Source organism: uncultured Phascolarctobacterium sp. (genome assembly GCF_902463975.1).
In the GTDB taxonomy this organism is placed as follows: Bacteria; Bacillota; Negativicutes; order Acidaminococcales; family Acidaminococcaceae; genus Phascolarctobacterium_A.
Map to the genome: position 1 here is coordinate 1 of NZ_CABQHJ010000010.1, position 57,671 is coordinate 57,671.

The window sequence follows — 57,671 nt, forward strand, 5'->3', positions numbered from 1 at the left end:
CGCTGTACAAATCTTTCACAGCAGTCAGGTTCACATCGCCTTTAGCATTCAACTCTACGTCATTTTTTGCACTCAAAATACCACCAGCAATGCTGATGTCCTTTTTAGCATTCAGGCGGATGTTCTCGCCGCTCAGCGCACTTTGCTGGTGCTGCACGTCATGGATTTCTGCTGAAGAACTGCCATAAGCTACGGCAACGTGCTTTTCATTTGCTACCGTTACGATATCAATATTTATGCTTGTCAAACTCGCGCACTGCACCTATATCTGAATCCTGCCTAGCATTATGTATACTCATATTTCATTGTCAGCTCCCAAATATTTTCTTTTGTCTTTTCCAACTGTAAAATAACCTTAACAGGCTTACTTTGAAAAATTTCTTCTCTATGCATTATAAGACGATTTTGCTTTATACTTTGCACTTTCCATCCTTTTTCCAATCCTTTGGATGCATAATAATTTATGGCATCATCTGCATCCGTATAAGCAAGTTCCATTCTTATATCTGGGTTACGTTTAGAAAACCGTAAGTATTGATTAAATTCATATGCCTGCATTGCACCAGGTTTTAAGAAATCTAGCCGTTTTAAATTCACCAACATAATACATTTCGCCTTATTCTCTTCGTTCTGATCATACATGATCTTTTTACCGAGAAATCCAATTCCAAAAAACAAAAATAAGACTATTATTAAAATATAGCATACTAGATTAGAAAGGTTTGTTTTACTTTTCATAAAAACTCTCCTCCCAAACGGATGCATTATCATGATCAATTAAAACATACTCATAATTACCCTTTGAAAAAAAATAATATTTTTCATTATTTTTTATGATTTTCCTGTCTTCTACCCAACCCATTTTCAATAATGCTTCTTGAATTTGTCCAAGTTCTTTCTTTGTACACGTAAATTCAGCTGAAATGGCACTTTTAGATCGCCTGGATCCACTCTTAAAAAATGTACATTTTGCTTCAGTTGGCAAAGGCACACTTAAAAATGTCTTCGCCATATTCAACTCTGTTTTTTCATTAACCGTAAACATAGGAATCCATAAACATAAGATTATTAAAGCGATACATCCATAAATAAACATTTTTTTATACTTATTCAATCTAAAGTCACACCCCTTCAATAGGCTCATAGTAAGCAAATCCTATTTCATTTGAATCACACTATTCCCTAACCCAGTTCCCATTGCAGGTATTCCTCCAGAATAAGACAAATTATCCTGTATTCCGAGTGCAGTTCTATTAAAATTAAAACTCACCCCAGAATATTCACTTCTTAAATCACTTTTATTTAATGTTCTTCCTGTAATAAGATGAAAGCAATCCACTGCCCTTATTATGCTCTTCAAGCAGGCGCTCATGGTATTCTGTTGCATTAGCGATATTTATATTATTTTCGGCAGCCATGTCTGCTTTTCCTGCTTCACTGGCTACGTTGCAGCCTTTTATATTTATATCGTTGCCACTTGCAGGGAAACGTTTACCAATATCTTACCCTAGCAAAAATATAGAGAGCTGTTAATAATATTAAGTATATTGTAGATATATATCTAAAGATAATCTTGTTTTTATACTTTTCGTGTTTTGAAGCAGCAACAAGAAACATAAATGCTCCTAAAACTAGAAATAAATTACAAAAATCTAATCCTATAAAAGGACTTAAATAAGTTGTTAGCTGTATATTATTTTGTTTTATCACTTCATTTAAAGACAGTAAAATACATCCTACAAACACAAATATGTTACCACGAGCTCCTATCGCAGGTACACTTTTATCTTTTTTATATTTAAAATAAAAGTATAAAAAGAACAAAGCACAAATTAAAGGAACTATAATCTTACCATCATCATTCAAATATCTATACATTATTCGCCTCAATACCCAATAATTTTTTCTTTTATAACTGCTGATGCAATATCAACTGACTAGTGAAAAAGCATGTATACAATAAGCTGCAAGCTTAAAAAACCGGCATCGAGCTGATGCCGGTTCAAAAGCAATTCTTTTAAATTTGTCCCAAAGCCTTCAAAATGCACTGAGCAATAATCGCACTGGCAATATAGGTGCCTACAAAAACAACGATTGCCAGAATAACAATGCGCCAGCCGGTCTTGGCAAAGTCGTCAAGATCCTTGCCTATGGATACACCGGCATAAGCCAGTATAGGCGTACACAGAGCCACAAAGCCAACATTTTTCACATAACCATTGACAATATCACTGCCCGGAACGCCGGGGATAGTCAAAATACAGCCCAAGGTTACAACCCATGCTGCCGCAGGAATACCGCCGGGGATATATTTGGACATCAGCATACCGACAAAAGCAATAACCGCCAAAATCAGCAGACCGGGAATAGACTCTATAATATTTGCCTTAGTTCCCAATACGTTGGAGAACAAGCTCATGAAGGTTACAATAGCCAAAATGATAATTGTATCTTTAATTTTCATTATGCTTCCTCTCCTTTCTTATCAGCTTCTGGCAGTACGCCATATTTTATCTTATAGAATCTCTTATAGAGCCATTCGGTCATCGGCAGGCCCAGCCATACGGACATATACAAACCGTCAAGACCAGAAAGCATATTACTTGCTGCGCCAAAGGCTGCCAGCTGATCAGCCATATCAGGATACATAGCAACCAAAGAGCCCACTGCAGCCGTCATCATGCTGGCAGAGCCTACACCGGAGGCCATAGCCAATGCATACGGATGAATCGGCAATACGGAAGCAGCAACGCTGGCCATCAGGCCGAAGAAAATAGTACCGAAAACAGTACCGGCAATATAAACGCCCATAACGCCGCGGCCTTCACTGCTGTCCAGGCCAAACTTTTCGCCGATAAGCGCTACGTTCGGCTCACGTGCGATAGAATGCGCAGCACCGATGGTTTCGCGTTTCAGGCCCAGGTAAACAGCAACAGGTACGCCCAAAAGCACCGTACCGAGGTTACCGAACTCCTGCAGAATCAGCGCCGGAGAAGCAGCCAGAATCTTCGGCAGGGTAGGACCTACCAGCGTACCATAGCGTGCCATCAAAAGCATCAGCGTTACGCCAACCAGACTGCTGGCATCCAGCATTTCCTTTTTGCCGGACAGGTTCAAAAACTTAGGTGTTGTCAAAATACCCAGAAGCAGAGCGTACAGCATCGGCAGCAATACGATACGACCGATACCGAACTTCAGGGTATGAGTGCCGATCAGCTCGGAAACTATAATCAGCGCCAGAATTATGGCATGTAATTTAATGTTCTTCATTACATTCCCTCCCACAAATTATTTCTATTTTACTTATTAAAATAGCTCTCCAATTTTGCAATGTACTCTTCCTTGGTAAGAATAGGCTTGAAGTCCGCTAGGATAGCCTTAGCCTCTTTCGCATCATCATACAGTAAATCTATAAGCATCATGGCAAAGGCTTTAGCCGGAAGCAGTACAGCAGCATTAAAATCTACCATATGGAAGTCAGGTGTATGCAGCAGTCCGTCCGTACCGCCGATAAACGGATGGATAACGGGCATCAGGTGTGATACATCACCCATATCGGTAGATGCGCTGAAATGACCGGCATCCTTTATCTCTATATCCGGATAAGCAATTTTCGCATTTGCTGCAAACAGTTCATTCATGCGCTTGTTGCAGCTCAGCGGGAACATGCCCGGCAGTGTTTCGATAACAGTTTGGGCACCGACAGCATCACCGCCGGCCTTAAGCGCTGCGTCAACGCGCGTATGGGTAGAATCAATAGCATCCATGGTTTTCGCACGCACATACAGCTCCAGGCGTACATCATCAGGCACGGAATTTACAAAGTCGCCGCCCTTAGTAATAATCGGGTGCACACGCACTACATCTTGCTCGCGGAAGGTTTCACGCAAAGCGTTGATGCCCATCAGTCCCAGGCAGGCAGCATTCAAAGCATTGACGCCTTCATGCGGAGCGTCAGCTGCATGGGCGGTTTTGCCGATATAGCGCACGGTTTTGCCAACAAAGCCATTGCTGCTTTCGCCAATGGAAACCGTAGGCTTCGGCATATTTTTATCAGCATGCATCTGCATGGCCATATCAATATCATCAAAAGCGCCTTCATAAATCAGCTCGCCCTTGCCGCTCATAAAATGCAGCTTGCCGGACTCCACTAATTTCTTGCGGTACGCAATTTCAATATATTCCTCAGCAGGAACACCGAAGAACACAACATCACCGGCCAGCTCCGGCAGTACACCGGATTTTACGATACCGCAGGCAGCAGCCAGCATGGTGGAAATCTGCAGATTATGGCCACAGGCATGCGCTGCGCCTGTGGCAGGATCAGCCTTCGGACTTGTAGGGCAGCCAACCGCGTCCAGCTCGCCTAAAACGGCAGCTGTCGGTCCGGGCTTGCCGCCCTTGGCACGTCCCTTAACGCCATTGATTGCCAGGCCGGTTTCCGGCTGCAGGCCCAGGTCGCGCATAAATTCTGCAACCTTGGCAGCGGTTTTGACTTCCTTGAAGCCTAATTCCGGTTCATCGTTGATGCTGGCACAAATAGCCTTTATCTTATCTGCATATGCGTCAATTGCAGCACACGCTTTTTCTTTTAAAATTTCTTTTGTCATTTTAGTGCGCCTCCAGCGTACCTGTCTTTTCAACAAGTACATAAATAAAAATTTTTAAGTATTTACCTAAATTATAGCATAATTATAGGTAAAGTCAAATCAGGACACTTGCAAAAGAAATCATTGCCTCATAGTGTGTAATTTGATGCATTATCAGCCGTTTTCAGAATTTTGTCCACTAAATAAGCGCAGAAAAATGTTCACCAATCATATTTTTGTTAAGTTTTACAGTTTTTCTGTTTACTATTCACTAATTTCTGTGCTAAAATATAAAAATGGTATTTGTCGGCAGAAAGAGCTTGTCTTAGCACAGCTAAATGCTGACAACTACAGCACATGTTGATATAATATAAAGAAAGGAGTCTTGACATGTTTGCTCAGATGAAAAAAGATATTGATGCCATTATGCTGCGCGACCCGGCCGCAAAAACAAGACTGGAGGCCGCAATGTGTTATCCAGGGCTACATGCCATCTGGCTCCATCGTATAGCGCATCACTTTTATCTGAAGGGCTGGGTAGTATTCCCACGCCTGCTTAATACATTTTCCCGCTTTCTTACCGGTATTGACATTCATCCCGGTGCTAAACTTGGCCCCGGTCTTTTCATTGACCACGGTATGGGACTTGTTATCGGTGAAACTGCCGAGCTTGGCAGCAACGTCACGCTCTATCAGGGAGTTACTCTCGGCGGTACCGGCAAAGAAAAGGGTAAGCGCCATCCCACCATCGGCAACAATGTTGTTGTTTCCAGCGGTGCGAAGGTGCTCGGTTCCTTCAAGGTAGGCGACAATTCCAAAATTGGCAGCGGCAGCGTAGTTCTTAAAGAGGTTCCGCCCAATTCCGTCGTTGTTGGTGTACCCGGACGTGTTGTAACACGTAACGGTGTACGTATTGCCTCCAACAATGATGCTGAAAGCATGATTGACCTGAATCACGATAAGCTGCCGGATCCGGTAGCAGATTATGAAGAGCTGCTCGCCAAGCATATGGAAGAAATCAACGACCGCCTCAAGGAGTTGGAAAATCTTATTTATGATACTCAAAGTAAGCATTATGACTAAAAAGAGGTAGAAAAATGAGCAGAACAATGACCACAGCAGAAGCCATTCAGGAAGCACGCCGCTGCCTGAACTGTGCGCGCCCTACGTGCCGCACCGGCTGCCCGATTGAAAACAATATTCCCGGATTTATCCGTGCCTTAAGCGAAGGTAATATCGGCATGGCCTACGAGATCATTTCCGAACGCAGTAACCTGCCCGCTATCTGCGGACGCGTCTGCCCACATGAGCGTCAGTGTGAAGCGCATTGCGTGCTGACCAAAAAGAAATGCGGTATTGAAATCGGCAGCTTGGAAATGTTCGTTGCTGATTTTGCCCACGACAATGATTTGAAGCCTACACAGCCATCAAGCAAGCTGCGCGGCAAGGTTGCCGTAATCGGTTCCGGTCCGGCAGGCCTTACAGTAGCAGGCGATTTGGCCAAGATGGATTTTGACGTTACTATTTTCGAAGCACAAAGCGAACCCGGCGGCGTATTGCTCTTCGGCATTCCGGAATTCCGTCTGCAAAAGGACGTTGTTCGCCGTGAAATCAGCGAGCTGCAGCACATAGGTGTAGAAATCCGCACAAAGCAGCTTGCCGGTGTAGATTTTACTGTTGATGACCTTTTTGCCCAAGGCTATGATGCAATTTTTATGGGTACAGGCACCTCCCTGCCGCGCACGTTGGATATCCCCGGCAAGGAGCTGTCCGGTATTTTGACTGCCACCTACTTCCTGCGTATGGTTGTATTGGCTGACGGAGGCAAGTTGGATGCCAGCGAAACACTGCTGCACACCGGCGACAACGTTATCGTTGTCGGCGCAGGCAACGTTGCTATGGATGCTGCCCGCACCTCCATCCGCCGCGGTGCCAAAAATGTCACCATCGTCTACCACAAAACCGAAGCAGAGCTTTCTGCCTTTCCTTCGGAATACGAAGCAGCTGTTGCTGAAGGTGTACAGTTCCGCTTCTTAAAGCAGCCTATCGCTTACTTCAACAAGAAGCAGATGCGCGCCTTAAAGAACATCCGCCGTCAGGCTACGGCAGCAGACGAAACTGAATTAGCCGGCTTATTGCTGCAAAACATCACTAAAACTGAAAATGGTGAGTTCATCGCAGAAGGCGGTCAGGAGCTTATCCCCTGCGACTGCGTTATCCTCGCAGTAGGCCAGAAACCCGCAGCACGTATTGTTTCCAGTACCAAAGGCATTCAGGTTGATAAACAAGGCTTCGTCATCACCCGTGACCGTCCCTACGGCATGACCACCCGCGCCGGCGTTTTCAGCAGCGGCGATGTAGTACACGGTCCTGCTACCGTCGTATTGGCGATGAAGGAATCGAAGAAGGTAGCTGCAGGCATCGCGCAATATGTTGATGCCAAAAAGCTGCTGGAAGACTGCACTATGGATTCCACTACTCTGTAATAAGCACTTTTGCATACAAAAACCGTCATTTCCCCAATAATCTGAGGAAATGACGGTTTTATTTCTTTTATTCGCTATATTTTCTATACGCGGTATGATTGGTGCAGCCGACAATGTTATTGATAGCAAAGCCATGCTTAAGCGCAGCAGTGACAAACTTCTTTGCCTGCAGAACCGCTTCCTTCATGCTCAGGCCGTCTGCCAGGCCTGCGGTAATTGCTGCTGAGAAGGTGCAGCCTGCGCCATGGTTGTAGGAAGGATAAATCTTCGGCACAGCCATTTCTGTGAATTCCTTGCCATCGTAGAAAATATCAATAGCGGAATTATCGCTCAGGCGCTCGCCGCCCTTGATAACAACGCTCTTCGCGCCGGCAGCAACAATCTTCTCTGCTGCTTCCTTAATCTGCTCTACGGTAGTAACCTCCGGCATATCAGCAAGATAAGCAGCTTCCACGGTATTCGGGGTAATAATATTGCAACGCGGCATCAGCAGCTTTTTGATAGATTCTGCTGCATCCGGCACAAGAATCAAATCACAGCCCTTGCAAACCATAACCGGATCGATAACCACGTTCTGCAAATCGTACTTATCAATCGTCGCCGCAACCAGCTCTACCAGCTCAGCACTGCCCAGCATACCGGTTTTCATCGCATTGATGCCAACGCCTTCAATCGCTGTCACCAGCTGCTTTTCTACCAAATCCAAAGGCAACGGAAATACGCTGTGCTCCCAGGTAGTCGGGTGCATAGTAACAATGCAGGTCAAAGCAGGCATACCATAAACGCCCAGCTCCTCCATAGTTTTAATATCTGCTTCCATACCGGCGCCGCCGCTTGTATCGCTACCGGCAATAGTCAATGCTTTATTCATTAAGGTCATAAGACACACTCCTTCACTTTAATAATGTAATCATTATAACCTTTTGACTGGCATCTGAATAAGCTCAATTTATAGATATTTAATATGGTCAGTTCAGACTATCGTTTATAAAGGAGCAAAACTGGTGCAAACTTTTTAGAAGGTATAAGTGTAGGTCACATGCACCATGCGTGGCAGGCAGTAATACTTGGTAGTAGAGCCAGGATTGCTTACGATATCATCGCGGTCGAAGATATTCTCCACGCCAAGCTCTACACTGCTGCTCTTGTCGAGCTTATAGCCGGCAATAAAGTTTACCGGCAGCAAATCGCCCCAACCGCTAGCTCTGTCCGTAGTAAACATGCCTGTCAGCGCAGCATTGAATTTAGCATCATGGTATTTGATGCTGGCATTGTATTGCTCGCGTGCAAACTTGCGCTCCCAAACACCTTCCTTGTTTTTGCCCATAGGATTGCAGAAATTAGCGCCCAGAGAATAGCTGTATTTACTGCCAAAATCCTTCTCATAGGTCACTTCCAGGCCTTTGTTTTTAAAGGACATATTACGTGTTATAGATGGATCATCGCTAGTTCCCTTACCTTCATACTCAATAGTGTCTAAATCCATATAATAGAGCGCTGTTTTGAACATACTGGTCTTGGAGCTCTTTTTATAACCAAACTCATAGGTCCAGCCTTCTTCAGGCCTCAAAAAGGGATTAGGAGCAACGTGAGAAGCACCGCCGCCATACATCTGTGTAAATGTAGGCATCTTAAAAGACTTAGCTGCATTGGCATATAAGCTGCTGTTATTATCCAGCTTCTTCAGCAAAGCAAACTGCGGAGTAAAGGCATTATAACGCTTGTTACCCTCAACAACAGTTTCACGGGCACCTACGGTAGCAGTATAACCAGCGCCAAGATCCTTAGACAGCTGCGCAAATACAGCGTAATTCGTTCTGAATTCATTAATCTTCGTGCCGGGATTGATTTTTTTAGCTACGCTAATATCGTTTTTATAGGAATCACGGGAAATTGTTGTACCAACGATAACATCACCAAAATTACCTGTAAGCTGCTTTTGCAAATCAAGGCCTATAGTATCAAAGCGTAAATGATCGAGCTTCGTCCATTTAGAGTCTGTAACACTATAGGTCTGATTTCTGCGATTGCTGCGGTTGTAAAACAAATTGGCACTCACGCTGTCATCCTTATATTGCAAGCGTGAAAAATCATCAATATAGTGGTAATTCGCATCCTCGGTAAGCTTGCTCCAGGTTTCGTCATACTGATCATAGGAATACTTGCTGTCATTGTGCTGATGTGAAAAACTCCAATTATCATCAAACTTATAGCTTGCGGTAAAGGACTTTTTGTTTAAATCATTAATCTGCTTATAATTACTGCTGTATCCCTTCATCGGGTCACTCTGCTCCAGCGCTACTGCAAAATTCAGCTTGTCGGCATTCAATGTCAGTGCTGCCTTCTCCCTGCCGTATTCACCTTTAGTCAGTGACAAGGTATTGGGCATTTTCTTTTTCGTGATGATATTAATAACACCGGTAGAAGCCTCGGAACCGTAAAGTGTAGAAGCAGCACCCTTAACAATTTCTACGCGAGCAATAGATTCCACAGGAATAGAGTCCAGATAATAGCTTTCATTGATGTTGGCAGGCATACCGTCAATCATTACCACAGTGCCCTTATTCGCACCGCGCATCAGGATTTTTGCGTTCATACCGCCAAGGGACTGGCTGCCACCATAGGAGTAGGTAGTCACACCACTTTGCAGACGCAAAGCATCAAAAAGATTAGAAGCGCCTGTTTCAGCAAGCTGCTTCTGTGATACGGTTGTAACGGAAGCAGGCGTATCTACATCACGCTTGCTTTCACGCTGCGCAGTAACAACCATGGTATCAAGATTGTATGTCTGTAAATCATCGGCAAATGCCGGACTCGCCAGACAAATATTTGCAGCCATAAATGTGGCTGCAAAGGAATTGGCAAAACTTTTTCTCATAATATACTCATCCTCTCATGTGCATAAAACATCTACCGAATATAGATTTATAGCACTTTTGATGATGGTTGTCAACAAGGTTTTAATATGAGAAGTGATGTAGAAATAATAAAAATTTCTCCATTACTGCTTTCACCATAAAAGCAGTAACGATTAGTTTTTTATGCTTAATATATTTCAACGCTAAACTATATCTCTAAAATATTGGATTGTTTTTTCCAATCCTACTTCCAAATCAACTTTTGGTTTCCATTTTAAAACATTCATAGCTAAAGAAATATCTGGACAACGTCTTTTAGGATCATCTTTTGGCAAAGCCTTATAAGAAAAATCAGACCTATTTCCACAATACAATCTTATTAAACTAGCAACATCAGAAATTGTTCTTTCATCAGGATTCCCTAAATTAACAGGTCCTTGAAATAAATCTTCCGTTGACATCATTTTTAATAAACCATCCAACAAGTCATCAATATAGCAAAAACTTCTAGTTTGTTCTCCTCTTCCATATATAGTTAAGTTCTCTCCCCTTAATGCCTGAACTATAAAATTAGAAATTACTCTACCATCATCAGCAGACATAAATGGGCCATACGTATTAAATATTCTTACAACCTTTACCAAAGAACCATATTTCCTCGCATAATCAAAAATCAAAGACTCAGCACATCTTTTCCCTTCATCGTAACATGATCTGATACCTGTACAATTAACATTTCCCAAGTAATTCTCTTTTTGTGGAAAAATCAACGGATCTCCGTAAACTTCGCTTGTACTAGCCTGTAAAAACTTTGCACGATTTTTTCGTGCTAAATTTAATAAATTCAATACACCTATCGTGTTAACTTTAGTGGTATATATTGGATCTTCTTGATATTTCAATGGAGCTGCTGGACACGCAAGGTTATAAATCTCATCGATTTTATATGAAGAATCCAAAACATCTAATATATCCAATATATCTCCATTTACTATATTAAATCTCTCAGTTTCTAACAATACTCTTACATTATTTATATTTCCAGTCGTAAAATTATCAAAACATATTACGTGGTTCTGTAAATTATCTAGTAGTCGACGGCATAAATTGGAACCAATAAATCCAGCTCCTCCTGTAACCAAAATAGTACTCATCATTTCCTCCTAAAAACCAAACGCAACAAATCGTCGTTGATAGTAATCATAAAAATCAAAGCACTATACGATTAAAACGAGCTTCATTAGAAAGGCTAGTACGTAAAGCTTTACTACAATAAAACGGATCCAGGTTATATTCTTTCAAAATTTTATCTAATGAATAAAAATAATCAATAACAGTTTCAAATGACGGGACATCACAATCCAAACGATTTCCTTTATCAAGGTGTAACACATTTGCACTAGAGACAATACCTTGAGAAGCTAGGTACTTATTAAATTTAAGCAAATTACCAATAGGTTCTAAGCCTAAAACAAAATTAGTCCAGGAATTACCATAGCCAAATACATCAACACCTTTTTTTAAAGCATCTAAGATATGATTAAATCCGATGTTCTTTTTTCCTGGACAATATTTTGCAAAATCATCTTCATTACCAAGCTCAAAATTAAATACTATTTTTTCAATTCCAGCTTCCTTAAAATCTTCTAGTATATCTAAATCATTGGGCGGCATACAAACTGCTATAATACCTTCAGTAGACTTTTTCTCTACTAATGGCTTTATTGCCCTAACAATATCACAATAAATGTGAGCTTGCATATCTAACACTTGATCAGATAAGTCTCCAGAAATCAGAATTACATGCATATGTTCATCATAACATTTTGACTTAATAGCCGCTTTAACTGATTTCGTGAGATAATTTAGATATGTATCCTTATTTTCATTCCAAAAATTGGGAGAAGAAACCTGATATGCCGTAAAAATACTTGCTTTGTTTTCACCAGCAACAGTGTTTGCACCACAGAAAAGACAACCTGCAGAAATATTGCATCCTTTCCAAGGAATTATGTTCAATTCATCCAAACCACAAGCAGATACAAAATCCTTTGCAACTAAATCTTCTTCTAATTTATAAGAATAGTAGTCAGGTTCTTCAATAAAAGAGATTGAAATATCTTCAACTTTTCTATTATCAACAGTCGCAAATAATTCCCCATTTTTGCAATCAACCACTACTGGTTTTAACTTTCCAGGAGCCACACAAGAAGATACTGTTTCAAATCCATCTGAATGACGTATCAATAATTCTTGAGGACGGAAGTTATCTGCTCCTATCGGAGCATTGTATACCAAATTCTGAATCTTGGCATTTGTCTTACGTGCATATAAAAGAGCTTCATCAGTAAATTGTACCCCATGCGTTAATATCATAGCTTTTAAAAAAGTTTCAGGCATTATCATCATTCTTATCTCCTCTTAGTATATTAAAAAACCAAACGATATGAAATATTGGAAAAAACAACTGATAAACTACACCATAAAATAGTAGTTTATAATCTTTTCTAGTCATAAGTAAAGCGATTGCTAAAATATAAATCATTCCAGCGTACAAATTACAATAACTAATGTATCCAATCATAAGCCAATTGACTATCCAACTAAAATGGTAAAATGCTGCATGCAATAATAATTTGCTTTGATATTCTTTTCGTTTCGGATATGAGAATATTTGATAGAAACCTTTCGCCCAACGCTTACGTTGTCTACATAATCCCCAAAAATTTGTATTAGGTTTTTCGTAACCAAGAAGAAAAGACGATCGTAATATACTATAGTCTTTCCTATTATTACTTATATAAGCGCCAATAGCAAGATCATCTAAAAAAGTATCAATTTGATATAATTTATCTTGAAAAGCTTTTGGTCTAATAAAAAAGCATTGTCCTGGTATACTAATTCCCATATTTAATTTCCACGATAAAGGTCTTATCAAATCATGAGATAAGTGTTTATCCGTCGCCACTAGATTTGATATAAAGCCAGACTGTGATTGGGCATAAATTCGTCCCCATCCAATATCATATTTCCCTGATAATCCTTTTTCTAAAAACTTGAGTATTGTCTCGTCATTTACATTTATATCATTATCAATACTCAAATATAAACAATCCTCTTGTTCTCTTTCAAATAAGTATAGTAGCCTAATATACTTTGTTCCCGGAAAATTTATACTATCGATTTTTATGCCATCAAATTCAAATTTTCTATCATTATCAGTAAATATGATACAAGAGATTTTTGTATTAAGCTTTAACGAAAGCGTAAGTATCTTTTTTATATTATCATTAAAAGCCTCATTGCTTCGCATATATGTTATAATTTTCAAGTTCATATTATATCTACCTTTTCTCCATTCATATAAACATATTCAAGCTTCATTCTTTTGGCAGAAAGCAAAGCGTCTGATTGACTTTCTACAATAGGTTCTCCTTTGCCATTAAAAGAAGTGTTAATCAATACTAATTCCCCATATTTTTTCTCAAGATAATCTAAAATTTTCCAAATCAGCTTTTTATTTTGATTCTCGTATATAACTTGAATTCTAACAGTATTATCTTTATGAACCAAAGCTGGCATATAATCTATCATTTCAGGTTTAATATTTATTGCCGATAGCATAAGCGGACTAGCTATTCTATCATCAGTAATCTTTTTCAGATTACGCTCTAATATTACACCTCCAAAAGGTCTAAAGTTTTCCCGATGTTTTATCTGTAAATTGAGCCGATCCTTCATGTTCTTACTTTTTGCAGAAGCAATAATACTTCGATTACAAAGAGCTCGCGGACCATATTCCGAGCCACCTTCAAATAGTCCTATAATCTTATCATCATGTATATCTTTTATTACCTGAAATAATACAGATTCATCATGGCATATTTCACCATAACTTTTTCCTAATGCATAGTCCCACTCAATTTTACTTTTATCTTTAAATATTTTTCTAATTGCCCAAAGTCCTGCTCCTATAGAAATTCCGTCATCTCCACTTGCTGGAAAAAGGCCCAATGAATTAATCAATCCACTATTTATTAATTTTCCATTGTTAAGGCAATTTAATGCAACCCCACCAGAAAAACAAAAATCTAGGACATTATATTTTTCAGAAAAATATTTAATACGGGTTTGAATGTAGCTTTCTAATTCGAATTGAAGAGCACATGCAATATTTTTTGCTGTTTGCAACTCATATGATAGTGGATAATCTTGTGCATTTAAATAATCTAACCATTCTTTACGAACATGTAATTTTTTATCAAAATACAGACATTCTGGTACATCAGCATTCCCCACACCATATGCTGCCAATGCCATAACTTTGCCGGCTGCATTATAATCCTTAAAAATCAGTCGGCTAACATCAGCATAGGCATATCCTATGGAGTCCATATGTGATCCCCATTTGTATTTATGCTTAGATGCACTTTCATGAACAGCATATTTCTTTTCAGCTTGTAATTCAGTTATTTCGCCATTATCCAGTAGATATAGAGATTCTGCTTCAAATAAATCTTCTTCTGATAAGCTCGAACATCCATTATCAACTGGTCTGCACCCACGCCCATCCATTATATAAATTAATGTCTTGTCAAATTTAGCTGCTAAAGATGCTGCATATGCATGAAATAAATGATGCTCATATCTCACAATTACTTTTGAAAACTTCTTATAATAATCATCATTAATTTCAGTTGAATCATACCAATTTACACGAACAACTAACGAAATTTGATTATACGTAATACCAGCAGCTTTAAGTAAATATTCTATGCATTCAATAGGTTCTCCAGAATCATGTTTTTTTCTAGTTAATCGCTCTCTGGCAATTGCATAGAGTAATTGATTATTTTTATATAAACATGCTGAAGAATCATGTCCACTATGAACGCCAAGTATATAACGATCCACTTGATTCCCCCCTTTACAAACGTGCTTTTTCAATTGCCATACTATGTCTACGTTTTTCTATACAATTCGGACAATGGAAAGAATGAATTATCCCATTATACCCACAGCCTTTTTCTTCGCTAAGATTTATTTCTTTAGTTTTTTCCGGATGCTTATCTCTGTATCTATTTTTTATTTCAACACTACATTTTATACAAGGAACATCATTTTTTTCTTTTACATATACTGCAATTCCTGTTTTATCCCATATATTGAGTTCATCACAAATACTACAATACGCTAAAAACCAAGGAAATCCCCCATATAAATGTGATATTAATTTTTTTGAAAAAACATACTGAAATTCTTGTATTTCAAAATCACCTTTTTCTTGAAGAGCTTCATATACCTCATTATCAAATGATTCGCCTGGCCGAAATAAAAGATAGGTATCAGATTCATCGATGTTCAAATCGCAGCTTTTATATTCATTATACCCCAAAATATCATATACTAATGCCGGAACCCATGGATACAAAATATGAGTATTATCTCTATCAATTGCTTTTAGGTCCTCATAAGTTTTAATCTTTGAAGTATACTTAATCAATTCATCTTTATCAATTTCTATTCCCTGCATTTTCATAGCTAATTTAAATGATTTTATGCAAACACTATCCATCTCAAACCTCATCATGCTTAATATATTGGCTACCGATTAGTAGTCTATCTTTTATTTTCTTATAATACGCTTCTGAGAAATTATCTCCTAAACATATAGCTAATCGATTATTGGCACTAGGATCTAATCTATCAATTCTATCTCCTAATTTTTTTAATTTTATACCCTGTAAATCGTTAATAAGAAAATTATCATTTATTAGAGTTCCCATAGCATTAGGGATAAAATTCAACTGAAAAACATTTTGGAAATTTCCTTTATTAGCTATGGATTTTTCTCCAAACAACACTTCTAAGGAATCCATATATAAATTACCACCATGGTATCTCAGTAATTCTGAAATTCCTCCACCAACTCGGCATGAGAAATCAATCGGAACTAACACATTGCTGACACTAGTAGGTAAAATAAAATCAAACTGTCCGAATGAGATATTATCATAATCAAACAACGCATTGCACCATAATTCTAAATATCTTCTTATGATCTCTGTTGGTTCTTCCAATACATATGCTAATACACACGGAGCATCATCAATAATTGTTTTGTATTTTTTGCATACCCTAACAATAGAAAATTTACCCTGACAGAAAAAAACATCCGCGCTATATTCTATGCCATCAATAAATTCAAAACATATTGATGGCGAAGTTGTAATATCTAATACTTTTTTTACCTTTTCGTCAACATTAGACGCATCAGTTAAATACTTATTTATATTTTGATAATTTAACGCAGAGATTATTTTTACGCCATGTCCTGAATATTGATTATCTGGTTTTATAATATACACTTTTTGTTTATCTGATACTATTTTTTCTATATTGCTCGTTATTTCATATCTATTCGATGGTAATCCATGTTGCATCATGCAATCCGCTAAATATTTTTTAGACCGACTAGCCTTAAATGCTTTAGTAGAAATTCTACACCTTTTTACATTCTTTTTACACCATGTTACCCAATATTCATTTAATGGCACTACTATTAAATCTTCATCTTTAATATCATTTTTAACACTTACTTCTTTTAAATCATCTGAACTAATATATTTTGCCATTTCAGGTGTCTCAACAAACTGCAATACGAAATCTGTATTTTTAAAAGCAGCTTTTATATCTGCCAATCCATATATGCTTGCAGCACCTGCAAATATTATTATTTTTTTCATCTCAATTTCTCCTAGATTAACACCCAGATTAATTATACGAAAATATAAGCCGTTAATAAAAAGAATATCAATAGTGATTTTTGTGTCAAACCTATTGTTCCGAAAAGTAGCGATAACTACATATCAATCCTATTTTAGCGCAATCGAAGCTATTAGTAAATCCTGTTACAAATTTTTAAAGACATGGAACACTTCGCGCATTCTTAAAGTTCTTGCGAATAAGTATAATAAAAACGAGAAATGCCGCACAAATTACATAAGCGTCTAATAAAGTCTCCACTCACAAAGCATACAAATCAATATTACATATCTAAGCAAAAACTAAAACCTCCTATTCCAGAATGTTAATATACCGAAATATACATTCTAAAAAGGAGGCTGAGACAGTATGTCTTCCGAAAATTATATCACTAAATCACTCAACATTAAACCATCTGAGTTGTTATCTTTAACTGGAAGCTCAAAAAAAGGGTATTATTATTTTTAAGATTCGCCTGAAAATTAACGATTAGATCCACTCAATTCCAATAACAATAAATTATTGATTGAATCTTGTTGAATTATTGTTTACAGACAGTAAAGCTTTACTGTGAATATCTCTAAGCATTAAACCAGAAGCAGCGCCTACCGTAAATGCTGCTGCTTTACTTAGGCTAGAAACAGCTAGGGCAGCGGGAATAGCACTCTCACTAGGATATATATTATTAATTAATGGTTTGCTATATTTTTTCATTTTTAATCCTCCAATCTGATAATATTTTTCCATTGTAAATCTCGTGTCAGATTTACTATGTCTTGTTCTAAACTATTTTCATCAATTACGTAATCCTTAAGAAATATTTCTTTTATTTCTTCGATTTTTCTTTCTCCATCACATAATTCCAGAAAATCTTTAGCCGTTTCATTTAAATAAAAAATATCTAAACCATCTGACTCTGCTATTAAATAATCTTCATTTTCCCTGGTCTTTAGGGCTATAACTTTAGGAATCTTATCTTTAAAAAAATCGTATACCACCATAATTCACCTACCTAATTTTTTTAGTTTTACTACAGGGCTCGCTTTCATAGCATGAGCTACTGCTCTTCCAACTGCGTACCCCCCAACTAAAGCTAAACCTACCGCCGGGAATGCACTTTTCCCCATATCAAAACACATAGCTGCCGGTTTTACATAACTTTTCTTCATCACAAACTACTCCTTATTTAAACTAAAATATCTTTATCAACATGATTTTGAATATTGCCCTTTTGAGTCTCCTCGTTTATTGAAGCAATAAATTTTTGAACTTTTTCACTCTTCCATGCATTAATACCATGCGTCAACCACAACTCTTTTAGCGGAGTATCTAAAACATTACCAATAATAAATGGAGCCATGCAATCTAATCGGAATTCCCCATTAGGTCTAATGATACCGCCAGCATTATTCTCTAAGCTATACCTTTTCATTTGATGCCCCAAATCTGCACTTCTTCTAATTTCTATTTTCCCGTTATACTTATTTTGAAGCTGATTAATAACTTCATATAAGTAATTTTTTTGTTCTTTCGTTAAAATAATATCTTCATTAGCAATAGCTCTTCCACTGGGCAAAACCTCACCTAAAATAATTCTGCATGCCCCCATGCTATATGCTAAATCTACCATATCTTCAATTTTTCCTAGATTTTTAGGAGTTACCGTATGGGCAATTACAAGAGGTATTCCAGCTTGTGAAATTTCCAAAGCACCATTTACTGCTCGTTCAAAGCTACCTTTCACACCTCTAAACTCATCATGAATTTCTGCTGTTGAACCATCAATAGATACTTGAAACCAATAATATCTGTACTTACTAAAGCGTTTTACTTTTTCTTTAGTTAGCAGGTAACCATTTGTAATAACTACAAAAGAAGTCCCATCATCATGCAAAATATCCATTATATCAAATAGGCGATCACCTAATAATAACGGCTCTCCGCCAGAAAGAATACATTGAAAAATACCACCATCTTTAACTATCTCTTTAGCCAAACTACACCATTTATCTGGTGTCATTAACGTCTCCCTATCAACATCACCAGATCTATTATAACAATGCTTGCAAGCAAGGTTGCATCGTCCTGTCAATTCAAATTGTAACGTAATCGGATAAGTAAATTTTTCTGGATATAAACCTTGTTTTCTTAAATTAGTAATATTTCCTTCAATAACCTTTAGATATTGATCATCTAACGCCCTGTTTATTTTTATATAATCTTTCATTCTTTTTCTCCTTTTATTATTTTGCAAAAAAAATAAATAATATTATGAAACTCCCGAACACTCATATATGGAAAATAGTTTTCGTAAACATATTTACCATTGCAAGCATTAGGCCTGATAGAATAAATTGAACATCTGTTATCCACATTCAAGAATTTGCAAATACCATCGCCTCTATCAAATCCTAATAATTGTGGTGTTCTATTCACATGTTTACAACATTCCCCACAACAATCGCATGGAAAAGGATAATACTTTTGCACAATCATTTCCCCTTGATAATATTTATATAGTTTAAACCTCTTTATTTTAAAAACGATTAATATTTAATTTCTAGTTATATTGATATGAGCTTTTAATTTTACGCATTCTCTACCCCGTCCATCAGCTCACTCATAGTAATGCCCAGCTTCTCGGCAATCTTCATTAGGGTTGAAAGTGATACGCTTTTTGTATAGCCGCCATTTTCAATCCGCGATAAATATTGCGGCGTAATGCCAACCTCTTCGGCAAGCTTCTCCTGTGTCATGCTCTTCAATTTCCTATAAAAAACTATTTTAGCACCTATTTTCTTATATCTAGACGCAAACATTTAGCTTTCACTCCTCTTACCACTATATTATCGCACATTCTCAACTTCTTATCTTTGCACAATTGTTTCATAACTTTACATATAGTTTAATTTTAGGTATTTGCTTTTTAGAGCGGGGCAATGCATTTACATCATTATTTATTTATGCTGCGTCTCATTCTTTTTCCTGCATAAGCCGCACCGGGTCAACCCCCAAAGCCTGCGCCAGCAAAAATATAGATTCCATATTAAACGGTCCCTTGCTGCATTCAATATCTGAAACGCGCGCTCTTGACATTTTGGCTTTTTCCGCCAGCTCACTCTGCGTCAGGCTCAATGCCCTGCGATAATACATTATATTTAAGCCAATAGTTTTATATTTTTCTTCAAACAAAAAGTACCACTCCTTATCTCTCACCTTATATTATGCACTAAAAAGGTGTCTAGTGCGGTGCTTTAAATTTTATATATGTGGAATATATTTGACACGCACGCTGTAAACCTGCTATTATACCGCCTGCTTTTAGTATAAATTGAAATGAGAAACAATAATACTAGTATAAAATTTCTTCTTTGTGATATTTGCATTAGTCCATTACTTGTGGTTGGGTCGACCTAGTCCAATTTTTGTGCTCGATTAAGACCTGGTACATTTTGTGGTTTCGCTAGTACATTCTTGTGCTCAAGCTAGTCCAAATCTGTGGGTCAACCTAGTACAACTTTTGTGGTCGTAGGCCAAAATACCCTATTCAACAATAAGCAAAAATGGCTTGTACAGACTAAAATTTCTGTACAAGCCACATCTAAACAAATAAACCCTCCTTCGTTAAAATAGTAATTGCCTATATGACTAAGACGAAGGAGGATTTTTATCTATGCGTCAGTTTATCACAAATATGCTTAACATTCAAGAGGATAAGATTGAGGAACTACAAACCATTGCGCAGTCCGACGGCTCAATCATTATTAATCTTAAGCTAAAAGTTACCTCTAAGATCTGTCCGTTCTGTTCCGGACCTGTAAAAATTCATGGATACTACCCACGAACTCTCATACACTCTACACTGGTCAACCGTAAATGTAGCATTGTTTATCGCCAAAGAAGATTCCGTTGTCCCAAGTGTTCTTATTCTTTTAACGAACTTAATCCCTTTACTAAAGCCAATGACGGACTAACTCACGAAACCAAAATTAATATTTTGAAAGATTTAAAGCATCCCGAAGACACTTATACCAGTGTTGCTGAACGATACCATGTTTCCAAAGCTACTGTTCTAAGATTATTTGACAAACACGTAGATATTATGCGTAAGCCTTTACCAATGGTATTATCCATGGATGAGCACTATTTCCCTGAATCTGATATGGATTCTCTTTACTGCTGCCTGCTCATGAATTTTATCACGGGTGAAGTAATAGATGTACTTCCTACTCGCAGAAAGCATTACCTTATTGACTATTTTGCCTCTATCCGTGGAGATATACAGAATTACACTCTCAAACGCAGCGAACTCAATAACGTAAAGTATATATCTATGGATCTGTATGACAATTTTAGGGATGTTGCACAGATATGTTTCCCGGATGCCATTGTTTGTGCAGACAGCTTTCATGTAACCAAACATCTTACAGATGACTTTAATAAGATTAGGCTAAGATGGGCACGAAATACTGAAAACCATACCTATGAGTATCTTCTAAGAAAATTTAATTTTGTATTTAACCATACTACGGACTTAGATAATGAACCAAAATACAACAAAGCCTTAGGCCGTTATGTCAATTTAAGAGATATCCGAGACTTACTGTTTGCTCAATTTCCAGAGTTGGAAATTGCTTATAACTTAAAAGAATTGTATCTGAAATTTAATCAGAGTGGAGAATATTACAAAGCTTCCGGCAGTCTCGAAGAAAACTATGATATACTTAAGAACCGATTTGGTGACTTCGGAATACCTGAATACAATGAATTTTATGGCCTTCTAGTTAATTGGAAACAAGAAATACTAAACTCATTTACAACGATTAATGGCAGGCGCATAAATAACAGTTACATTGAATCGAAGAACAGAATTTTGAAGAAACTTATTATAAATGCCAACGGCTTTAGAAATTTTAAACGAACCCGTAACCGAATCCTTTATTGTCTCAACAAATACGATAAATTCACTCTTTAAAGACGAAAATGGCTGGAGCAATACGCTCCAGCCATTGAAACCCAATAACATGGACTAGGTCGACCACAAAATTTGTACTAGCACGACCCACATATTGTAATAGGTCTACCCACAACTACGGACTAGGTCGACCCACACTCATGTAACAGCCCAACCCCAAAATTTGGACCAATGCCGTGATATTTGAATAACAAAAAAGCTCCCGGATTTCTCCGAGAGCCGATTGGCATAGTTGGCGAAGTGAGTGTAAAAATTGAAGTTATTTATTTTTTACTTCATCCTGCTTGCCTTCGCTTAAAGCCAGCGGTTTCTGACCTGACAAAAGCGTTTGCTGTTTTTGCTGTATTTCCTTTAAGCTTGTCTCTCCACCTTGACTAAGCTCTAACGTCTGCTTCTGTACGCTCGCCAGCAGTTCCTTAGTCAGCATACCTGTTTGTTCTATAATGCTATTTTTACTTTTGATAAAGCCATCAATAACCTGTTGCTGACGTATCGCAATATTGTCCAACTGCTTCATGTAATACTCACCCTGCAATCTCATATCGTCTTCAATACGCTTTTGATACAGCTTATGCGCAGGCGAATCAATCTCATATTTTTCCAAGATTGCTAATAACGCTGGCAGTTTTTCCATATTGTACTCATCGTTATCTGCATTTACTTTATCTCCAAGCTCCTCATAAAATTTTTCAATGTCCTTAATAATTGGCATAGAACCTTTTTCTATAATGTCTATACGCTTTTCGGCAATTTCCGTTAACTTAGCTTGCATTCTGATAATCATCTCTGCTGTCGCAGCAAATCCCTTCACCTTTGCCTGCACAAGTGCTTCGTCACAATCGTGCTGCGCCTGCAAAAACTCCAGCTGCGCCTTATGCATAAGCTCCTGACGTTCGCGTTCCATAGTGGCTAATCTGATTTTTGTGTTCTGCTCAATCTCAGCTATCCTTACCTTATCGGGCTCATATACCGTTGAGCTTGTCGAGCGACTACCACCACTACTAGAACTGCCACCAAACAATCCTTTAAAAAATCCACCTACTGTTCCCCAAAATCCCATATCATCAACCCCCTTATTTTGCAATAACCGTTCTACCTGATGGCTTCTAAACCTGCCCAAGGTACAAACATTAGCAAAGTGCTCACAATTATTAAAAATTACATTATAATCGCCATCACCAATACAGCTACGTGCATAAGCAACTATCTGGTCCGGCGCATACAGGTCCTGAAATTCTTCATCAGTATATTCTTTTACCTCCAGCTCACCGCCTTTGAGGAAAAAATTTAAATCTGAACTGATAACACTGTTTTTCGATGAATCCATAATGCTATCATCATCTGTACCGGTAAAATGAATAACTTCATTATCTGAAACATAGATACCGTGATGCGTATAAATACCACCCATACGTTTTACACGTATATGGTCACCCATTACCGGATTCTTCTGCACCCAAATTTCTTCAGTAAATACTGCATCAGTTATCGGCAGCTGCGGAACAACGCTTTCCATAAACCATTACTTCCTTTGCTACTTAGCCAAATCCTTACGCATTTTGAAAATCAAAGAATTGTACGCCTTTTCACGCCTTGCCTTTTCTTCACTATATGCTTTAGCATCTGCAAGGTAAATATCATAATTCTTTTGTTTCAAAGCAGCAAACTCATCTAAGATGGTGTGTGATATTTTCTGTAAATCATTATTAGCAACAAACTTTAAAACTTCGTCAATTTGAATATCCAGCAAGCTATTTGCCCAATTCAAGATCCAGACTCTGTCTTCAGCATTCTTACAGTTGAAGATAATATCCTGCAGTTCTGACTGAAGCATCGCCACAAATTTGTAAAGACTGCTTTCTGTTTCAAACTTCTCCTGTAAATCGCCACCAACCTGAAAAGCAAATTTCTGATAAATTCCCTTGCGTTCTTCCTTGTAAAACTTATCAATCTGCTTTTTATAATCATCTAAAATATGAATAAGCTGTTCCGGGACAGATGTCTTCACTTCTTTATTCGTTGGCATGGAGCCTCGCAAGCCACGTTCAATAATCGGCTGCATTTTTAATTCAATCGCATATCTTAACTGTTGCCAATCCTGATACCAGGCAGACCATATTTCTTCTTCAATTCCATCATCTTCGCAGTCATGCTTCATATCTTCTTTATAGGTTGTTTTGAAAACTCTATAGCCTTCAGTCCAATTCTCCCAGATATTGATAGCATTCATGACGAAGGTGTGGTTTGCCTCAAAATATTCAATCTTGCGCAAAGCATTTTTGATGATTTTGGCAGTATTTTCCGCCAGGAAAGCAAAGCTTGCTCTCTTTTCCTGCTCCAGCTCGGCCAATTCACGAAGAGAATTTTCACCCTCATCAATTTCATCAATTCTGTATTCCAAAGCATCGGCCTGCTTCTTCACAGCCAAAAGCTTTGTTTTAACGCTGTTCATTCCCAAAGAAAAGTTTTTCTGAAAGAAGTGTTGTCTGTCGCACAGTAAGCTGTTTTCTGCTTCTGTAAGATTAGAATTAGCTTCATATTTTTTGGAAAGCTTAAGACTGATTAAATTGAAATCCTTGATTACTGAAGCCTTTTGTTCTTCGTAATAATCCACTTTTTCCATGAGTTCCCTGCACCACTGCTGCACAGCCTGATAATACCTGATGAGAGAAGCATCAATAGCCTTGATATCATACTTTGCCAGCAACGCTGTGTAATCAAAATCTGATGAAAGCAATGTGACTGTCTGCAACTGCTTAATTTGATTTTCCAGCTCCTGCAGCTGCTCTAATAATTGGGGTTTTTCAAAATACAGCTTTTTATAAAGCTCCGTAATTGCTTCATCATTAAAAATCGGCACTAATTCATTTTGAGTGAACAGGTCTAAAGTGAATTTAAGGCGTTCTTTTTCTGTGTAAACAGGATTTCCCGGTTTAACTTTTTCTTGATAATCCGAGTTCTTAATCAAATGATCAGAACACGGAAATAACGCTACACTATAATCTTCAATATGACTCGTAGCTCCACTATATCCCAAATTTTTTGCTCGTATACAACCATTGTATTCACAAGCCCAATAACCATTACCAAGCAATCTCCATTGATTATCACTATCTCTATGAAATGGTATCGTTGTATCTTCTACTGCTTGCCAAAGCTCATAACAAGTCGGTACTCTAAAGCCATCAACCCCAAACGAATAATTATTTATTATATTATCAAGATATTCATAAGATTTATAATATCCTCCATCTTTGTCGTGATAATTAAACGTATTTAAATTAGCCCAAAGCAAACCTGTATTTTTATCAAAAAGAATTTTGGGTTTATTTTTTATAAAATACCATCTCTGATTCTTGATGGCCTCAAGAATTTTTTCGACACCCGTACCCCCTAATTCCATTATCCCTGCATTTATAGCTGCTAATTTTCCATCTACTACTGCCAATTTGGCAGCGATTTCCTGTCTTTGCGCCGAGTACTGCGATTGCTCCAAATTTAATTCCTGTACTCTCTTGGCATTATTCTCATTTTCTATACCTTCACAAGCTGCTTCTATTGCACGAATTTTTTTCAACAACCCATCTCTTTGCGCTGTTAATGATGCTAAATTACTCATAAAATTTTCCCTCCTGATTTTTACTAAACTCTTTTACAGAATACATATTTCACGCCATTTTTATCAAGTTAAATCAAAAAAGCCAACCGCCAATATGCGTCTCCTTAAGAAGCCTGCTCCACGCAGGAACATTCTTCAGCAAAACTCATAGCCAACGATTGACTTTTACATAAACCTTCCAACTCATGGAAACCAGCCCCTTAATTTATATTAGCTGCATAAGGCTAAATCTGCTAAGCATTTTCGGTCAACTAATTTAATTATAACCTTTAATATTTTGTTCCGGCATAATTAGCGCCACCTTATTGCAACTGAGGTAAATTCCTACTACTTATTATAGCATATTATCAATATAATAAAAACGAGAAATACCGCACAAATTAACATAAGTGTATTTCGTGCGGCACTTCTTCTAACCCAACAACAAATTAATGCTTCTTAATCCTATCAAATTTTATTTCAGCAGTGCTGCTTTGGAATCTCCAACGCCGCTATTCAGCAGTGCTGCTTTGGAATCTCCAACTGCCTTACTCAGCAGGGCAACCTTTTTATCTATTTCCTTTTGGACACGCTCTTTGTAATCCTTTAAGGCCGCATCAATGGTATCGATAACCTGGGAATCGTAATCCACATAATTAATGGCATCCTTCAAATCTCCCATATATTCTTCACAAGCCTTATTTACATCTTTATAGCAATATTTCTCTTCATATTTATCGTTACCGAAGAAGCTAGTGCCTGCATATACTTCTGTATCATCTGTATCCATATAATCCCTATAATCACTACGGGAAGTATAATTGCAGCCATTAAACTCTCTCATTACATCACTGCAGCCACGGTCTTCAAACTCTTTGAGCCTTACATTGAGCATATACACAAGCACAGAATCCTTCTCATTAGCACTGCCGCCGGGGAAAACCTCAAATTCTTTAAAGTCTGCCGGCAGCTTAATTCCGCCTGCAGCTGCCGCTCCGGCAAATTCCTGCAGCACATCTGCATATTGCTTGTTAATCTGTCCCCAGAAGCCACTTTCATCAAAGGTATAAAACTTTCTCAGCTTATCTTCCTTGTATTGCACAAAAACCTCAAGAATGAATTTCTTATACTGCGAATAGCAGATACGATCAAATTCATTTTCCGCAGCACTCATAGCTCTGCTTTCGCTGGAATAATCATAACGATATTCTCCCTGCGGATAGGAGCAGGTCATACGGTAATCCTGTGCGTGCATCTCAACATCTTTTCTGGTAACATTCGGAACAGTAATCTTGGCTAAAGCGTTTTGCAGCTTTTCCGGCAGCTTGCTTAAGTCTGTGCCTGCGCCTCCCGCTATGCTCAAAGCTTGTACAGGGCAACCGGCAACAATTTCTTCAGCCTTAGCTAAAAAATCATCACTAAAATAGCCACCATTGGCAGGCACAGCCTTGCCTTCAGCATCTTCCTGTAAAAGTTCTGTTTCTAATAAGCAGTTGCCACAAGCAATGCATTTGTCACTAACCACAAACTTTTTCATATCGATTCCTCCAAATCTATAAATTTTTTATATCCTGCATACACTGACTGCCAATCGCCAATGCTTCCGTTGTTTCTTGCGTAACCTTTCCTTCGTCCGTAAGTACAGGAGCATCAATTATTTTTTTCAGTGTAACCGCCAGATTTATACAGCTGCAAAAGGCCTTGCGGTCGTTTTCTGTATAAGCAGCTCTGTCCCTGCCCTTAGCAGCAATCAGTTCATCTGAATAGCTGATAGCTTGCATAAACAACCTATTTAACCTTGGCAATAAATCAGACACCTTATTGCAAGAAGCTATCACACCATCTAAAACAGCAGCTAAATTTTCAGCCTGACTATAGACAACACGCGAACTGCGCAGCTGCGCGCCAGCCATTTGCAGCTCTCTTTCAGAGTCATCAATAAAAGCATTGCCTAAGCCAAATACGCCGAAGCCCTTTAAGATACTGACAGCAATTTCTTTATCAGTCATTGGTCTTACCGCCGTCTGTGCCACTGCATTGATAATCTGTATCTCTTTAGGGCTAAAGCTTTGCTGATTTAAAACTGCCAGCATCTTGTCATCACGAAAGTCAATTTTCATGAGCTTGCCATACACAGCAACAAAATTCTGCATTGAAGTAATCAATATCGAACGCTTACGGTTGGAAAGCTTCTTCATAGCATTATCTGCTGCCTGCTGCTTTACTTCCACCAGCCTGTGAGCTTCTTGCTCCATCGCAAAAGCTTTAGCATAACGCTTTCTCGTCCTGCTATCTATCTGCATTGATTTTTCTGCGCCATAAAGGCCGCTGCCCAAAACTGCCCCAAGTACCAGTCCGATCATATCATCTGCCCCCTTCATAATGTCAGCACTGCATCTTTATCGTCAAAAAAACTATTAAACTCCTCCAGTGACTGAAAAGCACATTTTTGGTTAAACACCGCCAAAATATCATTCAAGCCCTGGGTGATTGCTTTATCATCTACTGCATAAACTCCCTGCATAACAAGCTCAAAGCCACCGTCAAAGGCCGCTGTCATATATGCAGCTTTTGCTTTATTGTATTCATCAATCCGCTGCTTTTGCTGCGCCAGACTTTGCAGTGCAGTATTAATAATATGCTTAAATTCCGCCTGACGTTTTTTATCTAGCCTACGTTCCATCTGGTATTTAGTAACCGCCCTGGTAATTTCCCCCACAACCAGGGAAGTAACCACTGCCGCCACCGGTCCGCCCAAGGCAAAAGCCATATTAGCTGCCAATACACCGGCAGTACCGCAAACAATTTGCGCAGAGCATTCTTCGCCGCTGATATTGCCATCTAAATAGTTCGCCACAATGCCACCTATTTCTACAGCCATCGTCAGCTGCATAATCGGCAAATTTTTTCCTGCCAGCTTAGCAAAATCCTTTGCCCCGGCCTTTTTCGCTACTGCGACAACACCATCCTGTACTACCGAAATACCGGCAGCACTGCCAAAGCTCCTTACAGTATCCTTTCCGACATTTTTTACAGCCTGCTTAATGTCATGTTCACCTTTCACCACGCCCACAAGGTTGGTCAAGCCGGAAACTGTTGCAGTTACAAAGGCTGCTTCACTGCCGGCAGCAGTTGCCTTCTTGACCGATGGCGCAACTGCATCCAGCTTAGAACTGATAACTTTGCTGTTTTTTATTTCATTAACCGTATTTTCTATTTTATACTTAGTCGCCTGTGTCCGTATATGCGCCTCTGCCTTCACTTCTTCTTTCAGCATATTAACGCTCGTCACAGCATCCGGGCAGTCAACAGCTTTTTTATTTGTCTTGAAGATTTTCTTGCCAAATAAAGTCTCTGATACATCATTAATCTGCGCAGCGCCTGCTTCAGTATATTTTTTTGCTATATACTCGTGGTTATTCAGCGCACCCTTGGACTTGTTCAGCGAAGCATTGGTATTAGCAAGGTTTGCATCAGCATTAGCCATTGTTCTTATCTGCTCCGGCGTCAAATCACGACCATAACGCCTGATTTGCTCATCTAACGGAACAATGTGGTCAACGTTTGATTGCTTTTCATTAATATGCTTATTAGCATCATAAAAAATTCTCTTACCCGTATATTCGTCAGTTATACTTTTTTTATTGCCAAAGGATCTGTTTTTATAGCTGTCAGCCGCATTATTGCGTCTGTTAATGTCATCTACCTGACTACGCTTTATCTTATCACTCATACGCCACCTCCAAAATTTATTAAGAAATAGATATTGCCGCTGCTATTAGTTCACTCATCGTAATCCTCAGCTTCTTGGCAACCTATTCCTGTATCAAACTCTTCAATTGCCTGCAAGTAAGGCATCTTAGTGCCTATTTTCTTATATCTCGGTGCAAATAATTAGCATTAGCTCCCTTTCCCACTATATTATCGCACATTATCAATTTCATATCTTTGCACAATTTTTTCACAATTTTACATATAGTTTAATTTCTTGCGCTTTACCTATTAAGCTTGGCAAGGTGCTTACGTAATTTATATTTCCGCCATGATTTTGATAATAAGTTATGGTGCATTTTTTTCAAACTCACGTCAAATCACCCATTTGCCATATGAGCATGAATATATTTAAAGTTCAACATATTAAATAAATTTTTAGCAGGACTGCAAAACGCAGCCCTGCCTGTTACCTTATAGCTGTAAATAATCAATCAATACCAAACCAGCGTTATACCCGGCCAGCGAAGCAGTTGTCCTGTCCATAGGATGCCACGAACCATCATCAGCCTGATATTGAACAAGATAGCCTTTACCAGTAAGCAGACCTACAATACATTGCTGTCGACTTTGCTGCCCAGTGCTGCTTGTTACAATCATGTCATATTGCACAATCGTTTGACCATTATTGCGCGACAAAATTTTTGTACTGCGACAATCAACATAACGATGTGCTCCCTGTCGTTGGAATACTTCCGGTATATATTTATCGCCATTCAAAAACGCTTGCGGATGAAATAAATTATACTTCGGTCCACTGCTATTCACACTGCTATTCACATTGCTATTTGCATTGTTATTGTTGTATGTAGTTGCTTTACTATTATTCTCTTCCTGCTGCATGTTTAAAATGCCTTGCACATTATATTTATAGGCACCTGTATTGATGAGCAGATTGCCTTTACCATTATCTAATTCTAACTGAGTCCAATGTAAATTAAAGTCCTTGTATTTACTCTCTAAGAAATATTGGCACTCTACTGTCAAAACTTGCTTAGAATTCAATTTGAAGCCTTTTAAATCATTACGATCGCCAAAAGTAATAACATTAAATTTTTTAGGCGTTAGCAAGTCATTGCCAATTCTCAGGTTAACAGAAAGCTTATCAAGGTCTATTGTTTCATTTTTGCTCATATTAGTAAAAGCTATCGTTACACTATAAACCCAATCATCAAGCTTGCGTCGTTCAAGCACGGCAAAGCCTAGCTTGCTATCGCCAATTTGTTGAACTCGATAAGAAGCGCCACTGCAATCTAAATAAGCGGCTCCCTTATGAAATTCACCATCATTAGCCATGCCATACCAGTTTAAATCGTGCTGCAAAACAGCATTTTGGAATTCTACCTTTTCAAAGGCTTCCATTTCCATTAGTCCACTATTGCCAGAATATTTTTCCATATTAGAGCAGACTCTTTTAAGATAAACATTTTAAGCCTGCAGATAATTCTTCACGCTTTTAGCGTAATTAGCTATTTGGTAGCGTTTGATGGCTTTCTCTCCATCCTTTTTAGAAGGACCATTATCCTTGCTTTCCATCATTTTCTTGTTGAAATCCCTAACGCTCTCATTGGCCTTCGCTTCATCATATTTTTCATCACTCAGCTTGGCGATATTCTTTTCATTTTCTTCAATTAAACTCTTAATCTGCTTGAGCATTTTTTGTTTATCAATATTGCGATTTTCCAGCATGGCCTGAGCCTGCTCTGTTTCCATCTCAGCAACCTTCGTACTGTTGTTAAGATACATGGAATGTATTTTTTGCTCTTCTGACTTACCACAACCGGTAAGCACCACTGTTAAGATAAGCATTGCATAAAAAAACAGCTTTTTCACACTATGACCTCCCTATATAACTTTTCCAATTAAATGTTTTATAAAAAAAGTACTATTGCAAAGGATCTGCTCCGTAGCGATTATCACCTACCGTACCAGGCGCAAACAGTAAATACAACTCAAAAAAGCCATTGAGAAGTGGCACAAAGGTTAATAATACTAATAAGCCATCTTTGTCCAAATCGTGCAAGCGACGAACCGATATAGCACTATTTATCCAAACCAAAAGAGTAAAAGCTATTAAGCCTATGAAGCAAGCCAGATAATCAATTGCTTCCATATAGTAATCATCTACAAACTCGTCGATGATGCAGGCGATAATAAAAAACACCAAACAACTACTCATGCTCTTGAGGAAATAATCCAATCTATTGATGCGTCCCTCAAAACTCAAAAACTGCTCTTTAAAAATTTCTTTATTCAATGCAGGTTTACGTTCGGGATTATTACCAAAAAGTCTGCTGAAGATTTCTTTAAAATCCTTGGGATTATCATTGCTATGAGCTTTTCCCAACTGAAAACCACATTTTGTGCAAAATTTGACACCAATAGGATAAGTTGTACCGCACTTAGGGCAAATAACATTTGTCGGCTCAATCTTTGGTAACTGATCTGTCCCGCACACCGGACAAAACCTTCCCTGGTCGTCAATTTCGGCTCCACACTTAATACAATACTTTGACATAATATCTGCCTCCCTCTAATATTTTTTATTGCCGCTGCTTCTTACTCTCTCTCCTGCATAAGCCGCATCGGATCAACCCCCAGGGCCTGCGCCAACAAAAATATAGACTCCATATTAAACGGACCCTTACCACATTCGATATCCGAGACGCGCGCCCTTGACATTTGGGCTTTCTCCGCCAGTTCGCTCTGCGTCATACTCAATGCTCTGCGATAATACATAATATTCAAGCCAATAGTTTTATATTTTTCTTCAAACAAAACGCATCACTTCTTATCTCTTCCCTTCTATTATGCAGTAAAAAGATGGCTCTTGCGGTGCTTTAGATTTTATATATATGGAATATATTTGACATAAAATCCGCAAGCTTACTTGACCACCGCCTGCTTTTAGTATAAGATGAAGCCAGAAACAATAACACCATGATAAAATTTCTTTTTTGTAATATTATAATGACGAAAAAGCAGATGCCGACAAAGTGTCAGCATCTGCTAGCAAAGTAAGCTTTTATATTTTTGCGAGGTGATATCCATGACGACTATGCAACGCGCCTTTCCAGCGCCAGTGATTCCCAAATTCTTCACCAATAATATCTGCGGCAATTATCAGATTCGCCGCTTTTTTAACGGTCAGGACGACTTTATCTGCGCCCAAGGCCCCTTGCATACGCAAACCATCGCTTCACAAAGCGAGAAAGACGCATCAGCCCCTTCCCTGGCCATTGCCTTCGCCAATATTGACGAAAACGATAAAAAGCAGGTGCTTGCCTTCTGCAATGCCTATGGCCTGCCCTATTCTTCGCAGCGCTGCCTTGAGAAACGTGCACACCTTGATGACGAAAATCATTCTGTGCTCGTCAACGATTTCAGCTTTATCGACACTACCCTTTTTATAGGAGATATCCTTGCAGAAAAAGACTATGCCACCAATGACGCCGAAGTTACCCTGAATTATACCCTGTTCGAGGTAGACGAAATGGATATTATGAGCCTGCGTCTTTTTGCCCGCTGCGTCAAAATCGTCCGTAGCCTGCTTATTGTCCAAAGCTATCTCTTCCGACACGAGGGGACGCAGGCAGGCGTTATCTATGCACTTGCCTACCTGCTGCATTACAGCGCGCGTGGCATTCACTACCTGCTGCCGCGCATCGAAGCACCTACTCTCAGGACCGCAGAATACTTTGCTACACGCAAGCGCATTTCGCACACGCAGCTGCTCAAGAATATCCGTAAAACAGATGCTGACTACGCCTGCCAGCTGCAAAACTTTCTCGCAATTGTAGACAAGCATATGCTGCACACGCTTGATGATTATGACATGGACCTGCTGACGAAGAAACAGCTTACTGCTATAATTCTCGCTGAAGATGTTCCAGGCATAAGCCTTGACCACGCTTTTGCCAGACGCGTCCTGCTCGACATCATCAACGATAATATCTATACCGCCAGACCGCAAATGGACCTGGCGCAAGAAAAATTTACCAGTCTTTGGCAATGCAGCTATCTTATGCAGGCAATTTATCTTGATTTGTATCAGCTGCTGCTCAATCCAGGCGAATACCACCGCTGTGCCAATCCAGAATGCAGCAATTATTTTCTCATCAGTGGTAAGCGGGCGGATAAACGCTACTGCTGCAATCGCTGTGCTTCCAAAATGGGCAAGCAAGGCAAAACATATAGACCGCATAAGGAAAAATGAGAAACAAATTTAAGACACAAAAAAGCTCTCGGATTTCTCCGAGAGCCGATTGCCATAGTTGGCGGAGTGGGTGGGATTCGAACCCACGCACGGGGTAAACCGTCTAACGATTTAGCAAACCGTCCTCTTCAGCCAGCTTGAGTACCACTCCATTAGACTACTTGTTTATTATAACAGATTCTTATCTAAATTGCAAGACCCTATTATAATTTTTTAATGGCGGAAAGGGTGGGATTCGAACCCACGGAGGAGTTGCCCCCTCGCTAGTTTTCAAGACTAGAGCCTTCAACCACTCGGCCACCTTTCCATCAGAATTTTATTATACTTTAAAAACACGCTTACGTCAAGTACTTCTACCGCACCAAGCAATAAAGCCTTATTGCAACGCTTTATCCGTTACTGCAAGCAAACGAGTTTCCAACGCTTCGGCATCTGCCAAAAGCTGGACCAGTTCTGCTGCAACCTGCGCATTCCATTCCTCGTCCTTAGTCAGTCCCAGGTTGATACGCACATTGTACTCCGCACAGCGCAGCGCTGCACGCGCCAGCAGGCCGCTGCAAGCACCATCTGTAATAACGCCAGGGTTTCCTGCCACTACAAGCCTGTCCGCAAGCTGCAATACAGCAAAGGAGCTGCGGGCAATGTTCAGCGGTACGGTTGCCGCCTGCTTTGCAGCAGCGCGGATTGCCGCTGTACGTGCTGCCTTTTCTTCGTCGGTAGTCTTGGGCAGCTTATAGCAGCTCATAAAGCTGTTGAAAACAGCTGCATCCTCATCTACCAGCTCCAAAAGACGCATACGCTCTGCCTCTGCCTGCTGCAGCAGCTCTTTAATCTCCGGCTCGCGGTCAGCGAACTTTTCCTTGCCAATTGTCAGATTAGCAACCATGGAAGCAAGTGCTGCCGCCAATGCGCCGGCCATAGCAGCGCCGCCGCCACCGCCAGGGGCGGGCGCGGCGCTTGCAAGCTCAGTTAAAAATTCGTTACAACTTAAATCGCCAAGCTTATTCATTAATCCATTTCCTCGTTTTTCTTTAACCATCTGCGTACCTGCACAACAGCAGCATATGCATCAAGCGGCTCCGGCGGCACCAAAAGACCTAACGGCACCAGCCTGCGCCAGCCCTTAGGAGGATTTTCCTGCCAATACAGGCTACGAGCTTCCTCCGTACTGTACGCTTCACCGACAAGCTCCGGTAGCAAATCCGGATAAAGCTCACGCAAAACTGCGCCTATAGCCTTATTATTTGTGCCGTTGCCCATAATAATTCCCTGCAGCTTAGCTGAACCGACAAACCGTTGCAGCTCTGCAGCAAGATTATCCGTCATAGCGATATGCAAAGCCAGGATTTTGCCATCAGCGGCAACTAATGCCAAGCCTGTTTTGCTGCGCCCCGGATCTACGCCAAGATAACTACTCATTGACAGGAATCACCTCCAGCCTTACCCTTACAGGTCCGGCTGTAGTAATATCGCCTTTAGCATAAGCACGCAGAATAAAGCTGCCTCTGGTGCGACGCATTGAATTAGCTGCTTCAATCATAGTAGCAGCATCCATACTGCCAACCTTACCCGTCATCGGATCAGGCAGCACACCGGCCTTTACCGCATTATGGTTAATCTGCGTCAAGAATTCCATAAGCACGCTTTCATAGCTCGGGCCGTTATTACCAAGATTATACTGCTCACTGAAAATCAAGGTTCCGTCAGGATAAATGAACTGATTATCTACCATTTCAATATCGCATACTGCCAGCTCGCCAACTATGATATTGGCAACGGCACGGATACGGAACAGCATATTACCCTTGCTTTTATCCAGCCTTGCTACAGCATTATCGACAACATTTTTGCCAATCCAGATAGCCTGCAGAGGCTTTTGCTCATCGTGGATAACACCCAAGCGCTGCAATGCTGCTTCATTTGCATTTTGCAACAGCCAGTTCATCTGAATCATGTTTTCCTCATGCTTCAGACCACCGCGCATAATACCGGCAAAGACAACCTCACCGGCGCGGTAATATACCTGGCCTTCACGCATATTGATGATACCCTTACGCAAAGCCTCGGTGGTTTTTTCCAGCTCGTCAATTTCATTCGTCAGCTGCAGCTTGGAATGTGTAAGAGAATTTACCTCATTCTGTGCCTGGCTGTACATGTCATTAACCTGGGCCAGCTTGATTTCCATCGCATCATTTTCGGCAACTGCTTCTTTGATTTTAGCATCAAGCTCACTGATTTTTTTATTCTGCTCATCAACCTTGCCTTTGGCCTGCTCAAGTGCAGCATTCGTATCTGCCTTTTCTTTGTTTAAAAGCAGCAGCTCCTGCTGAATTTTTTCCATGCCAAACAAGGCTGTACGCGCACTCTGTGATGCTATTGCCATAACACTGATAGTCAGAACAGCAATAATGGTACCGCCGAGTACTGTAAGTAATATTGACGTATGCTTTGGACGCAGGCCAAATACCGACATTCTCTTCTTGCCTATTTTACTGCCCATTTTATCGGCAAGATAGGCAATCAGGCCACCTACAACGGCCATAATGATAATTAATCTTATACCTACCAAGTACTCACCTCCATGACTCACTCATCTAAATTATTTAGGCATTTTTCTTTTTCATCAGATAAAGACCTGCGCCTAAGCAAAGAATATTAGGCAGCATACAGGCCAGCAGCGGCGGCATTGCACCACCCTTGCCCAATCCGGTAGTAAAGGTCATTACTGCGTAATAGATAAATATTACGATAATACTGATGCCAAGGCCAATAGAAGAGCTGGTACGCTGCTTTTGAGTACCAAGGCAGGCGCCAATCATAGCAAAGAAGAAGCTTGCCAGCGGAATATTAATTCTCATAAATATTTCACACCATTGACGTGCAGCCGAGGAATGCTGGGATTCCAGCATACTGATGTATTCGCGTAATTCGCGGATAGTCATTTCCTCAGGCTCCTTTTGCTCCCAGGAAATCTGCTTCGGCGAGAAATTCAAAGGAATAATCTGTTCCTTGAATTTGGCACTGCTTTGTACGCCGTCCTTATCGTCCAACGCAAACACGTTGCCATCTACAATACGCCAGCTCCCATTTTCCCAGTAGCCTTCCTTAGCAGTCTGAATGCGGGAAATCTTGCCCTTATTGAACTCTTCAATAGTGATATCGGTCATCTTGCCAAGCTTTTCATCAAATCTGTTAGCGTATGTTACACGCTGGGTATCACCGCTGATAGTTTTGATAATAATATGGTCCTGCGTTGTCGGACGCGTATTATGGCGTATTTCCTCGTTAAGGATCCGTGACGCCGTCGCCTTCGACGTAGGCACTACCTTTTCTGCCCAAATTACAGAGAACATGCTGACAATAAAACCTACCACCAGCACAGGTGCAACAATACGGTAGTAGCTGATACCACCGGCCTTCATTGCCGTAATCTCACTGGAACCGGAAAGCTTGCCAAAGGCCATCAGCGCCGCCAACAGCATAGACATCGGGAAGGTGTAGTTGATGATCTCCGGCAGATTATACATAAATAAACGTGCTACAGTCTCCAGCGGAGCACCGTATTTAGTCATGTATTGCGTAATTTTAAACAGCATCGTGCTGGCAATAAAAATACTGGAGAAAGCAGCGATGCCGAAAACGAAGGGGTATAAAAGCTCCTTCAGTACATAACGGTCTAATAATCGTAAGCGCACTTTTCTTCCTCCTGTTACATGCTAAAGTTATCGCCAAGATAATATTTACGCGCAACGGGGTCATTAGCGATTGTTTCGCTGTCACCGTGCAGTAAAATATGACCTTCAGCCAAAATATAGGCCTTATCAACGATGCTCAGTGTTTCACGGACGTTATGGTCTGTAATCAGCACACCGATGCCGCGCTGTGCCAAATGCGCAATCATGCCCTGGATATCTGCTACGGCAATGGGGTCAATGCCGGCAAACGGTTCGTCCAGCAGAATGAAGGCCGGGTCGGTAGCCAGCGCACGAGCAATCTCTACGCGGCGACGTTCACCGCCGGAAAGCGCCTTGCCTTCACTCTTGCGTACATGATTCAGACGGAACTCATCCAGCAGAGCGTTCATCTTCGCTTCTCGCTCGGATGCATTCAAATTAGTTGTTTCCAGAATCGCCATGATGTTATCTTCTACCGTCATTTTGCTGAAAATAGAAGCCTCCTGCGGCAGATAGCCGATACCTGCACGCGCTCTTTGATACATAGGCATTGCGGAAATATCCTTGCCGTCGAGCATCACGGTACCTGCATCAGGCTTTTCGATGCCGACAATCATATAGAAGGTTGTCGTCTTGCCGGCGCCGTTAGGTCCCAAAAGGCCTACTACACTGCCCTGCTCTACACTGATGCTTACTCCGTCAACAACGTGACGGGTATTATAAATTTTTACCAGATTATCTGTTGTTATAACCAAAACTTTGCCCTCCGCTTCTTAGGCTAAAGCTTTATCATCTGCGCTCTGCTTTTCCTTGCCAGGCAGCGCAGGCTGTTTTTCCGGAATATAGATAATATCTACATTACCATCAGCAATAGCCACGTTAGTGTTGGTCAGGCGCAGCTTGTCGCCGGCAACGCTGTTGCCATTCTGGGTTGCTTTGGCATTGCCGACAAGCTCTACGTAACCGCTGTTATCAGTTTTGTAGACAGCGCTGTCAGCAGAAGCTGTCAGGCTACGCGCATCGCTACGGATATCAACACCGCCATAAGCATTGGCAACACCCTGTGCCATATTGTAATCAATTCTTGCCGCATTCAACACACTGCCGTCGCTGTCGGTAAGACGCGCCCAGCCGCCGATAGTTTCAGCAAATTGACGTGCCTTGTAGTAATCAACTCTGTCAGAGCTCAGGCTTTTGCCTGCTTTGGTGATCATAGCGCCGCCTACGGCAGACAGGTCATTTTCATTGTGCACGATAAACTCATTGCACACAATATGTGCATCATCGCGGTCAGCAATAACGTTGCCGGTAAGCACACCGCTCTTGCTTTTGCTGTTGAATTTGGCGTAATCGGCAGTAGCTCTGCCGCCATCCTGCATCAATACAACATTTCCTTTTGCCACAGCTTCACCGCTGCCCAGATCGTATTCCAGCTCATCAGCCTTAACGCTGAAGTTTCCCTGAGCAGCAAAAGCAGTTGCTGTCATACCTGCAGCCAGCATAGCTGCCGCCAGTGTCAGCAGTAATCTATTTTTATTAGCCATCTTATTCGCCGCCTTTCTCAACTTTAGCATTGCCCTTAAGCTTAATATGCTTAAAAGCACTGGTAGTTACAGCACTATCCGCAGTTGCGGTATAGTCATCCTTATGCATTTTAAAATGTCCTGTTGCCGTAATAAGCTCTTTCTCCTGATTCCAGCTTATTTTATCGGCATAAAGCTCGCCGCCGGTATTCAGTACAGCCTTAATATTACCCTCCAGGAAAAAGTCATTGCTCTTCATGCCGGCACTGCCTTTATCGGCAGAAATATCGATAAAGCTGCCGTCCGCACGATAAACTTTGCCTTTGATGCCCTTCAGATAGGCTGTGTTTTTAGCCTTATCGTTAACAACCTCTTCTACTGTAAACTCCCACAGCTTTTTGCCATCCTTTTCCCTTTTAACCATACTGTTTTTTAAGGAAGCATTAATCTGCGCTGTAACACCATCACCCGGTTTTACAGTTATAGGTTTATCGCCGCTCAGCATCAGCCAGGCAATAATTGCACCGGCAATTACAATGCCTGCCAATACTGACAGAATTACTTTCTTATTTTTCATCTGGCTGCTTTTCCTCCTCCGGTGGGGTGTATGGTGTATTCCAGCGATGCTGGAACCACAACCAGTTATCAGGATATTCCTTGATGATTTTTTCAACTTCCTGAGTCATTTTCAGGGTAACATTATAATCATCCAGCTTTTGGTCGCCGGTGAATTCATAATGGATAGGGTCGCGTACAATCGCTTTATGGCCATAGCCGTCAGGCTTACGTACTATAAAAATCGGCACAATGGGTGCTTTGAATTTACGGGAAAAATATGCCGGTCCGTTAGGCGTTGATGCCATCTTGCCCAAAAAAGGAACGAAAATGCCATCATAACCGCCATCCTGGTCAGCTATCAGTCCCAGCATGCGTCCTTTCTTCATAGCTCGCGCACAGCCGAGGATTTCACTTGTACCGCGTGAAAAGATTTCCTGGCCAACGCCCTTGCGCAGCTCATTCATAAAATCACTATACACACGATTGGGCTGCGGTTTTTCTACTGCACTCAGCGGGAAGCCGTTCAGCGCCAGCGCCGCGCCCAGCCATTCCCAGTTATCCATATGACAGGCCAGCATAACAACGCCATGCTTCTCCTTGAGCGCATCCCACAGAACCTCCGGACGGTCAAAGGTTACCAGACCGCGGATATTGTCCTTGTTCAGCGCCGGCATATACATAATTTCCATAAAGGTTATGCCAAGCTTTACAAACAGCGATTTGATTGTAGCCTCGGCCTGCTCCTGACTATAGCCTAAACGCTCGCGGATAGTTTCCTCAGCACGCACACGCTGCTTCTTGGCAATTTTATGATAGAGGTGGCCCATACCCTTACCAATAACCACAACTGCCTTATAGGGCAGCCAGGAAATTACGGTACTCATAGTTTTTAATAAATAATAAAGCCACATTATTGTCTATCTCCTTGTCCGGAATTAATGTAGGAATCAATAACAGAATCCAACTTTCCCTGTGCATCTAACAGCAGATCAACAGCCTCTCTTACAGCACCTTTACCGCCATCATTAATCAATACAAAGTCACACATATCAATTACTGCATCAGCAGCATCGGCCGGAGCAAAGGACAATCCGCAAATATTCATAGGTGCAAGGTCATTGAGGTCATCACCTACATAAGCAATTTCCTCTAAATCAAGTTTGTAGGAATCAGCTATTTTTTCTAACGCCGCTGCCTTATCACGCACACCCTCCAGTACGCAGGTAATGCCCAATTCCGCAGCCCTTCTGCGTACAATCTCGCTTTTACGCCCGGTGATGATGCAAACATCTATGCCGTTGCGCATAGCATAGCTTATGCCCATGCCATCCTTAGCATTAAAGCCCTTGAACAGCTCACCGTCATTGCCCATGTAAATTGTGCCATCAGTCAGCACGCCATCTACATCAAGAGCCAGCATACGAATCCCTTGTGCTGCATCAGCAAACTCTTCCATGAACTCATCGAATTCACAGAAATCATCATCCTCGTCATCTTCATCAAATATAGATTCTATCTCATCATCAAAAGACAACATTTCTTCATGTCTATTTTGCTTATTGCCAAAGGGAAATTCTAAGATTTTTTTCATTACACCACTCCCTGTCTTACCAGGTCGGTCATATGCAGCAGGCCGATAACCTTATTATCTTTGTCAATAACAGGCAATACGGTAATCGGTTTCGGTTTGTTGCTTTCCATAAGATGCAGAGCCTGTGCTGCCAGCTTGTCTTCGGTAATTGTTTTCGGAGATTTCGTCATCAGCTCGCAAACAGGACGCTGCAAGAAATCAACACCCTTGCTCAGACCGCGGCGGATATCACCGTCGGTAAGCACGCCCTGCATAACGCCGTCTGCATCAACAACGGATACGGCACCGAGGCCTTTATCGGTAATAACGAACAAGGCATCCTGTACCTTAGTATCTGCCAGTACAGTCGGATTATCCTCGCCCTTATGCATAATGCTGCCTACGGTCAGAAGCAGCTTGCGTCCCAGGCTGCCGCCCGGATGGAAGATAGCAAACTGGCTTGCCGTAAAGTTATGCTTTTTAAGCAGCGCCAAGGCCAGCGCATCGCCGTAGGCCAGCGCTGCAGTCGTGCTGCTCGTCGGTGCAAGACCAAGCGGACAGGCCTCCTTGCTGACACCAACATTAAGTACCACGTCAGCATTTTTGCCTAAGGTAGAATCAGGCTTGCCAACCATAGCGATAATCTTAGCACCAATGCGGCGCAAAGACGGCAGGATATTCAAAACCTCACCGGTTTCACCGCTGTTGGAAAGCGCAATAACAACATCGCTTTCTGTAACCATGCCCAGATCACCGTGAATGCCCTCTGCAGGATGCAGATAAAAGGACGGTGTACCTGTGCTGGCTAAGGTTGCTGCCATTTTGCGGCCAATCAGACCGGATTTGCCCATACCGGTAATAACAGTACGGCCCTGGCAGTCTAAAATCAATTTTACTGCCGCAGCAAAATTTTCATCTACACGCGGTACCAGCTCTAAAATCGCTTCTGCCTCCATGCGCAGAACATCCTGTGCATGCTTTAGCATTGCTTCCATGTTCTCACCCTACCTTTAGCCACGTACAATCTTGTCAATGGCAAGTACGTCGGTCAATAATTTTTCCAGATTATCCAGCTTAACCATGTTCGGACCATCGCTCAATGCTTCTGCCGGATTATCATGCACCTCTAAGAAAAGAGCATCGATGCCAACAGCAGCAGCAGCGCGTGCCATATGCGGAACATATTGGCTCTGACCACCGCTGGAGGTACCCTGTCCGCCAGGAATCTGTACGCTGTGAGTAGCATCCATAACTACGGGATAACCAAGCTCACGCATAATAGCCAGACCGCGCATATCGGTTACCAGTGTGTTGTAACCGAAGCTTGCACCGCGCTCGGTCAGCATAATGTTATGATTGCCTGCTTCCTCAACCTTTTTGATAACATTTTTCATGTCCCAAGGTGCGAGGAACTGGCCTTTTTTTACATTAACAGTCTTGCCAGTTTTGGCAGCTGCATAAACCAAATCAGTCTGACGGCACAGGAAAGCCGGGATTTGCAGAATATCTACAACCTCGGCAGCCTTATCAGCCTGCCAGGGCTCGTGGATATCGGTTACTACAGGAACGCCCAGATCCTTTTTAATCTGAGCCAAAAGCTTTAAGCCCTCTTCAATGCCAGGTCCGCGGAAAGAAGCATAAGAAGAACGGTTAGCCTTATCAAAGGAAGCCTTAAATACATAGGGAATGCCCAGCTTGTCGCAGATAGCCTTAGTGCGCTGACCAATCATCAGGCTGCGCTCATAGCCTTCAAGCACGCAGGGACCAGCCATCAGCATCAGGGGATGGCCCTGACCTACTTCATAATTACCAACTTTAACGATTTGCATAAGTATCCTCCAGCTTATTTATTCATTTTAGCAAACAGCTCATTGACTGCTGCCAAATCCTCGGGGGTATCAACACCGATGCCCTGGAAATCGCTTTCCAGAACTTTAATCTTATAACCATTCTCCAGCGCACGCAGCTGCTCCAGGCTTTCCGCTCTTTCCAGCGGTGTCGGCTGCAGTGCTGCATATTTCAGCAGGAAGCTGCGGCGGTAAGCATAAATACCTACATGCTTGTAAACCTTGTAGCCTTCAGGCTTATTGCGCGGATACGGCATCAGGCTGCGGGAGAAATACAGTGCATAGCCGTTAAGATCGGTTACAACCTTTACGGCAGCAGGATTATTGTAATCCTCCTCGTCCATAGCAACCTTCAATGTTGCCATCTGCAGCTCGCTGTCACCGGTAAAGCATTCAGCCAGACGGTCAATAACCTCAGGCGGAATCATCGGCTCATCACCCTGTACGTTAACAATAACATCAACATCAGGATAGTTCAGCGCTACCTCGGCCAAACGGTCAGTGCCGCTCGGATGGTCGGGAGAAGTCATCATTGCTTTGCCGCCAAAGCTGTCTACAGCCTTTTTGACAAGCTCATTATCAGTAGCTACAACTACCTCGTCCGGCAGCTTAGCCTGACAGGCACGCTCATAAACGTGCTGAATCATCGGCTTGCCTGCAATCAGGGAAAGCGGTTTGCCCGGAAGACGGGTAGAAGCATAACGTGCGGGAATTACGCATAAAACTTTCATTTTTTATCAAGCTCCTTTTTAATGGCATGGTCAATATATTCTTTGAACTTATCCATACCCTCGGTAATGCAGATATCCATGTTCAGGATATACAGAGGAATTTCGCGGGCAGAATAAATAAATTCAGTCGGAATCTTAACAGCATCCTTCGCCGTAGTAACCATCGCTACAGCCTTCAGGCTACTGGCACGCTCGTTGATGTACTGCATCTCCAGCATACCGTAATCGTGATGGTCGGGATAGCGTACAGCCTCCATGATATTCAAACCGATACTGGACAGCGTCTGTTCAAAGGAGGACGGGTTGCCTATTGCGGAAAAGACCATAACATCCTTACCGCGCAGCTCTTCCAGATCCTTGATATTTTCGGAAATACCCTTGTACCAGTCGGCAATTTCCACAAAATTTTTCGGATGGTGAATACTTTCTACTACCGGTGCCTTGTCATTATATTTGGCAATGGTATGACGCAGCTGAATGCGGCTCAGCTTGCTGCTCTGGTCGGTTTTTGTCAGCAGAAACAAATCGCCGCGACTCAGGTTTTCGAGCGGCTCACGCAGAGTACCGCGCGGCAGCACGCAGCCGTTGCCGAACATATTCAGCGTATCTACCAAGACGACATCCAGGTCGCGCTCCAGCTGCCAGTGCTGATAACCATCGTCCATAATGATAACCTCGGCATTCAGCTTTTCAACGGCATAACGGCCGGTAACGGCACGGTTTTTGCCGATGATTACCGGAATACCCGGCAAAGTTTTGGCCATCAGGTAAGCTTCGTCACCTGCTTCATATGCAGTCATGAAAATCTTATTGCCGTCGGAAACTACGCCCAGCTCCTTGCCCCAGTGCGAACGGTAGCCGCGGTTCAGGATAACAACACGATAGCCCATAGACTTGATAATAGCTGCCATCTTCTGGGCAGTAGGTGTTTTACCGGTGCCGCCTACGGTAATATTACCGATAGAGATAACGCAGCAGTTCAGCTTTTCTCTGTGCAGCAGGCCGCAATTATACATAGACAGCTTGCAGCAAACGCCGAACTCATATAAATAAGACATGCCACGCAGAACTGCCAGCAGCAGCCAGCCGAAGAACGGAGTTTCCGGACCATAGGCAACCTGCATAACATATTGGATAATCGCATCACCGTGACGCAGGCGTCCGCCGCCCTCATCCGTCAGGTTACGCGTATTAATCGGATAGCTTTTGTATTCACGGGCAGGCACAGCAGTTAAATCAAGCAGCTCCTTGAGATAACGGATACTGCGCACATCCGCACCGCGGTTCTCTTTGATAACCTGCAAGGAAGCCGCACCCATCTGCGCACGACGCTCATCATTGCCCAAAATGTCCAGCATTTCCTTCGTCAGCTCATCATTGTTGTTCACCATCTTGCAGGCCTTAACCTTGCTTAACAGTGCATAGGAATCCTTGAAGTTCTGCATGCTCGGGCCAACGAGAATCGGTTTGGCATGGGCAGCAGGCTCCAGTACGTTGTGACCGCCGGTATTGCTGAAGGAGCCGCCGACGAAAACAACATCGCCTACAGCATAAATACGTCCCAGCTCACCGATGGTATCAATAATCAGCAAAGGATATTCCTTACGCTCGCCGCTTTCCTCCAGCATTTTGGAACGGAAGCCTGTTTCATAGCCGTAATGGCTTGCCAGCTTGGCAATTTCCTCCGCTCTGGCAGTTTTACGCGGTGCGATAATCAGACGCGCATGAGGATATTTTTCACGGATAGCCTTAAAGGATTCAAGCAGTACCTTTTCTTCACCCGGATGCGTAGAACCGGCAACGATAATAGGATAATCCTCCTTCAAGCCAAGCTCAAAGCGATATTTTGCCAAATCCTCCGGCGTAACCTCGGCGTAGGTCTGGTCAAACTTGGTATTGCCGGTAACAAAGATTTTGCTGCGGTCAGCACCAAGATGCGCAATATAGTCGGCATCAATGCTGGACTGCATGCAGAAGCGGGTTACGGTATTGAGCATATCATCCCAAATACCATAAAGATATTTGTAGTTTTTAACGGATTTTTCGGAAATACGGCCATTTACCATCATTACGGGAATATGGCGTTCGCGGATAGCACGCAGGAAGTTAGGCCACAGCTCGGTTTCTACCGGCATGAATACACCTGGATGAATACGCTTGACCAAGGATTCTGCGACAAACGGTAAATCCAGCGGGAAGTAGATGATAGCATCTGCTTCAGGAATAATTTGTTTAGCCATGTTATAGCCGCCTACGGTAAAGGCAGATACCAGCACCGGACGCTCCGGCATTTCCTTGCGGATTTGTTTAACCAGCGGACTGGTGGCAACAATTTCACCTACGGACGCACCATGAATCCAAACACAGTCCTTGCCGATAACCTTAGCGATTTCCTTTTCATCTACACAGCCCAGACTCTGCTTAAAGCGCAAAGCGAAGCCTTTTTCTGTAAACAGGCGGTAAGTGTAATAGGGGACAATAAAAATTACCAACACTATTAAAATAAGAATATTGTAGAGTATATACATTTACTAACCTCTTTTCGCCTTACTTGTCTTCCTTGCTGCGATACTGAATCTTATACAGATGCGCGTACAGCCCGTCCATAGCCATCAGCTCATCATGGTTACCTTGCTCGATAAGCTGGCCCTTTTCCAGAACCATAATCTTATCGGCATTTTTAATCGTTGAAAGACGATGCGCAATAACAAAGGATGTTCTGCCTACCATCAGGCGGTCCAGAGCCTCCTGTACCACGCGCTCGCTTTCCGTATCTAGTGCAGAGGTTGCCTCGTCGAGAATCAGAATCTGCGGGTTTTTCAATATTGCCCGGGCAATGGAAATACGCTGACGCTGACCACCGGAAATATTCATGCCACGGTCACCCAGCATTGTTTCGTAGCCATCAGGCAATTGCATAATAAAGTCGTGGGCATTAGCAGCCTTTGCTGCGGCCTCTACCTCCTCACGAGTCGCATCAAGGCGGCCGTAAAGAATATTATCATAAACAGAGCCGTTGAACAGCACTGTTTCCTGCGGTACGATACCAACCTGCTCACGCAGGGAATCAAGCGTAACCTTGCGGATATCCTGACCGTCAATCGTAATGCTGCCGTTAATCGCATCATAGAACCGCGGCAACAGGCTGGCTACGGTAGATTTACCCGCACCGGAAGGACCGACAAAGGCAACCATTTCGCCCGGCTTAACCTCAAAGGAAACATGGCTCAGCACCTCTTCGTTTTCGTTGTAAGCAAAGCTTACATCATTGAAGCGTACATCACCCTTCACCTTCGGCAGAGCTTTGGCATCAGGTGCATTTTTGATATCTTCCGGTAAATCAAGTACGTCAAAAACACGCTGCGCTGCAGCCAATGCCTTCTGAATATTGCCGATAACACGGCTCAAACGTTTAATCGGGTTAGAAATATTAACAGCATAGGTAAGGAAGGCTACCAGAGAGCCTGCGGTGATACTGCCGTTGATAACGCTGTTGCCGCCGTACCAGAGAATAATGGAAACGCCGACAGCCGCAACAAATTCAATCGTCGGAGTAAGCGTTGAGGAAAGCTGTGCATACTTCATATTAGCACGGAAGTTGTTCATATTTTCCTTGTCAAAACGGTCCACCTCATAGCCTTCACGCACAAAGGATTTGATTACGCGCGGAGAGGAAGCAACCTCCTGCAGTACAGAGGTAATATCAGCAGCAGCCTCCTGAATACGACTACCGGATTTACGGATGCGTTTGCCAAAGTTGTCGATAAAGAAGAGTACCACCGGAAAGGTTGCAAAGGTTACAAGAAACAGCTTCCAGTCCAAATAAATCATCATGACAATAGAAGCTACTAAAATCACTGTTTCAGTAATCATTTCCACAACGTTGTCTACCATCGCAGATTGCAATGCACTTACGTCGTTGGTCACATAGCTCATAATCGTACCAGTTTTATGCTTGTCGTAAAAGCTCATGCTCAGGCGCTGCAGCTTTTCAAAAACGGCTTTACGGATATCAATAATCACGCGCTGACCAACATAGTTCATCAGATAGCTCTGACCATAATAAGCAATACCACGAATAACAAATACAACAATAATGCTTAATACTATCCAATTCAGCATAGTTGTATTTTTTTCACTCAACACCTGGTCAACCATATCCTTGATAACAAACGGCAAATAAGCTGTACCACCTGCAGCAATAATAGTACAAATTCCAGCTGCCAAGCCTCGTTTCCAATATGGTTTAATATATTTCAATGCTCGAAAGTATAAATTCATTTTCTCTCCTCAGTCATTTTTAAGATTAATTGAGCGACACGGTTTACCGCACCGGGTTCACCAAGTCTGTGCTTCATATACGCCAAATCGCTTTGCATCTGTACCTGACGCTCAGGCTGCAACAGCTCTACTGCAGTTTTCGCTAATTTTTCCGGGGTGAAGTCCTCCTGCAGTAGCTCCGGCATAATTGTTCTGCCAGCTACGATATTAGGTAAGCCGATGTTAGGAATGTTGATTACCAGACGCGCTATAAAAGCGTTCAGTGCCGATGTACGATAGACAATTACACTCGGCAGTCCGCATAAAGCAGCCTCCAGCGTTACTGTGCCGCTGGTTGCCAGCGCCAGGTCCGCCACACTGAACAAATCATAGTTATGGCCTTCAGTAATTTTCACCTCAATACCATACGCCGCTATCTTTTCCTGCAGCATGACCAGCGGAATAGTATTGGCACGCGGCATAACAAACTGCACATCTGGCATTTTCTTCTGTAAAAGCTTGGCGCCTGCCAGCAATGTCGGCAGCATTTTTTCAATCTCCATCAGACGACTGCCTGGCATCAGCAGCACCAGCTTTTTGCCAGGCTGCTTGCCAGCCCACGCTTCAGCCTCAGCCTTTGCCATCGTCGGGTGCACAATATCTACCAGCGGATGACCGACAAATTCTACCGGCGCACCTGCTTCCTTGTACACATCGTATTCAAAGGGGAAGATGCAGGCAACCTTATCCACTATCTTCGCAACCTTTTTGGCACGTCCCTTGTTCCAGGCCCACGCCGACGGTGCAATATATGATACAACAGGAATTCCTTTATCATGAGCCAGCTTAGCCAGCTTCATATTAAAACCGGGGTAATCGACAACTACCAGACAGTCCGGCTTGCGTTCGTCCATAATGCGCGCAAAATCACTGCGCAGGCGGAATAAATCCGGCAGCTTGCGGATAACCTCCACAAAGCCCATTACGCCATGGTCCTTAATGTCCCACAGCACCTCGCCGCCAGCCTGACGCAGAGCGTCACCGCCCATGCCAAAGACCTCAGCCTTGCTATCAAGTTTTTTTATAGCAGCAGTCACAGCAGCTGCATGGATATCGCCAGAGGCTTCTCCGGCAGATATTAATATTTTCGCCATGATGTCTCCTTGCATTTACCTATATATATTCAGTATATATTATAACACAAAAAGCGGCTGACATAAGCTATCAGCCGCTAAGAAATACGAAATTTTTACGATATTTATTTTACAAGAATGGTAATATTGTGCTCATCTGCCAGCGCAATCACTTTTTCGCGCTCCGGAATGATAGTATTACCTGCTTCAATAACAGCTCCGGTAGCACCGGCATGAATCATAGATTCAATCGTTGTCGTACCAAAACCGGGAATATCAAAGCGTTGATCCTGCTTCGGCTTGGCAGCCTTGGCTACAATCACACCGCCCTTGCCTAAAAAACCGCCGCGCAAAATGCAGGCATCAGTGCCTTCAATTGCTTCTACTGCCATCACAGCACGATTTTTTACAACTACGGTCTGACCAATATCAAGTCCGCCGATAGCCTTCGCCATCTCAAAGCCAAATTCCATATCCGCAAGCTCTGCCTCTGTAGGCTTACGCTTTGTCAGAACGCCAGGCTGTGGCAAAAGCGGTTTGATCAGCAAGGTCTGATCCATGACCTCAATGCCTTCGTCCTCCAGCTCCTTAACAATCGCATTCATGATAGTATCATCCTTGCGGTCCGGAATAGTAGCTAAAATTTTTATCGCCCGCAGATCAGGAACAATCCTGCCTGCTTTGTACAAAACTTCCTTTGTTACCTTACCGATCATGGTGACCTTGGTAACCTTATTTTTTTTCAGCGTAGAAATAATCTTGCCAATTTTGCCGATGTTGATATCGTAATAAGCATCAACACTGCCGGGCAGCTCCTCGTCAATCCCGGGAACAACACCTACAGCGACAACATGGTAACCCAGCTCCTTTGCCGAGCGTGCTACCTCTACCGGCAGATGTCCGACACCTGAAAGTACGCCCAGCACCTCCATAGCCTTAGCCTCTGCGTGTACGGATAATACCGCGTTCAACATTGCGCAGGAAACGCAGCAGATGTTCCATAGGCTCGGAGCTTGTCAGCTCCTGCTCCATAGTGCTGATTGCCTCCTGCAGCGGCAGGCCGCTGCGATAAAGAATGCGGAAAGCCTTTTTCAGCTCGCTGCGCTCTTCAACCGGCATACCTGCGCGGGAAAGACCAACGCTGTTCAGGCCGGAAACAAAAGCAGGATCACCAGCGCAGATCATGAACGGAGGAACATCCTGGGTTACACGTGCCATACCGCCAATCATTGCGTTACGGCCAATCTTGCAGAACTGGTGTACTGCAGACAAGCCGCCGATAACGGCACGGTCCTCAACGATAACGTGGCCTGCAAGTGTTGCAACGTTAGACATAATAACATTGTTACCCACGATGCAGTTATGTGCTACATGGGTGTAGGCCATCATCAGGATATTGTTGCCGATACGGGTTTCGTTGCCTTCGCCGCATGCACGATGAACAGTGCAGCATTCACGGAAGCTGCCGCCGTCACCGATAATGGTATAGCTTTTTTCACCTACAAATTTTAAATCCTGCGGTACTGCGCCAATAGAGCAGCCCGGGAAAAAGTGGCAATTCTTGCCGATTTTAGTATATGGATGGATAGTCACATGTGCGCCAATCACGCAGCCGTCGCCAATCTCCGTATCTTCGTCGATAACAGCATAAGGACCTACGCTAACGTCCTTGCCGATTTTAGCAGACGGATGAATAATTGCAGTTTCATGGATACCACTAGTTGGCATAATAACCGAACTCATTATTTTCACTCCCCAAACAAGATGTTAATCAAGCAATTAAATATAAATATAATACTATAATCACAGGTATCCACGATTTTTAACATTACAAAAATCACAGTTAAATGAAATTAGCATTAATTTTAGCTGTATTGCTCGCTTATTCTACCAATTACAGCTTTTTTGTATTTTGCTGATTAATTTTCTTTCGGGTCCATAATAGCAAAGGTGCAATCGCATTCGCAGGCAACCTTGCCGTCAACCTTACCCTCGCAATGAATGATACCCATGCTGCCGCGCATAATTTTAGTTACCTCAGCGGTGGTTACAACCTGGTCACCGGGCACAACCTGCTTGCGGAAGCGTACATTGTCTATTTTAGCGAAAACAGCAATCTTGCCGCGGTTTTCTTCCGGATACAGCATAGCAACGCCGCCAACCTGAGCCATAGCCTCAATCAGCAGAACGCCGGGCATAATCGGTTCATTAGGGAAATGACCTAAGAACTGCATTTCATTAGCGGTAATATTTTTAATACCTACTGCGCGCTTCATAGGCTCAACTTCCAGAATGCGGTCAACCAAAAGCATCGGATAACGATGCGGCAGAATCTTTTTAATTTCGTTAATATCTAATACTGTCATTTATTACTCCCCCTTTGTTCTGTAAGCCTGTATTTGCTTAGCGATTGCGGAATTAAAGGCATGGCCTGTTTTTACGGCAATAACATGCGCTTTAATCGGTCCCAGCAGATACAAGTCGCCGATGGCATCAAGTATCTTGTGTCTGATCAGTTCATCGTCAAAACGCGGCACAGAAAGAATTTTTTCATCATCAAAAACAACTACATTCTCTAACGAACCGCCAAGGCCCAGTCCCATCTTACGCAGCATTTCCAGCTCGGAAGTAAAAGCCACTGTTCTGGCAGCCATAATATCCTTTTTAAAGCTCTCCTTATCGAGCAGGATATCGAAATACTGGGTTCCCAGCATCGGATGACTGTTGATGGATGTAAAAGAAATTCTGTAGCCGTCATAAGGTAAAATAACGATATAACGGTCATTGTCATAAACGGAAAATGCTTTATCAACGGCATATATATGACGTTCTGCCTCCTGCTGCACCGGTTCTGCTTTTTCAATCAGCTCGCAGAAAACCTTAGCACTGCCGTCGGTTACCGGCGGTTCCGGGGAAGACATTTCAATACGGATATTGTCAATCGCCATCATAGACAGCGCACCCATAAGATGCTCAACTGTAAAAACCTCAGCACCGTTTGCACTAAGTGTTGTTGCCTTTACCGTGGAGCTTACATTCTCCGGCAAAGCTTTTATTTCCGGTCTGTCAGGTAAATCGGTACGGATGAAGATGATGCCTGTATCAGGTGCTGCAGGCTTCAGCGTCATCAGCACATCCTTGCCGGAATGCAGACCAATGCCAGAATAGGATACCTCTTTAGCAATTGTATGCTGGTATTCCTTTTTTTGTTCGGTCATTTTGCTCCTCCTTTATCAAATTTATTTTTTTCTGCCAAACCGCTGGCGTCCGTCCTTCCAACGGTCATGCACCCAGAACCACATTTCCGGATGCGCAATAATCTCATGCTCCAGAATTGTAACCAGCTCACGGGTTACTGCGTAAAAATCCTGCTCCTTGTTTTTAGTTTTCGGGGTGTACAAGGGAGGATAAATTTTAGCAGTACAGCTGCCATCTGCATTATTGTGCAGAAAGATTGGTAAAATCGGTGAACCGTAAATACGCGAAAGCGCCGCCGGTCCCATCGGAATAACAGAATCCTTGCCGAACAGATCAATGCGCACGCCATCATCATTCGTATCCTGGTCGTAAAGAATACCCAGAAGATTTTTTTCACGCAGCATACGGCTGATTGCCAGCAAGCCATGCTCACCACGGTTATAGGTAACCTTTTGTCCTACCATCTGGCGGAATTCATTGATGAGCTTATCCATATGACCATTATTCTGCTTACGCGTAATAGAAAGCATAGGATAGCCATGCAGCGCTACAGTTGCGCCTAAAAGCTCCCAGTTACCGTAATGGCCGGTAGCCATAATGACGCCCTTGCCCTGTGCATAGGCAGCCTCCAGATATTCCAGGCCTTCTACCCTTACTTTTTGGTCAATATTATCCTTATTCAGCAAGGGGAAGCGCATAACCTCCACGACCATGCGACCAAAGCGATGCAGGCTTTCTTCAGCGATTTGGGCCGCTCTTGCTCCATCTACTCCCAGACACTCGCGAATGTTGGCCTCTGCCATCTGCATACGCCAACGCGGTACAACCATTACTGCTACGCTGCCCAGGAATTTTGCTACCAGCTTACGCAGCCACATGGGTGAAACACACATAAATTTACTAAAAAGCTTGACTATATAATAACCTAACAAGCCTTCACCACCTACTTATTTTTTCAGCTCTGCCAGTTCCTTTTCCAGAGCCTTGACGCGCTTGAGCATATCGCCCATCTTGCGCATATTTGCTTCCTGACGCAGCCATTCCTTCATCGGCATAGCAGGGAAGCCACCCATAACGGAATTGTCTGGAACATTATTGGTAATACCGGTTCTACCACCAAATACGCAGTTGTTGCCAATGGTAATATGACCGACAGTACCAACCTGGCCAGCAAAGGTAACATTGTTGCCTACGGTTACGCTGCCGGAAATACCCACATGCGCAACAACCAAGCAGTTTTCACCTAAGATATCATTATGGCCGAGATGTACCAGGTTATCAATTTTGGTTCCCTTGCCAACGATAGTGCTGTCAACAGTAGCACGGTCGATACAGGTATTGTTGCCAATCTCTACATCATCCTGCAGCACTACATTACCGGTTTGCAGCACCTTGCTGTGCTTGCCGTTCTGGGTAATATAGCCAAAGCCGTCGCCGCCGATTACAGAACCGGACTGCAGAATAACTCTGTCGCCCAGCACGCAATCCTCACGGATGGTGGTATTAGGATAAAGAGTGCAATCCTTGCCCATTTTTACGCGTTTGCCAACATAAGCGTGCGGATAAATAACGCAGCCGTCACCAATCTCAGCATCGTCCTCTACTACCGCAAAGGGTTGGATAGCAACATTGCTGCCGATTTTTGCTTTTTTGGATACATAAGCATAAGGACTGATAACGCGCTCTACCTTCTCCTGCGGGCGGAACAACTCCAGCAGGGCAGCGAAAGCTGCACGCGGGTTAGCAACTCTGATAACCGGACGACCATCAAGCTCCGGATCCTCAGGGCTCAGAACCATTACACCGGCCTTGCTGAGATGACAATGCTCTACATGAGGCGGCACCGCAAAGGAAATATCCTTCGGACCTGCCTCCACCAATCCATTGACACCGGTAATGAGCAATTCGGGGTTATCATGCTCTACTGTACCTTTTAAAAACTCAGCTAATTCTTGTACACTCTTCTCCATTTCATACCTCCACCATAAAGCTGCTTACGCAAAAAGCGGACGGACTACCCGCCCGCTTCAGGGTGCTGCTTATTTCATTTTTGCAATTACATCACTAGTAACATCAGTGCCGCCTTGTGGAACAGCGCGCTTATCTAAAATAGCGCCCAGCTTTTTCTCATCGGAAACCTGCTTCAGTGCAGTATCCAGGCTGGCCTTCAGTTTATTTTGAGCCTCGCTTTGAATCAGCTTAGCCTTAGCGCCATAATCTTCGGCAACCTTTTTTGCATCATCGCCGGTTTTGCCTGCCATATCCTTATCCATCTGGGTTTTCAGGTCAGTCATTTTTTTAGTAACATCTTCCTGAGTTGTTTTTACGATAGGAGCTTCAGCTTCAATCTTGCTCATATCAACAGTACCAAAATCAGCATTGCGTCCGCTGCAGCCAAAAGTAAACATAGATGCTGCAATCATCAAACCAGCAATAATTTTTTTCATAATTTTTAACCTCACTTAATTATAGCATGAATCAGGCCCGGGCACGTGAACGTATCACGTCTTTTTTAAGGCCTTGATTATGGCATCGGTAATATCCTCCGCCTTCATATTAACTCTAAACTTATTAAAAACAATAGTATAACCGCGTTCATGCGCCAGCTTCACAGCCTGACTTTCGATATCCTGATTGATTTGCTTCTTCAAGCTATCATTCTTCTCCTGCTGCTTATCAATTTCTCTGTCGATAACACTCAGCGCATTGTTTAATGCCTTCGGTGCCGTATCAAGCATTTCCTTGTCGCGTTCCTCCGGCGATTTGAGCTGCTGCATAGCCTGAGCATGATGCTTCTGTGCCATCTCACGCATCCGCTGCTCAGCCTGCTCTTTATAAGGCAATACCTTGGCATCAACCAGGCGTCGTTTTTCCGCCTGCAGCTCACCAATCTGCACACCACGCTCCTGCTGCAAATGCTGCAGCTGCTTTTCAACCGCCTGACGTTCATCAGGCTTCATTTTTACGGTCTCCAGCAGCGCGCGTAAATTAAACAGCTTCAGCTTATAGGCTTCTTCAACCTCTGTTTTGCGTGCAGCCAGCTTGCTGTCTGCTTCTGCCTCAGCCTGTGCTACAAACTTCTGCAGCTTAGCATTTTCAATCTCCCTCTGTTCTACCATACGGGTATTGAAATCAGCCTCCATGAAGCTTTGCTGGCTGAGCTGCCGCAGACTGCGCAGCTTATTCAAGCTGCTTAGCTGCGCCTTGGCCAGCTCCTCCTGACCTTTACGCTTGTTCAGCAGATCCTGCAGGATTTTTTCGCCCTGCTCCAGCTTAGCATACTGAGGATGGGCGCTTACCGCCTGCTCCCAGTTGATAACAGCAATTTTTTCCTGCGGTCCCCGGACATTGGTACTGCATGCCGAAATCAGCAGAGCAGCTGCAATAATAGCACTTATTTTTACCAGCTTGTTCTTCTTCATTCCTGCCTCCAATAACATTGCTGTACATCCGTAAATACCGCGATTAAATTGACATTGCGCAAGGCAATCTGCCAACTTCAGAGCAGCAATGCGCTGAAGAAGCTGTTATTTGCCTGCTTGCATAGCCTTGGCAACCTCATCGGTAATATCTACACCGCCGAAAACAACAGTGTTCTTATCTACTACAACTGCCAGACCTTTTTTGTCGGCAATCTTTTTGATGCTAGCTTCGATTTTCTTCAGCACAGGGTCCATCAGCTCTTTTTGTTTGTTGGCAAGACGTTCCTGAGTCTGAGTATAATACTTTCTCTTTTCTGCCTCGTTCATGGTCTTGCTTTTCTCATTGAAATCCTTTTGGGCAGATTCGATTTCTTTGTTCATAGCTTCGTTAACTTTGCTCAAATCCGGGCTTTGTGCTACCAGCATCTGATAGTTAACTACACCGATAGCAGATTCGCTGGAGGCTGCAAAAGCACTCTTGCCAACACCGCTCTGCGTTACAGAAAGCGCAAAGCAGCCCAGTACAAAAATGGCTGCTATAAACAAGGAGATCAGTTTTACATTTTTAGGGTTACGCAATTTCTGCATCATAATCTAAATCCCTACCTTCTTTTCCTCATACAAAAATTCAGAAGCGGCAAGAACAGAAAACAACAGTCAGCTGCTGTCATCTGCTTCTGTCCCGTCTGTTGCAATAATATATCTTATTATATCAGCCTGCGCTCATTCTTTCAAGAATTGCTACAGATTTCCTATAAGACGCAGGTAAAATTCCTGCCCGCCATAAATATATTCCGCACTTAGGAACTCATGAATGCGGTAGCGCACCGCAAATTCATTACGGTTATCACCGGAAAAATGCTCGGCCCGCAAACGCCATTTAGGACTCAGGCTGTATTCCAGACGATAATTGTTGTCGCCTGTCGGTATCCGCCGTACATAGCTCCAGCCACTCTTGCCCCAATAATGCGTATAACCGGTGCCGAAGCGCCACTGGACATCATCCAGGATAACCTCCGCCTCGCCAAAAATCTCGTCACGCGGTGAAATAAATTTACCAAGATGCGCCTTGCCTGAAAGGTTATCCTTATCACGGCCGATATCGCCATAGCCTTCAAACCATATTTTATAATCATCCGATTCAATCATAATGCTGACACCCAGATCCGCACCCGGGGTGATTTTCACCTGTGGCCGCAGCTGATAGTTTTTTACCTCCGGCTCATTCATAAGCTTCTCTAAAAGCTGCTGCTCCAGCTCCTGTCGGTGCCGCTGCACATAAGCCACCGGCAAGCCGCGCAGCTTGTCGCACTCACCGGCATATTTGTACTTCATCTGCATCAAAAGCACATTGGGAATATCCTCACTACGCAGCTCATAGCGAATGTCGCGCACCAACTGCCCTACGGGATAGATAACAACCTGCACTACAGTGCGTCCGTCCTCCTGCAGCACGTCAACAGCCGGCTTAAATTCCGGCAGCTGTGCCTGCACCTCGCTGCGTACCAGCTTGCGCAGTACGCCGCCGGCCCAGTCACCTGCATCTACCGAGGCACCGCTGATAGCCTGCTCCAGCTGAGCCTGCAGCGCCGGAATGCGTTGCTTGAGCAGCACTGCTGTCTGCGTCTCTACTCCGGAAAACTGCAAATCAATAAAGGGCTTTTCGATAACCTTGTTCCAGGGACGAGCATACAAGCGCACCTGTGTCGCTTCGCCTACATCAAGCTGAACATCAGTCAGCTCGTAGCCGGTAAATACCCTGTCACCGATTTCTGTCAGCAGCCTGGCATAATCCTCCCTGGCTGCAGCAATTTTTGCCGCATCCTTATCAAGAAACAGCTGGTCCGCCACCACCTGCATACTGCTGCTCATCTTCTGCAGCAGCAGCTGGCTGGTGCCGCCGTTTGTATCTATAACCTGCACCTCTACTCTGTTAACCGGTGCAGAAAAAGCATGCTGCAATGGCAAGATGCTTGTCATTGCAGCACAGAACAGAATCTTATTCAGCTTCATAGCCTAAATATTCTCCGCAAAATCAGAACTGTCCACCAAAGCTGAAGTGGAATTTGCCGCCATCTTCACCATAGCCATAGTCCAGCTTAACCGGACCAAGTGGGGAGTTGATACGCAGGCCTACGCCGTAGCTGTTCTTAAGCAGGCCCATATCAAATTCATCCTCATGGCGTTTATCCCATGCATAACCGTTATCGGTGAAAAGCACGCCCTGTACTTTCTTGACAATCGGGAAGCGGTATTCCAAAGTTGCCTTCAGCATGCTGTTGCCGCGGAACTGGTCATCCTCATAGCCACGCAGGGTATCACTGCCGCCCATGGTGAAGCGTTGAGACAACGGCATATCGCCGCTGGCATAGCCTACACCCAGGTTCAGTGCCCAAACGCTTTCGCCGCCTGCACGATAGTAATAGCGCCAATCAGCGGTCCATTTGGTGAAGTCAAAGTCACCGCCCATGCCGCCGGCCCATTCTACGCTGTAGCC

The 57,671-nt window shown here is 42.5% G+C and carries 60 protein-coding genes and 2 tRNA genes (1 of these 62 running past the window's edge); 4 read left to right on the forward strand and 58 right to left on the reverse strand.

The window, feature by feature from the left end; all coding sequences use genetic code 11:
* The 7 genes from RDW05_RS04320 to RDW05_RS04350 form a co-directional block, all read right to left on the reverse strand.
* Positions 1-247 (reverse strand): hemagglutinin repeat-containing protein (locus RDW05_RS04320; protein WP_307977968.1); only part of this gene is annotated, 247 nt, incomplete at its 3' end.
* A 38-nt stretch (positions 248-285) separates the two neighbouring features.
* Complete coding sequence (locus RDW05_RS04325; protein WP_307977969.1) at positions 286-738, reverse strand: hypothetical protein; 453 nt, start codon at positions 736-738, stop codon at positions 286-288.
* A complete protein-coding gene (locus RDW05_RS04330) occupies positions 728-1,114 on the reverse strand; it encodes a hypothetical protein (protein ID WP_307977970.1) in 387 nt (128 codons plus the stop codon). Before RDW05_RS04330 ends, RDW05_RS04325 begins: the two co-directional genes overlap by 11 nt.
* Positions 1,115-1,491: 377 nt before the next feature.
* A complete protein-coding gene (locus RDW05_RS04335) occupies positions 1,492-1,878 on the reverse strand; it encodes a hypothetical protein (RefSeq protein ID WP_307977971.1) in 387 nt (128 codons plus the stop codon).
* A 139-nt stretch (positions 1,879-2,017) separates the two neighbouring features.
* Positions 2,018-2,464, reverse strand: coding sequence for a hypothetical protein (locus RDW05_RS04340; RefSeq protein WP_021719542.1), 447 nt, complete (start codon positions 2,462-2,464; stop codon positions 2,018-2,020).
* Positions 2,464-3,270: a DUF3100 domain-containing protein gene (locus RDW05_RS04345; protein WP_307977972.1), complete on the reverse strand. Its 807-nt coding sequence runs from the start codon at positions 3,268-3,270 to the stop codon at positions 2,464-2,466. Before RDW05_RS04345 ends, RDW05_RS04340 begins: the two co-directional genes overlap by 1 nt.
* Before the next feature lie 29 nt (positions 3,271-3,299).
* Entirely contained in the window at positions 3,300-4,610 is a 1,311-nt protein-coding gene (locus RDW05_RS04350; protein WP_307977973.1) for an amidohydrolase, read from the reverse strand.
* Positions 4,611-4,979: 369 nt separating this feature from the next.
* Between RDW05_RS04350 and cysE the strand changes: the two genes are divergently transcribed.
* Positions 4,980-5,672, forward strand: a complete 693-nt coding sequence (gene cysE, locus RDW05_RS04355) for a serine O-acetyltransferase (RefSeq protein ID WP_021720639.1) — start codon at positions 4,980-4,982, stop codon at positions 5,670-5,672.
* Between the two features lie 14 nt (positions 5,673-5,686).
* Complete coding sequence (locus tag RDW05_RS04360) at positions 5,687-7,075, forward strand: NAD(P)-dependent oxidoreductase (RefSeq protein ID WP_307977974.1); 1,389 nt, start codon at positions 5,687-5,689, stop codon at positions 7,073-7,075.
* A gap of 67 nt (positions 7,076-7,142) precedes the next feature.
* Here the strand turns inward: RDW05_RS04360 and thiD are convergent, their stop codons facing one another.
* The 14 genes from thiD to RDW05_RS04430 all read right to left on the reverse strand — a co-directional run bounded on the left by thiD (position 7,143) and on the right by RDW05_RS04430 (position 19,890).
* Positions 7,143-7,955, reverse strand: a complete 813-nt coding sequence (thiD, locus tag RDW05_RS04365) for a bifunctional hydroxymethylpyrimidine kinase/phosphomethylpyrimidine kinase (protein ID WP_307977975.1) — start codon at positions 7,953-7,955, stop codon at positions 7,143-7,145.
* A 135-nt stretch (positions 7,956-8,090) separates the two neighbouring features.
* Positions 8,091-9,914 (reverse strand): TonB-dependent receptor domain-containing protein, encoded by a 1,824-nt coding sequence (locus RDW05_RS04370; protein WP_307977976.1) that lies wholly within the window; start codon positions 9,912-9,914, stop codon positions 8,091-8,093.
* A gap of 222 nt (positions 9,915-10,136) precedes the next feature.
* Positions 10,137-11,090 carry a UDP-glucuronic acid decarboxylase family protein gene (locus RDW05_RS04375; protein ID WP_304197035.1) on the reverse strand — a complete coding sequence of 318 codons (954 nt, stop codon included), beginning with the start codon at positions 11,088-11,090 and terminating at the stop codon, positions 10,137-10,139.
* Between the two features lie 52 nt (positions 11,091-11,142).
* Positions 11,143-12,342, reverse strand: a complete 1,200-nt coding sequence (locus tag RDW05_RS04380) for a radical SAM protein (RefSeq protein WP_307977977.1) — start codon at positions 12,340-12,342, stop codon at positions 11,143-11,145.
* The gene (locus tag RDW05_RS04385) at positions 12,326-13,270 is read right to left on the reverse strand and encodes a glycosyltransferase family 2 protein (RefSeq protein WP_307977978.1); all 945 of its coding nucleotides are present in this window, start codon (positions 13,268-13,270) and stop codon (positions 12,326-12,328) included. Before RDW05_RS04385 ends, RDW05_RS04380 begins: the two co-directional genes overlap by 17 nt.
* The gene (locus RDW05_RS04390; RefSeq protein ID WP_307977979.1) at positions 13,267-14,847 is read right to left on the reverse strand and encodes a carbamoyltransferase C-terminal domain-containing protein; all 1,581 of its coding nucleotides are present in this window, start codon (positions 14,845-14,847) and stop codon (positions 13,267-13,269) included. The genes RDW05_RS04385 and RDW05_RS04390 overlap by 4 nt, the downstream gene beginning before the upstream one ends.
* 13 nt (positions 14,848-14,860) lie before the next feature.
* Positions 14,861-15,508 (reverse strand): hypothetical protein, encoded by a 648-nt coding sequence (locus RDW05_RS04395; RefSeq protein WP_307977980.1) that lies wholly within the window; start codon positions 15,506-15,508, stop codon positions 14,861-14,863.
* A 1-nt stretch (position 15,509) separates the two neighbouring features.
* On the reverse strand, positions 15,510-16,679 hold the full coding sequence (locus RDW05_RS04400) for a hypothetical protein (RefSeq protein WP_307977981.1): 1,170 nt from the start codon (positions 16,677-16,679) through the stop codon (positions 15,510-15,512).
* Between the two features lie 538 nt (positions 16,680-17,217).
* On the reverse strand, positions 17,218-17,412 hold the full coding sequence (locus RDW05_RS04405; RefSeq protein WP_307977982.1) for a hypothetical protein: 195 nt from the start codon (positions 17,410-17,412) through the stop codon (positions 17,218-17,220).
* 2 nt (positions 17,413-17,414) lie between these two features.
* On the reverse strand, positions 17,415-17,699 hold the full coding sequence (locus tag RDW05_RS04410; protein WP_307977983.1) for a PqqD family protein: 285 nt from the start codon (positions 17,697-17,699) through the stop codon (positions 17,415-17,417).
* Positions 17,700-17,702: 3 nt separating this feature from the next.
* Positions 17,703-17,867 carry a hypothetical protein gene (locus tag RDW05_RS04415; protein ID WP_307977984.1) on the reverse strand — a complete coding sequence of 55 codons (165 nt, stop codon included), beginning with the start codon at positions 17,865-17,867 and terminating at the stop codon, positions 17,703-17,705.
* Between the two features lie 17 nt (positions 17,868-17,884).
* Positions 17,885-18,925 carry a radical SAM protein gene (locus tag RDW05_RS04420; protein WP_307977985.1) on the reverse strand — a complete coding sequence of 347 codons (1,041 nt, stop codon included), beginning with the start codon at positions 18,923-18,925 and terminating at the stop codon, positions 17,885-17,887.
* Between the two features lie 361 nt (positions 18,926-19,286).
* A complete protein-coding gene (locus tag RDW05_RS04425) occupies positions 19,287-19,517 on the reverse strand; it encodes a helix-turn-helix transcriptional regulator (RefSeq protein WP_307977986.1) in 231 nt (76 codons plus the stop codon).
* Positions 19,518-19,671: 154 nt separating this feature from the next.
* Positions 19,672-19,890, reverse strand: coding sequence for a helix-turn-helix transcriptional regulator (locus RDW05_RS04430; protein ID WP_307977987.1), 219 nt, complete (start codon positions 19,888-19,890; stop codon positions 19,672-19,674).
* A gap of 481 nt (positions 19,891-20,371) precedes the next feature.
* Here RDW05_RS04430 and RDW05_RS04435 point away from each other — a divergent pair, with 481 nt between their 5' ends.
* The gene (locus RDW05_RS04435) at positions 20,372-21,673 is read left to right on the forward strand and encodes an ISL3 family transposase (RefSeq protein WP_307977988.1); all 1,302 of its coding nucleotides are present in this window, start codon (positions 20,372-20,374) and stop codon (positions 21,671-21,673) included.
* 259 nt (positions 21,674-21,932) lie between these two features.
* On the opposite strand, the gene RDW05_RS04440 is transcribed toward RDW05_RS04435, so the two are convergent.
* The 9 genes from RDW05_RS04440 to RDW05_RS04480 form a co-directional block, all read right to left on the reverse strand.
* The gene (locus RDW05_RS04440) at positions 21,933-23,189 is read right to left on the reverse strand and encodes a lecithin retinol acyltransferase family protein (protein WP_307977989.1); all 1,257 of its coding nucleotides are present in this window, start codon (positions 23,187-23,189) and stop codon (positions 21,933-21,935) included.
* 18 nt (positions 23,190-23,207) lie between these two features.
* Entirely contained in the window at positions 23,208-25,292 is a 2,085-nt protein-coding gene (locus RDW05_RS04445) for a hypothetical protein (RefSeq protein ID WP_307977990.1), read from the reverse strand.
* 454 nt (positions 25,293-25,746) lie between these two features.
* Positions 25,747-26,808 carry a ferredoxin gene (locus RDW05_RS04450; protein WP_307977991.1) on the reverse strand — a complete coding sequence of 354 codons (1,062 nt, stop codon included), beginning with the start codon at positions 26,806-26,808 and terminating at the stop codon, positions 25,747-25,749.
* A gap of 16 nt (positions 26,809-26,824) precedes the next feature.
* Positions 26,825-27,634 carry a hypothetical protein gene (locus RDW05_RS04455; RefSeq protein WP_307977992.1) on the reverse strand — a complete coding sequence of 270 codons (810 nt, stop codon included), beginning with the start codon at positions 27,632-27,634 and terminating at the stop codon, positions 26,825-26,827.
* Between the two features lie 14 nt (positions 27,635-27,648).
* Entirely contained in the window at positions 27,649-29,004 is a 1,356-nt protein-coding gene (locus RDW05_RS04460) for a hypothetical protein (RefSeq protein WP_307977993.1), read from the reverse strand.
* Positions 29,005-29,456: 452 nt separating this feature from the next.
* The gene (locus RDW05_RS04465) at positions 29,457-30,440 is read right to left on the reverse strand and encodes a hypothetical protein (protein WP_307977994.1); all 984 of its coding nucleotides are present in this window, start codon (positions 30,438-30,440) and stop codon (positions 29,457-29,459) included.
* A gap of 30 nt (positions 30,441-30,470) precedes the next feature.
* Complete coding sequence (locus RDW05_RS04470; RefSeq protein WP_307977995.1) at positions 30,471-30,875, reverse strand: hypothetical protein; 405 nt, start codon at positions 30,873-30,875, stop codon at positions 30,471-30,473.
* 52 nt (positions 30,876-30,927) lie between these two features.
* Positions 30,928-31,560 carry a zinc-ribbon domain-containing protein gene (locus RDW05_RS04475; protein WP_021720659.1) on the reverse strand — a complete coding sequence of 211 codons (633 nt, stop codon included), beginning with the start codon at positions 31,558-31,560 and terminating at the stop codon, positions 30,928-30,930.
* Positions 31,561-31,601: 41 nt separating this feature from the next.
* Positions 31,602-31,820, reverse strand: a complete 219-nt coding sequence (locus RDW05_RS04480; protein ID WP_307977996.1) for a helix-turn-helix transcriptional regulator — start codon at positions 31,818-31,820, stop codon at positions 31,602-31,604.
* Between the two features lie 271 nt (positions 31,821-32,091).
* On the opposite strand from RDW05_RS04480, the gene RDW05_RS04485 reads away from it, so the two are divergent.
* On the forward strand, positions 32,092-33,258 hold the full coding sequence (locus RDW05_RS04485; RefSeq protein ID WP_307977997.1) for a hypothetical protein: 1,167 nt from the start codon (positions 32,092-32,094) through the stop codon (positions 33,256-33,258).
* A gap of 59 nt (positions 33,259-33,317) precedes the next feature.
* Here RDW05_RS04485 and RDW05_RS04490 read toward each other — a convergent pair.
* The 28 genes from RDW05_RS04490 to RDW05_RS04625 form a co-directional block, all read right to left on the reverse strand.
* A tRNA-Ser gene (locus RDW05_RS04490) sits at positions 33,318-33,409 on the reverse strand.
* Positions 33,410-33,475: 66 nt separating this feature from the next.
* Positions 33,476-33,565: transfer RNA gene (locus tag RDW05_RS04495), tRNA-Ser, on the reverse strand.
* A gap of 69 nt (positions 33,566-33,634) precedes the next feature.
* Positions 33,635-34,267, reverse strand: a complete 633-nt coding sequence (locus tag RDW05_RS04500) for a cyclodeaminase/cyclohydrolase family protein (protein ID WP_307977998.1) — start codon at positions 34,265-34,267, stop codon at positions 33,635-33,637.
* Entirely contained in the window at positions 34,267-34,677 is a 411-nt protein-coding gene (locus tag RDW05_RS04505; RefSeq protein ID WP_307977999.1) for a pre-16S rRNA-processing nuclease YqgF, read from the reverse strand. Before RDW05_RS04505 ends, RDW05_RS04500 begins: the two co-directional genes overlap by 1 nt.
* The gene (locus RDW05_RS04510) at positions 34,670-35,827 is read right to left on the reverse strand and encodes a DUF3084 domain-containing protein (protein WP_307978000.1); all 1,158 of its coding nucleotides are present in this window, start codon (positions 35,825-35,827) and stop codon (positions 34,670-34,672) included. Before RDW05_RS04510 ends, RDW05_RS04505 begins: the two co-directional genes overlap by 8 nt.
* Before the next feature lie 34 nt (positions 35,828-35,861).
* Positions 35,862-36,953 (reverse strand): LptF/LptG family permease, encoded by a 1,092-nt coding sequence (locus RDW05_RS04515; RefSeq protein WP_298884359.1) that lies wholly within the window; start codon positions 36,951-36,953, stop codon positions 35,862-35,864.
* 14 nt (positions 36,954-36,967) lie between these two features.
* Complete coding sequence (gene lptB / locus RDW05_RS04520) at positions 36,968-37,687, reverse strand: LPS export ABC transporter ATP-binding protein (protein WP_307978001.1); 720 nt, start codon at positions 37,685-37,687, stop codon at positions 36,968-36,970.
* 18 nt (positions 37,688-37,705) lie between these two features.
* Complete coding sequence (locus RDW05_RS04525; protein WP_307978002.1) at positions 37,706-38,476, reverse strand: LptA/OstA family protein; 771 nt, start codon at positions 38,474-38,476, stop codon at positions 37,706-37,708.
* Position 38,477: 1 nt separating this feature from the next.
* Positions 38,478-39,032, reverse strand: coding sequence for an LPS export ABC transporter periplasmic protein LptC (gene lptC / locus RDW05_RS04530; RefSeq protein ID WP_298884368.1), 555 nt, complete (start codon positions 39,030-39,032; stop codon positions 38,478-38,480).
* Positions 39,022-39,924, reverse strand: coding sequence for a lysophospholipid acyltransferase family protein (locus RDW05_RS04535; RefSeq protein ID WP_210685021.1), 903 nt, complete (start codon positions 39,922-39,924; stop codon positions 39,022-39,024). Before RDW05_RS04535 ends, lptC begins: the two co-directional genes overlap by 11 nt.
* Positions 39,924-40,469, reverse strand: a complete 546-nt coding sequence (locus RDW05_RS04540; RefSeq protein ID WP_374111010.1) for a KdsC family phosphatase — start codon at positions 40,467-40,469, stop codon at positions 39,924-39,926. The genes RDW05_RS04535 and RDW05_RS04540 overlap by 1 nt, the downstream gene beginning before the upstream one ends.
* 134 nt (positions 40,470-40,603) lie before the next feature.
* Entirely contained in the window at positions 40,604-41,578 is a 975-nt protein-coding gene (locus tag RDW05_RS04545) for an SIS domain-containing protein (RefSeq protein WP_293829057.1), read from the reverse strand.
* A 15-nt stretch (positions 41,579-41,593) separates the two neighbouring features.
* Positions 41,594-42,412: a 3-deoxy-8-phosphooctulonate synthase gene (gene kdsA, locus RDW05_RS04550; RefSeq protein WP_021720673.1), complete on the reverse strand. Its 819-nt coding sequence runs from the start codon at positions 42,410-42,412 to the stop codon at positions 41,594-41,596.
* Between the two features lie 14 nt (positions 42,413-42,426).
* Positions 42,427-43,161, reverse strand: coding sequence for a 3-deoxy-manno-octulosonate cytidylyltransferase (gene kdsB, locus RDW05_RS04555; protein ID WP_298884382.1), 735 nt, complete (start codon positions 43,159-43,161; stop codon positions 42,427-42,429).
* Positions 43,158-45,689: a tetraacyldisaccharide 4'-kinase gene (gene lpxK / locus RDW05_RS04560; RefSeq protein ID WP_307978004.1), complete on the reverse strand. Its 2,532-nt coding sequence runs from the start codon at positions 45,687-45,689 to the stop codon at positions 43,158-43,160. The genes kdsB and lpxK overlap by 4 nt, the downstream gene beginning before the upstream one ends.
* Before the next feature lie 19 nt (positions 45,690-45,708).
* Positions 45,709-47,442: a lipid A export permease/ATP-binding protein MsbA gene (gene msbA, locus RDW05_RS04565; protein ID WP_307978005.1), complete on the reverse strand. Its 1,734-nt coding sequence runs from the start codon at positions 47,440-47,442 to the stop codon at positions 45,709-45,711.
* Positions 47,439-48,575 (reverse strand): lipid-A-disaccharide synthase, encoded by a 1,137-nt coding sequence (gene lpxB / locus RDW05_RS04570; protein ID WP_307978006.1) that lies wholly within the window; start codon positions 48,573-48,575, stop codon positions 47,439-47,441. The genes msbA and lpxB overlap by 4 nt, the downstream gene beginning before the upstream one ends.
* 104 nt (positions 48,576-48,679) lie before the next feature.
* A complete protein-coding gene (locus RDW05_RS04575; protein ID WP_304270725.1) occupies positions 48,680-49,486 on the reverse strand; it encodes an LpxI family protein in 807 nt (268 codons plus the stop codon).
* Between the two features lie 4 nt (positions 49,487-49,490).
* Complete coding sequence (lpxA, locus tag RDW05_RS04580) at positions 49,491-50,297, reverse strand: acyl-ACP--UDP-N-acetylglucosamine O-acyltransferase (RefSeq protein WP_021720679.1); 807 nt, start codon at positions 50,295-50,297, stop codon at positions 49,491-49,493.
* A gap of 176 nt (positions 50,298-50,473) precedes the next feature.
* Positions 50,474-50,920, reverse strand: coding sequence for a 3-hydroxyacyl-ACP dehydratase FabZ (gene fabZ / locus RDW05_RS04585; protein WP_021720680.1), 447 nt, complete (start codon positions 50,918-50,920; stop codon positions 50,474-50,476).
* Between the two features lie 3 nt (positions 50,921-50,923).
* Positions 50,924-51,772 carry a UDP-3-O-acyl-N-acetylglucosamine deacetylase gene (gene lpxC / locus RDW05_RS04590; protein WP_021720681.1) on the reverse strand — a complete coding sequence of 283 codons (849 nt, stop codon included), beginning with the start codon at positions 51,770-51,772 and terminating at the stop codon, positions 50,924-50,926.
* A gap of 21 nt (positions 51,773-51,793) precedes the next feature.
* Positions 51,794-52,645 (reverse strand): lysophospholipid acyltransferase family protein, encoded by an 852-nt coding sequence (locus RDW05_RS04595; protein WP_307978008.1) that lies wholly within the window; start codon positions 52,643-52,645, stop codon positions 51,794-51,796.
* 54 nt (positions 52,646-52,699) lie between these two features.
* Positions 52,700-53,722 (reverse strand): UDP-3-O-(3-hydroxymyristoyl)glucosamine N-acyltransferase, encoded by a 1,023-nt coding sequence (lpxD, locus tag RDW05_RS04600; RefSeq protein WP_293722385.1) that lies wholly within the window; start codon positions 53,720-53,722, stop codon positions 52,700-52,702.
* Positions 53,723-53,791: 69 nt separating this feature from the next.
* Positions 53,792-54,199, reverse strand: a complete 408-nt coding sequence (locus RDW05_RS04605) for an OmpH family outer membrane protein (protein WP_021720684.1) — start codon at positions 54,197-54,199, stop codon at positions 53,792-53,794.
* A 54-nt stretch (positions 54,200-54,253) separates the two neighbouring features.
* Complete coding sequence (locus RDW05_RS04610) at positions 54,254-55,174, reverse strand: hypothetical protein (RefSeq protein ID WP_307978009.1); 921 nt, start codon at positions 55,172-55,174, stop codon at positions 54,254-54,256.
* A gap of 105 nt (positions 55,175-55,279) precedes the next feature.
* On the reverse strand, positions 55,280-55,765 hold the full coding sequence (locus RDW05_RS04615) for an OmpH family outer membrane protein (RefSeq protein ID WP_021720686.1): 486 nt from the start codon (positions 55,763-55,765) through the stop codon (positions 55,280-55,282).
* Positions 55,766-55,915: 150 nt separating this feature from the next.
* Positions 55,916-57,187, reverse strand: a complete 1,272-nt coding sequence (locus tag RDW05_RS04620) for a hypothetical protein (RefSeq protein ID WP_307978010.1) — start codon at positions 57,185-57,187, stop codon at positions 55,916-55,918.
* Positions 57,188-57,209: 22 nt separating this feature from the next.
* Positions 57,210-57,671, reverse strand: partial view of a BamA/TamA family outer membrane protein gene (locus tag RDW05_RS04625; protein WP_307978011.1) — the 3' end only. Its footprint extends 1,404 nt past the window's final position; only the last 462 of its 1,866 coding nucleotides appear in the window; the start codon falls outside the window, past its right edge — the gene reads right to left on this strand; its stop codon occupies positions 57,210-57,212.

Excerpts from the sequence above, each read along its gene's own strand:
- RDW05_RS04325 (WP_307977969.1), bottom strand. The coding sequence starts at position 738 with ATGAAAAGTAAAACAAACCTTTCTAATCTAGTATGCTATATTTTAATA.
- RDW05_RS04335 (WP_307977971.1), bottom strand. The coding sequence starts at position 1,878 with ATGTATAGATATTTGAATGATGATGGTAAGATTATAGTTCCTTTAATT.
- RDW05_RS04340 (WP_021719542.1), bottom strand. The coding sequence starts at position 2,464 with ATGAAAATTAAAGATACAATTATCATTTTGGCTATTGTAACCTTCATG.
- RDW05_RS04345 (WP_307977972.1), bottom strand. The coding sequence starts at position 3,270 with ATGAAGAACATTAAATTACATGCCATAATTCTGGCGCTGATTATAGTT.
- RDW05_RS04350 (WP_307977973.1), bottom strand. The coding sequence starts at position 4,610 with ATGACAAAAGAAATTTTAAAAGAAAAAGCGTGTGCTGCAATTGACGCA.
- cysE (WP_021720639.1), top strand. The coding sequence starts at position 4,980 with ATGTTTGCTCAGATGAAAAAAGATATTGATGCCATTATGCTGCGCGAC.
- RDW05_RS04360 (WP_307977974.1), top strand. The coding sequence starts at position 5,687 with ATGAGCAGAACAATGACCACAGCAGAAGCCATTCAGGAAGCACGCCGC.
- thiD (WP_307977975.1), bottom strand. The coding sequence starts at position 7,955 with ATGACCTTAATGAATAAAGCATTGACTATTGCCGGTAGCGATACAAGC.
- RDW05_RS04370 (WP_307977976.1), bottom strand. The coding sequence starts at position 9,914 with ATGGCTGCAAATATTTGTCTGGCGAGTCCGGCATTTGCCGATGATTTA.
- RDW05_RS04375 (WP_304197035.1), bottom strand. The coding sequence starts at position 11,090 with ATGATGAGTACTATTTTGGTTACAGGAGGAGCTGGATTTATTGGTTCC.
- RDW05_RS04380 (WP_307977977.1), bottom strand. The coding sequence starts at position 12,342 with ATGATGATAATGCCTGAAACTTTTTTAAAAGCTATGATATTAACGCAT.
- RDW05_RS04385 (WP_307977978.1), bottom strand. The coding sequence starts at position 13,270 with ATGAACTTGAAAATTATAACATATATGCGAAGCAATGAGGCTTTTAAT.
- RDW05_RS04395 (WP_307977980.1), bottom strand. The coding sequence starts at position 15,508 with ATGGATAGTGTTTGCATAAAATCATTTAAATTAGCTATGAAAATGCAG.
- RDW05_RS04400 (WP_307977981.1), bottom strand. The coding sequence starts at position 16,679 with ATGAAAAAAATAATAATATTTGCAGGTGCTGCAAGCATATATGGATTG.
- RDW05_RS04405 (WP_307977982.1), bottom strand. The coding sequence starts at position 17,412 with ATGAAAAAATATAGCAAACCATTAATTAATAATATATATCCTAGTGAG.
- RDW05_RS04410 (WP_307977983.1), bottom strand. The coding sequence starts at position 17,699 with ATGGTGGTATACGATTTTTTTAAAGATAAGATTCCTAAAGTTATAGCC.
- RDW05_RS04415 (WP_307977984.1), bottom strand. The coding sequence starts at position 17,867 with ATGAAGAAAAGTTATGTAAAACCGGCAGCTATGTGTTTTGATATGGGG.
- RDW05_RS04420 (WP_307977985.1), bottom strand. The coding sequence starts at position 18,925 with ATGAAAGATTATATAAAAATAAACAGGGCGTTAGATGATCAATATCTA.
- RDW05_RS04425 (WP_307977986.1), bottom strand. The coding sequence starts at position 19,517 with ATGTTTGCGTCTAGATATAAGAAAATAGGTGCTAAAATAGTTTTTTAT.
- RDW05_RS04435 (WP_307977988.1), top strand. The coding sequence starts at position 20,372 with ATGCGTCAGTTTATCACAAATATGCTTAACATTCAAGAGGATAAGATT.
- RDW05_RS04440 (WP_307977989.1), bottom strand. The coding sequence starts at position 23,189 with ATGGAAAGCGTTGTTCCGCAGCTGCCGATAACTGATGCAGTATTTACT.
- RDW05_RS04445 (WP_307977990.1), bottom strand. The coding sequence starts at position 25,292 with ATGAGTAATTTAGCATCATTAACAGCGCAAAGAGATGGGTTGTTGAAA.
- RDW05_RS04450 (WP_307977991.1), bottom strand. The coding sequence starts at position 26,808 with ATGAAAAAGTTTGTGGTTAGTGACAAATGCATTGCTTGTGGCAACTGC.
- RDW05_RS04455 (WP_307977992.1), bottom strand. The coding sequence starts at position 27,634 with ATGATCGGACTGGTACTTGGGGCAGTTTTGGGCAGCGGCCTTTATGGC.
- RDW05_RS04460 (WP_307977993.1), bottom strand. The coding sequence starts at position 29,004 with ATGAGTGATAAGATAAAGCGTAGTCAGGTAGATGACATTAACAGACGC.
- RDW05_RS04465 (WP_307977994.1), bottom strand. The coding sequence starts at position 30,440 with ATGGAAAAATATTCTGGCAATAGTGGACTAATGGAAATGGAAGCCTTT.
- RDW05_RS04475 (WP_021720659.1), bottom strand. The coding sequence starts at position 31,560 with ATGTCAAAGTATTGTATTAAGTGTGGAGCCGAAATTGACGACCAGGGA.
- RDW05_RS04485 (WP_307977997.1), top strand. The coding sequence starts at position 32,092 with ATGACGACTATGCAACGCGCCTTTCCAGCGCCAGTGATTCCCAAATTC.
- RDW05_RS04500 (WP_307977998.1), bottom strand. The coding sequence starts at position 34,267 with ATGAATAAGCTTGGCGATTTAAGTTGTAACGAATTTTTAACTGAGCTT.
- RDW05_RS04505 (WP_307977999.1), bottom strand. The coding sequence starts at position 34,677 with ATGAGTAGTTATCTTGGCGTAGATCCGGGGCGCAGCAAAACAGGCTTG.
- RDW05_RS04525 (WP_307978002.1), bottom strand. The coding sequence starts at position 38,476 with ATGGCTAATAAAAATAGATTACTGCTGACACTGGCGGCAGCTATGCTG.
- lptC (WP_298884368.1), bottom strand. The coding sequence starts at position 39,032 with ATGAAAAATAAGAAAGTAATTCTGTCAGTATTGGCAGGCATTGTAATT.
- RDW05_RS04535 (WP_210685021.1), bottom strand. The coding sequence starts at position 39,924 with ATGTGGCTTTATTATTTATTAAAAACTATGAGTACCGTAATTTCCTGG.
- RDW05_RS04540 (WP_374111010.1), bottom strand. The coding sequence starts at position 40,469 with ATGGAAGAGTTTGCTGATGCAGCACAAGGGATTCGTATGCTGGCTCTT.
- RDW05_RS04545 (WP_293829057.1), bottom strand. The coding sequence starts at position 41,578 with ATGGAAGCAATGCTAAAGCATGCACAGGATGTTCTGCGCATGGAGGCA.
- kdsA (WP_021720673.1), bottom strand. The coding sequence starts at position 42,412 with ATGCAAATCGTTAAAGTTGGTAATTATGAAGTAGGTCAGGGCCATCCC.
- kdsB (WP_298884382.1), bottom strand. The coding sequence starts at position 43,161 with ATGAAAGTTTTATGCGTAATTCCCGCACGTTATGCTTCTACCCGTCTT.
- lpxK (WP_307978004.1), bottom strand. The coding sequence starts at position 45,689 with ATGTATATACTCTACAATATTCTTATTTTAATAGTGTTGGTAATTTTT.
- msbA (WP_307978005.1), bottom strand. The coding sequence starts at position 47,442 with ATGAATTTATACTTTCGAGCATTGAAATATATTAAACCATATTGGAAA.
- lpxB (WP_307978006.1), bottom strand. The coding sequence starts at position 48,575 with ATGGCGAAAATATTAATATCTGCCGGAGAAGCCTCTGGCGATATCCAT.
- RDW05_RS04575 (WP_304270725.1), bottom strand. The coding sequence starts at position 49,486 with ATGGAGGTGCTGGGCGTACTTTCAGGTGTCGGACATCTGCCGGTAGAG.
- lpxA (WP_021720679.1), bottom strand. The coding sequence starts at position 50,297 with ATGAGTTCGGTTATTATGCCAACTAGTGGTATCCATGAAACTGCAATT.
- fabZ (WP_021720680.1), bottom strand. The coding sequence starts at position 50,920 with ATGACAGTATTAGATATTAACGAAATTAAAAAGATTCTGCCGCATCGT.
- lpxC (WP_021720681.1), bottom strand. The coding sequence starts at position 51,772 with ATGACCGAACAAAAAAAGGAATACCAGCATACAATTGCTAAAGAGGTA.
- RDW05_RS04595 (WP_307978008.1), bottom strand. The coding sequence starts at position 52,645 with ATGTGTGTTTCACCCATGTGGCTGCGTAAGCTGGTAGCAAAATTCCTG.
- lpxD (WP_293722385.1), bottom strand. The coding sequence starts at position 53,722 with ATGGAGAAGAGTGTACAAGAATTAGCTGAGTTTTTAAAAGGTACAGTA.
- RDW05_RS04605 (WP_021720684.1), bottom strand. The coding sequence starts at position 54,199 with ATGAAAAAAATTATTGCTGGTTTGATGATTGCAGCATCTATGTTTACT.
- RDW05_RS04610 (WP_307978009.1), bottom strand. The coding sequence starts at position 55,174 with ATGAAGAAGAACAAGCTGGTAAAAATAAGTGCTATTATTGCAGCTGCT.
- RDW05_RS04615 (WP_021720686.1), bottom strand. The coding sequence starts at position 55,765 with ATGATGCAGAAATTGCGTAACCCTAAAAATGTAAAACTGATCTCCTTG.
- RDW05_RS04620 (WP_307978010.1), bottom strand. The coding sequence starts at position 57,187 with ATGAAGCTGAATAAGATTCTGTTCTGTGCTGCAATGACAAGCATCTTG.